Here is a 57306-nt window from a genome sequence, read left to right as displayed (position 1 = left end):
ACGTGGCGGGCGGAATAGGGACCGAAGGAGCCGTTGACGCTTATCCTCTCCCCTACGAGCCCCGCAGGGTCAGCCTTTCCGCTGCAACAGCAGGGCGGAACATCGGCATTTCCATAAGCCGGGATGAAATCAAGGCCCTCCTTGATTCCATAGACATACCCTGCGAGGACGGCGACGGCGACACGGTCGTGGCGACTGCACCCGGTTTCCGGCCCGACATCACCAGAAGCGAAGACATAGTGGAGGAAGTGGCGAGGCTTTTCGGCTACGACAATATTCCCACAACCGCCCCCATGTTCGCCATGGAAGCGCCGGTGCCCGACCCCTTCTCGGCCATGTGCTCCGATTTGAGGTGGATATCCGGGGGCATGGGCTTTTTCGAAGCGGTCAACTTCAGCTTCATGGCGCAAAACGCCCCGGAAAACCTGAACATCCCGGAAAACGACCCGCGCCGCCGGATTCTTCCCGTGGCCAACCCCCTGGCCGAGGATCAGGCGGTCATGCGCACCAGCCTGGTTCCGGGTATTTTGAACACAGTGGCCTTGAATCTTTCCCGCCAGAACAGGGACCTTCGGCTTTTCGAGACAGGCAAGGTCTTCTGGACAGTAAGCGGCGAGCCTCTTCCAGAAGAGCCTGAAATGCTCGTGATGGCCTTAACCGGGGTTATGGCCCGCTCGTGGAAGGCAAAGGAAGCGCCATGCGATTTCTACGACATAAAGGGCGCGGCCCAGGGGCTTCTGGCGTCCCTGCGGATAAACGACGCGGTGTTCACGAAAGTCCCCGCCTCCGAAACCTTCTATTACCGCCCCGGGCGCACGGCCAGAATAACGGCCAGGGGCGCGGTTCTGGGAACAGTGGGGGAGGCGAGGGCGGACGTCCTGGCCCGCTTCGGCGTGAAGCAATCGGTGTTTCTGGCCGAGTTCGATCTAAAGGCGCTTTTTGAGGCTCTCCCCGGAGTTGCGGCCAGTTCCGCGCTTCCGAAATTTCCCTCGACCAGCCGCGACGTAACCCTTATAATGTCGCGTGAGATCGAATCCGTAACCGTCTGCCAAAAGGCCCGCGAGCTTTCCTCCCAGTGGGTGGAATCCGTTGAAGTGGTTGCGGTTTACGAGAAAAAACCGAATCCCGAAGGAAAAAAGAGCCTGTCCCTCAGGCTGGTCTACAGGGCCAGCGACAGGACCCTCACCGACGCCTTCGTCAACGCGGAGCAGGAAAGGATCACCAGCGCACTTTTGGATGCTTTCAACGCCGCCATGTAAGGGCACTACAAAAAGAGCTTCGTAACAGGCTGTTAAGCGATTGTTTGGAGGGGGCGGCTAATGGTAATCGAAGGCCGGGGGAGCCCCGCACTGGAAAAGCGTTTCTACAAGATCAGCGAAATGGCGGCCTTGGCCGGTGTGGCCCCGTCAGTCCTGCGGTTCTGGGAGGGGGAGTTCCCCCAGATACGCCCCAAGCGCACCCTTTCTGGCCAGCGGGTCTACCGGGCCGAGGATGCGGCCCTCATCATGAGGATCAAAGAGCTTCTCTACGATAGGCGCTTCACCATTCCCGGCGCACGCAATATTTTGAAGGATGAGGCGAAAAAGGCTCCGAGCCTGTCCCCGTCCGTTGCGGCCCAATCAAAGACCGTGGCTTCCGTTTCACCACCCGCCGTCATAAAGGCTCCCGAAGCAGCCGCGCAGCTATCGGAGGCTGGCTTGTCCTCCATTGATCGCGCGGAGATTGTGGCCACCCTCACAGACATCCGCCGGATGCTTGTTTGATATGCTCGCAGAACTTTCCATAAAAAACTTCGCCATAATCGATGACGTTTCCATCAGCTTTTCCGACGGCTTTTCGGTGATCACCGGAGAGACCGGCGCTGGAAAGAGCATCCTGGTGAACGCGCTTTCCCTTTTGCTGGGCGCAAGGGCCACCGGACGCATGGTGAGGTCCGGGGCGGAGTTCGCCGAGCTTTCGGCCCAGTTTTTCGTGGATGAAAAAAGCGAACTTTATGGAAGGCTTTCCGAGGAAGAACACGATATTTCCGAGGGCCTCGTGGTGCGCCGGATAATCGCCGCCAACGACCGGCACAGGGCCTCCATAAATGGCAGGCCGGTAACATCCGCCATGCTTTCGGCGGTCACCTCGTCGCTCGCGGGAATCTCAGGCCAGCACGCCCACCAGGGGCTTTTGAAGGCGGAACAGCATCTTGGCTACCTGGACCGGGCCGCAGGACTTACGGACGCCCGCGAGAAAACCGCCGCCCTTTACCGGCAGTGCCTGGAAGCCTTGCGCGCCCTTGACGGGCTTTTCGGCCTTCAGAAAAAGGATGCCACCGAACGCGAGCTTTTCGCCTTTCAAAAGGACGAGATCGAAAGGGCCGCCTTTTCGTCCGGCGAGGACGAGGAACTGGCCATCGAGCGCAACAGGCTGGTTAACGCAAGGTTTCTGCTGGAAGCCGTTTCTGCCGCAGAATCCCTTCTTTACGACGCCGACCAAAGCGCAGCAGAGAGGCTCTCCGAAGCCAGAAAACAGCTTGAGGCGGCTTCGGCCAGGGATCCGGAACTGACTGATATTGCGGGCTCGGTCTCCGAGGCGCTTTTTAAAGTGGAGGATGCGGCCCGCGACCTTGCCCGGTATCGCGACGGCCTAAGGCTCGACGACGAAAGGCTGGCCCTTGTGGAGGAGCGCCTCTATCAGCTTTCGAGGCTCAAGAAAAAGTACGGAAAGACCCTGGCCGATGTGTCCGCCTACGCCGAAGAAATTTCGGAAAAACTGAAAAGCCTGGAGAATCTCTCGGAGGAAATCGAAAAGGCCGAAAAGCGCATAGACGGCCTGAAAGCGGAGCTTGACCGGGCCGCCGACGCCTTGAGCCTTGGGCGGAAGAAGGCGTCGGAGAATTTTTCAAAGAGGGTGGCTGCGGAGTTGAAAAGCCTCGGAATGCCCAAGGCGAGATTTGAGGCGGCCCTGACTCCCGTTCCAGCCAGCCCGGAAGGGGGAGTCCTTTCGGGCATCGAAGCCACAGGGCGCGAGCGGGCGGCCTTTCTCATAGCACCCAATCCGGGCGAGTCGGTGGCTCCTTTAAAGGACATCGCATCCGGCGGCGAACTCTCCCGCGTGGTGCTGTCGCTAAAGGCCATACTCGCCCGCGCCGACGCCGTGGAAACCGTGGTTTTCGACGAGGTGGACGCCGGAATCGGCGGGGCCGTGGCGGACTCGGTGGGCGAGAAACTCCGGGAGCTTTCAAATACCCACCAAGTGATCGTCATCACCCATCTTGCCCAGATCGCACGGCTTGCCAGCCATCATTTCTATATCGAAAAGGGCGAGGAAAAGGGCCGCACCAAAAGCCGCATCCGCCTTCTTTCAAAGGAGGAAAGGGTTTTGGAAATCGCCCGGATGCTGGCGGGCGGCAACGTTACGGAAACAGCCCTAAAACACGCAAGGGAGCTTTTGGCGGGGTAGGTCCAGCGCCGTTTTGCTCCGACACTTAATTTCGCGTTTTCAGGCAGGCGTCACGTATAGCTGTGCAGGCCCGACAGGAAAAGATTGACCCCGAACCAGGTGAACAAAACCGCCGCGAAGCCCCCTATGGAAAACCAGGCCAGCCTCTTTCCCTCCCAGCCCCTAACGTGCCTCGAATGGATCAGGGCCGCGTAAATGAGCCAGGTGATGAGGCTCCAGGTCTCCTTGTTGTCCCAACTCCAGTAGCGCCCCCAGGCGGTGTTGGCCCAGACCGCGCCGGTTATGATGCCCAGGGTGAGAAACAGGAAGCCGAAAAGCACGTTCTGGTACATCAACTCATCTATTACGCCCATTTCCGGCAGAGCCTTCATGAGGGGATGTGGCGAGTCGGGCTTCCTTGTTTTCACGAGATAGATTATCCCCAGTCCGAAGGCCAGGGCAAAGGCCGCGTATCCCAGAAAGCAGGTGAAAACGTGGGCCGTGAGCCAGTTGCTTTTAAGGGCCGGAACCAATGGCCGTATGCCTGAATCTTTTATGAGCGAGGCATAGGCCATGGCCAGAAAGCAAAGCGGGGCCACGAAGGCGCCCAGCACCTTCAGGCCGTACTGGCGCTCCATAACAAGGTAGACCGCCATGCTCATCATGGAGAAGAATATGAGGCTCTCATACATGTTGGACAGGGGCACGTGCCCCACGCCCATCTGGTAGGACTCCACCCAGCGCATGACGAAACCGGCAAGGTTGCCCAAAAGGCCCGCCGCGCCGAGTGCCGTGGCCGCCCGCCCGAAGGCGTCCCGGCGGAATATCCAGGCCCCCCAGTAGGCTGTCATGGAGGCCGCGTAAAGAAAGGTGACTATCGAAAGCACCAGGGAACTTGTCATTAAGATTCTCCCGAACCCGTTTCCACGCGGCGCGCCACAATGCGCAGGCGGGATTGAAGTCCGTACGGGTTTTTGGTGGAGGTTCCGGTTATTGTGAGTTTCATGCCGCCCCTGGGCCGGGACGAAATCCTGCCGTATAGCTGGCGGTGGGAAAGGAAAAAAGCCGCCACAAGGCCCGCTATGATGAACAGGAACCCGGCGTAAACCAGGGGCACGCCCGGATCGCGGGTGACCTGGAGCCCTGTGAAATACCCTGATTCATACTTTCCCGCAGATATGATGACGGTGTCCTTGCGCATCTTGTCGAAACCGGGATAATTGGCCGGAATCAGCACCTCTTCCGGCTTCTTGCCCGGCCTGTGAAGCTCCGCCACGAAAATCGGCCCCAGGTCCATCCCCATCTGGCTGAAATTGGACTCAAAGTACGTGACCTCGAACTCCCCCTGGCCCATGGGAAGGGCCATGCGCTTGTGCATGGGAGCGCTGACGGTCACCGAAACGTCGGAGGCGGCGTCGGTGAACACCATGTCCACCTTCTCCGGCGGGGCCTTGCCGTAATTGGACTGGTAAAAGGTGAGGCCCCTGTAGGTAAGCGGCGAGTTCACTATAATATCGGCTGTGTGAACCGGCTTGCCGTTTTCCAGAACGGTCACGTTCGACTTGTACTCGCTGGGCGTCTCATCGTGGCCGTGTTCGTCCTTGTAATAGGTGATCGAAAATTTGTCGCAGCGAAGGGAAAAGGGAAGCTCCACCGAATCTCCCTTTCTTTCGCGCTCCACGACGTTGTTTGATCCGCCTTCGGGCACGTTCATGTGGCCGGTCCAGCCCCAGATGGAACCCGCCATGCCGCCCGCCAGAACCAGGAGGAAACCGACATGGACAACCATATATCCCAGTCGGGTCCATCTGCCGGATTCCGCGTAAAAGGTGAATCCGCCTGAATCGCTTTTAACCTCTACCCTTCGGAAGGTGCGGCCCACGGCCTTTGTCACCAGGGATTCCGCCCTTGCCGGGTCCATTTCGGGAAGATCGACTTCAAATTTTGAGGCTTGGGCAAGCTTTTCGAACCTTCCGGGGATGAAGCCCGCGCCTTTGGCCGTAACCAGCTTCCATAACGGCGGAAAACGCTTTAACGTGCACACCGACAGATTAAGGCCAAGCGCCGCCAATACGGCCAGGAACCACCAGGAATGAAATACGTCTAAAAGGCCCAGGGCCGAAAGGAAGTTCACTCTCCCCCCGCCCCATTGCTCGATCATCTCGTGGCTTGGCGGGCCCTGGGGAATCAGGGTGCCCACCGTGGCCAGCACGGCCACAAGCAGAAGAAGGATTGTGGAGAGTTTTACCGAAGCCAGAAAATCGATTACGGAAAAAGATTTTTCAGGCTTTGGCGAATCGGGTTGATTTGCCATTAAAGGTCCTTTCCAAAGGGCCTGTCGGAAAGTTAAGACAACGCGGGCAAACCCCTTCAAGCACAGGGGCTTAGGTCCAGACGATAATGATTAGCAAAAAATATCGCCGCCTTCAAGCTGCATATGATGGCAGAGAAAAAATAGTCTATTTGCCGAGCCTCACCCTCACCGATTCGGCGTGGGCGCCAAGACCCTCGGTCTCGGCCATGAGCATGATGTCGGAAGCCTCTTCCATGAAGGCTTCGCGGGAGTAGGAAAGAAGGCTGGTTCTTTTGACGAAGTTCTCCACCCCCAGGGCGGAGGAGAAACGCGCGGTTCCGGCTGTGGGCAGGACGTGGTTGGGGCCTGCGGTGTAGTCGCCCACAGGCTCCGGGGTGAAGTGCCCAAGGAACATGGCCCCGGCGTGACGTATTTTCGGAAAAAGGGCGAAGGGGTCGGCCACCAGGAGTTCAAGGTGCTCCGGGGCCACCCTGTTGGCCAAGTCTGCTGCTGTTTCCAGGTCCTTCACCACAAAGGCCATTCCGCTCCGGCTTATGGAGGCCCTGGCGATTTCCTTTCTCGAAAGAAGCTCCATGCGAAGGAAAAGGGCCTTTTTGGCGGCAAGGGCAAGGCTCCTTTTGGTGGTGACGAGAATGCAGGCGGCCAAAGGATCATGCTCCGCCTGGCTTAAAAGGTCAGCCGCCACGCATTCGGGATCGGCGGATTCATCGGCTATCACCAGGACTTCGCTTGGCCCGGCAATCATATCTATGCCCACGATTCCGGCCACCAGCTTTTTTGCGATGGTGACGAAGATGTTGCCCGGCCCCACTATCACGTCCACCTTGTCAATGGTTGGGGTGCCGAAGGCCAGGGCCGCAACCGCCCAGGCCGAGCCCACCTTGTAAACCTCGTCCACGCCCGCTTCCAGGGCCGCCGCCAGAAGGTAGGGGTGAACCGTGCCGTCGCTTCGGGCGGGGGTCGTCATCACGATTCTTTTCACCCCGGCGATTTTGGCCGGAATGGCCCCCATCAGAACCGAGGAAACCAGAGGGGTGTTGCCTCCCTTGCCTCCCGGAACGTATACGCCAGCTGCGTCCACCGGGTGGACCATCTGCCCCAGGACCGTTCCGGGCCGCCCGGTGGTGACGAACGAACGCGGGGCCTGGAGCCTGTGAAAGGCCCTGATGTTTTCGGAGCTCCTTTTCATGGCCTTGGCGAAATCAGGGGTCAGGGCCTTTTCGGCCTCCCGGAATTCTTGGTCGGTGACCCTGATTCCTTCAACCGCAAGACCGGGGGAGTCGAACCTGTTGGCGTAGGCGATCAAGGCCCGGTCACCGTTTTTACGCACGTCGGTCAAAATGACGGTTACGGCCCGTACGTCCCTGGCGGAAAAGGAGACTCCGCGCCCGGCTATGGAATCGAGCTTTTTTAAAGCGCTCTGGGAGGGATAATTGAATATCTGCATATTGTTCCGTCCTTGGCTTTGAGGATAAATATCAGCTTATACGGTATAGCGCCACGGACGCCCTTGGTCAAGAAATGACGAGCGGGACCTTTCCATGAGGCCGGAATCATCTGGGCAGATCGTATCTTTCGGAAATTCCGCAAGGCATATTGCGAAAACATGATGAAAATTGATGAGGTGCACAATGCTTTAAAAATGAATGGAAATTCATTACATTTTGATCAATTCAACTGTAAAACGACTTGTCCGGCCCCATGACATAATGACGCACTGCGTCAATAAGAAGCATCCATGCAAGCCTTGTTTCCTCCGATCAAACACTTTCTCCATCGCCGTTTATATTTTTGTGGACGATGAGGACGCCGATTAATTATACTAAAAAGATGATCATGCGGGTCTGTGCCGCAAGGCCGCCGCTTTTAATCACCCCACCGCCCCTATGGAAAGGAGCAAAAATGGCCGACATCATCCAAGGTTTTCCCTCCACGTCCCAGAACGATTATCAACTGAACGTCATCAACATCTTCCGGCAGGCGGTCGTATCCTTCGGAAGGCAGGAGATCGTTTCCGTAACCCCTGCGGGCAAGCTGCGCTTTTCATTCAAGGACTCCTACACCCGCATAAAAAAACTGGGCAACGCGCTCAAAAAACTGGGCGTAAAGCCAGGCGACCGCGTGGGCGTAATGGACTGGAACACCCACCGGCACTTCGAGAGCTACTACGCCATCCCCGGAGTGGGCGCGGTTCTCCTGCTCCTTAACCTGCGGCTCTCCCCGGTTGACTTGGGCTACGTGGTGAACCATTCGGGCGCGTCCGTCATCTTCGTTTCAGACACCCTCTATCCACTGGTCCAGGCCATAGCCGCCGACTGTCCCAACGTGAAGGCCTTCGTGATGATGAGCGACAAGAAGGCTTCGGAAATCAGCACCACCCTGGCCCCCCTCTACGGATACGAGGAGCTTCTGGCCGAGGCGGGCGAAGACATCAAGTGGCCGGTTATGGACGAGACGAGCGCCGCCGCCGCCTGCTACACCACAGGCACCACAGGCCGCCCCAAGGGGGTCTATTACTCCCACCGTGACATCTATCTGCACGGCATGGCCATTTCCGCCGCAAGCCAGCTGAACAGCGACGACTGCTTCTACCAGCTCGTGCCCATGTTCCACGCAATGGGCTGGGGCACTCCCCACGCGGCTGTGATGATGGGCGCAAAATACGTCCTGCCCGGAATGTACAACATCATGGACCTGGGGAGCCTCGCCGAGCCCCTGGTCTCCGAGGGAGTCACCGTGGCGGCGGGCGCTCCGGCGCTCTTCATGCCCATGCTGGAGTACATCAAGAAACTCGACGTGAAACCGAACCTTTCCACCGCGCGCTTCCTTTCAGGGGCGACCGAACCTTCGCTTACCCTCATGAAGGGCTTCATGGAACTCACCGGAGCCACCTTCTACCACGCCTACGGCGCCACCGAGACATCGCCCATCGTCACCATCAACCGTCTGAAACCCTGGCAGGCCAAGGAGCTTACCGCCGAGGAGCAGCTCGACCTCAAGCGCAAGCAGGGCTACCCGGTGGTGGGCCTTGACGTGAAGGTGGTGGACGGCGTCGGCAACCGGGTTCCCCAGGACGGCAAGAGCCCCGGGGAGATACTCATTCGTGGACCCTGGATCACGGGAAGCTATTACAACGCCCCCGGAAGCGAGGCACAGTTCACGGAAAACGGCTACTGGAAGAGCGGCGACGCCGGGACCATGGACGCCGAAGGCTACGTTAAGATCACCGACCGGGTGAAAGACCTCATCAAGAGCGGCGGCGAGTGGATATCATCCGTTGACATGGAAAACGAAATCATGGCCCACCCGGCTGTGCTGGAGGCGTCTGTGACGGGAGTGGCGCATCCCAAGTGGGAGGAGCGGCCTATAGCCCTCGTTGTGGCGCGTCCCGAACACAAGGACACCGTAACGAAGGAAGACATCATCGCACACCTTGCGAAAAAATTCGCCAAGTGGCAGCTTCCCGAAGCGGTGCTTTTCGTGGACGCAGTTCCCAAGACCAGCGTGGGCAAGTTCGACAAGAAGGTCATAAGGGAGCAGTACAAGGACATCTACCAGCCGTAACGAAGGCCGTCCAAACGCGAACTGCTGTATCAGGCGCGAGCCGGGAGGGAACAGGTACTCCTTTACCCCTCCGGCTCGTGCTTCCCCTTTTATCGTTTTATCCAGGCTGCGCATCGGGCCTTCTCAAATGGTTGACAATTCGGGGGCCGAAGGGCATGGCGGAAAAGGCCGGGGAAGAACTGGTTGTGAAAGACGGCCTCAAGTTCAGGCGCACTGACATAGGGCTTGTTTTCGTGCCGGATTTCAGGGTTGCGGGCAGGAAGCACCACTGCCCGGACTGCGCCGAATGCGCCATTTGCGCTGACGCACGCTGCGAGATGTGCAGGAAGGAGAGAGAGGAAAAGGACGCGGGATGACGCCCCCCGGAAGGGGCCGCCTTCAGGGGGACGCATGATTTTCGGGGGAGCCGGTTACGAGGCGAAGGTCTTTTTCAGATTTTCCACGTACTTGTCCACCATGCTCTCGAATTCCCTCCTGGCCACCGGGGCCACCACTATCTTCGCCAGAGCCGGAAGCGGAACGGTGAGGGTCCCCTTGACCCTTAACTGAATGGATGTGCCGCTTCCCTGGCTTTTGATGGTCCAGGACCCTTCCACGCTTGCGTTTCCCTCGCCCGCCACCGGGGTCCAGGAAACGGTCCCGGCTTTTTTGTCCGAAACATATCTGCTGGCATAAATGGTCTGAATGCTGTATTTGTCTATACCGACCTTTTCCATTTCCCAGCGGAAGGCGTTGCCGCCCAGGTCGGTGAGCTTGTCCACCTTGGGAAAGTGGCCCGCTGAAACGGGTACGTCCGAAAGCACGGAAAAGACCTTGTCGCAATCAGCGGGTACTGAAAAATTTCTGGTCATGTCAACGGCTACAGAGATGGCCATGTCGCCTCCTTGGATTGGGGGGTTATGGGGCTGGTGCTGAAAATATGATGACAAGGCATTATACAGTGAGAGCCGCCGACGGAAAACAATTATATGAATATTCGTCCGCCTTCCGCACAAAACCTGCGTTTCCGGCAGGCTCTTATGACCGGGGCCTGTCCCTGGTTTTGGCCGCCGTCTTCCTGTTCTTCCTCATTGCGTGCCAGTCCGCCTTCGCGGCAATGGACAACGCGGACGCCTATCTTTTCCCCGGCGACAGGGAGCCTTCGGTTCAGACGGCTGACGTTCCGGCCCTGGTGAAGGAGACCGCCGACCTGGCCGCTGCGTGGTTCGTAAACCAGGTGCTCGATAACGGGCTTTTCGTATATCTTTACGACCCGGCTGCCGGGGCATATCCCAAGGGGCAGAGCGTGTTGCGCCAGCTTATGGCCACAAGGCTTTTAGGCATAATGGCTAAAAACGACGCGTCGCTTCTGGATCTTCACAAGACCAACCTGTCGGCAGTCATGAACCGCTGGTATCGTGAAGACGAACAGGGCCTGGGCTTCATGCTGGAGGACTACCGGTCCGAACTGGGGTCGAACGCGATGGCCCTGCGAGCCCTGGTTGCGAGCCCCTTTTTTGCCCAATACTCGGAAAAGGCCCGGAAACTGGCTGACGGAATCTGCTCGACCCAGAAGAACGACGGCAGTTTCAATCCCTACTTCATATTTCCAGAGCAGCCCTTTGACTGGGCCTACACCATGGCCTTCTATTCCGGGGAGGCGACTCTGGCCCTTGTCGAATACTACGAAAAAACCGGTGAAAAACGTTTTCTCGACGTTGCGGTAAGCGCCCAGGATTTCTACCTGTCGCTCTATGTCCCGCCGGTTCTGCCGAATTACTATCCTGCAAGCGTTCCCTGGCAGACCCTGGCCCTTTCGTCTCTTTACCGCATAACCAAAAACGAGCGCTATGCGTCGGCTATTTTCATTTTGAACGAAAAAATTCTTGAAATTCAGGAAACCCGGGGAAACCCTGGGCGCTTCACCAACCCGGACATGGAGCGCTACGGAGGCACCCACTCATCCTCGGACGGGGTGTATACCGAATCTCTGGCCTACGCCCTTAAATTGGCCATCGAGAAAAAGGACGAGGTGCGTGAAAAAATGTTTCGCCGGGCCATAACCCTGGCGGTCCAGAACCTGTCAAGCCTCCAATACAAAAAGGAGCCCTTGAGGCTCAAATCCAACCAGAGGAGCGCCGTGGGGGCCATCCGGGTAAGGGACAACGACGGCTTCATCCGCATCGACTGCGTTCAGCACGCCCTGGACGCCTTTTTGAAGATTCGGGAAGTCTGGTGATTCCAGCTTCCTTGCGCCTCAGGCCTCATGCCGTATGCTGAAGGAAAAGGGCTGGGCTTCCGGAAAAAGGGTGGAAATGCTATTCGGGTCCGCCTTTTCCAGCGAAAGGAGCCTTTGGTCGAAGTCGGGTATCTCCTTTTCCGAAAGGAATATCCAGATGGTTTCAAGGCCTGCGTGATCATCCAGATAATACCAGCCGTCCCCTCCCGGAATCGTAACCGCATGGTTCGCGTCGAAACTGCCCCTCATCAGAGGGCGGATGTCCCCGGCGCTTCCCCAGAAAAAGACATAGGCGTGCGATGCCTTGTTTGTCACGAAGGATATGCGGAAACCGTCGCGGGATTTCATCACCTGCCCGGGCGACGCTGCAAATTCGGTGTATCCGGCGATGAGGCCGCCCATGGCCACGCCCTTGCGCCTTTTCCCCATCACCTTTATTGCAAGCTCGCGCGGGCCGGGCTCGAAAACCCTGCCAGCAGCCTGAGAGGCGGCGTAGGGAACCTGGGCGGTTTCCGGCTTTACCGCCGGGGCCGTGGGACGGCCCACCGGCAGGAGCGATCGACCGAAAATGGCAGATATTATGGTTATGGCCGAAACCAGCAGGAAGAGCGCGGCAAACGGCCACCTTGCCGATGAAAGGCCCCTTACCGGCCTCATGGGGATGGCTGGCAAGAGCGGGAGCCGGGGTTTTTTCCGCGCCTCCGGCCAGGCTTCGGCCCAGATGTCGGGCGCAGGCTCTGAGGGGGCGGCTCCGGAAAGAGCCATGACGTCAAGAAAGAGCCTGCGGCATCCGTGGCAGACCACCACGTGCTCCCTTGTTGAGGCTTCCTCGCCGGGGGCGGCCTCGCCCAGGGCCAGGGCTATCACCCGGCCCGCCTGGGGGCAGTCCCGCGCGGCTTCGGCCCCTTCCTGGCGCAGCTCGTCCGCATAGGGGGCAAATGGGGATGATGCCACGTCTTCAGGAAACGGGGCCGGATTTTTAGGCGGGGTGAGCCACCAAGGCGCGCGGTTGTACTCCCTTTCGGCCATTCGGGGCAAAAGGTCGGAAACGGCCCCAAGGCAGTGGGAGTTCATCCTGAAATCGTTTTCAAGCTCGTTGAGCCTCTCCGGCAGGTTGCCCAGGTCAAGTTCTGAAAAGGGCGGGGCCGAAAGCTCGCCCACGGCAATGGACAGGGCGTTGAAGCGCAGAAGGAAGGCGTGGATCATATCTTTTGACTCGTTTTCGGCTTCGGGCGGCGCTCCGAAAAGGATCGAGTCCTCGGTCATGTCCTTGATGCGTTTCAGGCTCTCGCCAAGGAGGTCAATCCTGGCCTCTATGCCCCTCACGTCCATGGCGGTCGCCCTGGCGAAACGGGCCAGGGCTGCTTCGGCCTTGTCCTTAAGCTTCAGGAGTTTGAGCATCAAGGCTTGATATTCGTCGGCTGGCGCGTCCGGCAACAGGGCGAGAGCCGTGCGGGCGCGGAACCTGCTCAACAGGGCCACCACTAGAAGGTGGTCCGGTTCGTATCCCGGCGGGGGCTTCAAAAGAGACTCAGCCGCCCACAGGAAGTTGGATATATCCTCGGTGGACCTTGCGAAGAGGTCCTCCCATCGTTCATTCGTGCTCATCCAAAAACCTCCGCCAGTGCGCGCCGCCGCCCCGAAACCTTCCGGCCCTGCTTTTTTTTCTGGCAATCTTTCCCACTGCGTCAATTTCGTGCGCTTCCTGTTCCTCGTCATCCGTGGGGTCGTCATCCATAAGGCCCCAGGTGTTTTCATCGTGGAGATTTATGCTGCGCCCCCTGGCCTCGTTTCTTATCATCTCCATCTGGAGATCGCGCATTTCCTGGAAGCTCTGGCCCACCGCGCCGTAGCAGGTGAGAAGGTTGTACACGTTCTCTTCCAGAAGCGAGGCCTTGGCCACCACCGGGCGGTCAGGCATGAAGACCAGCGAGGCGTTGCCGTCCCGGTCCGAAAAGAAACTCGCCCAGCGCGGCTTTTGCACGCTCTCGAAAATGACCTGGGAAACCGCCCTAAGGTAGATTTCCTCAAGTTCCGCAGTCACTTCCGCGCAGCGGGGATAATGCCTGCACGAGGACACGCCGTATTCGCAGGGGGGGACGGTTGTGGGGATAAGAAAATGCGGGCAGCCCAGGTCCTGGAGCTTGCCTATGGTGCGGGTAATAACTGCCCGTTCATCGGATGAGAGGCCTTTCCAGGTGGTTTCCGATTCGCCCATGTTGGTGAGGTGCTTTACCGCGTGGCTCTTTAACTTTTCATCCTTGTAGAAAAGGATGATCTCAATCTTTTCCGCAGTATCGGGCCGGGCATTGTCGCCGGGAACCAGAGGCACGGAAAGACGGCGGCGGTGAGGCGTGTTCATGGCGTGTTCATGGCGCGTCGGGGCTTGTTGGCGGCGTTTCGGGGGGGCGTGAATGAAAACGGTCCAGCAGAATTTTCAGCCGGGCCAGTGCGCCTTTGTGGGTATCGAGAAGCCTTTTTTGGAGGGCCATTTCCTCGTCGCCCTGGGTCTCGTCTTCAAGTGGCCGGGTTCCGGAAAGCCGGGAGGAAATTTTTTTGATGTCGGCTCCTGAAAGGTAATGAAAGGAAAGCTGGGCGTCCAGGGGGGCGATCTCGCCCAGAATGGCCAGGGCCCGGCCAAGAACCTGGCGGCGTTCCTGTTTTTGCTCCCTCTGCTCAGGAGTCAGTTTTCCCGAGTAAATTTCTTCGATGTCCTTATCGGTGAGGGCGGGGGTGTCGATCACGCCCTTATCCCGCTTCATTTCGGCGAGAAACCGGTGAAAGGAGGCCAGAAGAAAAACCAGGGGGCTCCTGGTGTCGTCCGTTGAAGGGCGAAGGACGCCGTTTGCCATGTTCTGCCAGAACCGGCAGAGAACGTCCTTGAGAAAGACCGGGTCATCGGTGCGGGTCCGGCCCAGGGCCCACAGAACCGGGTGATAGCTCTCGTAAAGGCGTCGAATGGCTGCCTGTTTTTTGCCCGGATCGCCGTCGATAAGGCTTTTGGGCCATCCGTCCTTTTTATGATCCGGTCCGTTCATGCCTTTTTGGTCCTCAAAAAATCAATTTAGGATATTATAATAGTCTGTTACTCGAATTATACAGGCTGATGAAAAACGATGAGCCGTGAAGGCGGTGCGAAAAGCCAATGAGTCAAGCGTACTTAATGTACGTGACGGAATTGGCTTTAAAGCAGAACACTGCCGGATCGCGTTTTTCGACAGCCTGTTATGAACGGGAAAGGGGAGCGATGACCCCCTCAGGAAAGGAGCGGCCTGTCTTGAGCCTTATGCACCCAAGCCCCCTTGGCTGCATTTTTTTTACGAATCCATCATAAATACACCCGTCGGGACTTCCGAGTCAAAACAAAACCGGGATTTCAGGGAAAAAAATCTTTATTACTACGGGGCTTTTTTTGCATGAATCAAAATACGGCCACAAAGGATCATGGACGGAAAGAGAAAAAACGTGTATCGAAGATTTCCGTGAGATTGCGACGCAAAATATGGAAAAGGCGGCAAAGGGTACACTCAGGTTTTTGAAGGCCGTAAAACATGGTTCGAGAACTTGTTGAAGGAAAAGACTGCGGCGTCCTGTACGTGGTGGCGACCCCCCTGGGAAACCTCGAGGACATCACCCTGCGCGCTCTCAGGATTCTGTCGGAGGCCGATTTCATAGTGGCCGAGGACACCCGCCACACGCGGAAGCTCCTTACCCGGCACGAAATTTCCGCGCACCTCATTTCCTGCCACCAGTTTAACGAGTCCGAGCGGGCCGGGCAGATTCTCGCCCTTTTGGGGGAGGGGAAAAACCTCGCCCTGGTGAGCGACGCCGGAACCCCCACGGTTTCCGACCCCGGATACCGCCTTGTCGGGCAGGCGGCCCAGGCGGGCTTCCGGGTGGTTCCGATTCCGGGAGCCTGCGCCGCCGTCGCCGCGCTTTCCGCTTCGGGGCTTCCCACTGACTCCCATTATTTCGAGGGCTTTCTGCCCAGAAAGAGCGGGCAGCGCAGGCAGCGCCTGGAGGCCCTATCACCGGTGGCCGCAACCCTCATTTTTTACGAATCGCCCCACCGGGTGGCGAGGCTTTGCGCGGAGCTTTTGGAAATTTTTGGGGACCGGCGGGCGGTTCTGGCAAGGGAGCTCACCAAGGTCCACGAGGAGTTTTTTCGGGCGAGCCTCTCGGAAATGGCGGAAAACCTTGCCCGGCGCGGCGAGATAAAGGGCGAGTGCACCCTTTTGGTGGAGGGCCGGAGCGGGGCGGAGGACGCGCCCGGGGATGAAACCGTCGAAGAGGCTTTGCGTGAGGGGCTCATGAAAGGGGATGAATCCCTGTCGCGGCTGGCTGAGCGGGTCGCAAGGCGCTTGGGTCTTGGCCGTCGGGACGTTTACGCAAAGGCGCTGGAAATGAAGAGGGAGCTCGACGAAGCCGGTGAAGAGGAGTGAGGGCGATCAGTTTCGGAACGACTCCGGCGAGAGCTTCTTGGCCTTCTGCTCCAGAAGTTTTAAGGCCAGAACGATTACCTCCTGGTGGTCGTTGGTGCTGAAAACGCTTTGAAGGCGGTCCAGGGTGATCAGGATGTCCTTGTCCAGCGCAAGGGGAAGGCATTTTCCGCCAAGGGCCTCGCACTCTCGCTTTATGTATTCGTCGGCCTTTGCCTTGGCGTACTCCCTGATGAGGTTCAATTTGAGATGAATGCGCCTTGAGCCCGGATCGACGAGCCTTTTTTTCAGCTCGTTTTCAAACAGGGCCACCAGGTCGGCGGAGGGCGGGGAGCCGAACTCCTCCACAAAGGTCTGTTCCAGAAAATCCAGGCTTGGGTTCTGCTCGGCCAGAATGGTTTTGACCAGGGCCAGCTTCATTTTCAGGAACGGGTCGGCTTGTGACGAAATCGCCATGATTTTGCCTCGCTAAAAAATCCCTTGGGAAAAAGCCTTCAAGACTGCACGACTCCCTTGGCCTCCTCTTCCAGCCTGTGTCTTTTTGCGCTTTTCCTGCACGTCTCCCAGATCACGCACGAGGAGCGGAACTTGCAGTAGCCGCATGGGTCGGTGCAGGCTTCGCAGCTTTCCAGGCATTCCTCGCAGTACCCCACTATCATTTTTTCGCAGCGAACGCGGGCTTCGCGGTCGGGATGGTATCGGCAGGTCAAGGAAATATATCTCCTCAAAAAAGCGTTTCCGGGCTTACGGGCGGCTCCCCGCCATTCGCCCGCGTCAGGAATGAAGCTCCTCCAGCACCGCTGCGGCCAGAAGGGGGACCAGAACCTCGTGGCAACCGGTGAGGTTTATGCCCAGCCCCCCTTTTTCCACGGGTCGGCTCACCACGTTGGTCTGGGGGCGGTATTGCAAGGCGAAGTCGATGTTTATCGCCGTGAAATCCTTCATGTCGTGCCCGAGATTTCCCGCCAGGGCAAGGGCCTTCAGGAACACTTCCGGCATTATGACCGCCGATCCCGCGTTCACGTGCACTCCGCCGGAGAGACCGGCCACCGCCCCCGAAAAAAGCAGAAAGTCCCTGTGTGAAGCCTCGCCCGCCGCTCCTGGGTCAAAGCCCGGATGAACGTGCCAGACGTCGGTTCCAAGGGCCACGTGAACCGTGACCGGAACCCCAATGCGGTGAGCTTCGGCAAAAAGGCTGTGCCCGGCGAATGGCAGCCCGGCCTCGCGGATGGCAAGCCCCACGGCCTCCCCCAGGCCCATGCCGCCGGTTTTGCATCGCTCAAGGACCTGTGAAAGAAAGTCGGCGGTTTCCCCGGTCATGCCGTAGGTGCGGTTTTTCAGGTTTTCGGAGACGTCTTCAGACGTTTTTCCGCAAAGGGCGATTTCAACGTCGTGAATGGCGGCGGCTCCGTTGACGGCTAGAAGGCTTATGACTCCCTCCTCCAGAAGCCTTGCCAGCACCGGTTGAAGCCCCACTTTAATAAGGTGAGCGCCCATGGCCCAGATTAGGGTTTTGCCTTCCCTTTTGGCGCGGGCGATGGCGCTTGCGGCGAGCCTTAGGTCGCGCCCGGCAAGAATATTGGGAAGGCTCTCCAGAAACTGCGAAAAGCCCCCGCCCGGGGCAAAGGCCCGCCCGAAGTCGGCCACGTCCACAAGGCTTTTCCGCGTAAAAAGGCTTGTGGTTTTAAGGCCGGTGTTGTCGAGGGGCTTTATTTTTTCGCTCATGGGCTTTCGATTCGTTTTTTTAGACAGGCGCTCACGCTTCGCTTGAAAGAAGCGGAAACAATATCCGCTCCACAAGGTCGCACAGTATGTGACCTATCGCCATGTGGGACTCCTGGATTCGGGGCGTTTTCCTGCTCTGGACCACGAAGGCGAAGTCCGAAAGCTCAGCCAGCTCTCCGCCGCCGTTTCCGGAAAATCCTACTGTGCGCATTCCCAGGCTCCGGGCCGCCTCCATGGCGAGAATCACGTTCTTGGACCTGCCGGAAGTGGAGATGCCCCAGGCGATGTCGCCCGTCCTGCCCACGGCCTGGACCTGGCGCGCGAAAACGTCCTCAAAGCTGTAGTCGTTTCCTATGGCGGTTAAGACCGACGTGTCCGTTGTGAGGGCCAGGGCTGGAAGCGCCCGGCGTTCCAGCCGGAACCGGTTGACGAATTCCGCAGCCAGATGCTGGGCGTCGGCTGCCGAGCCGCCGTTTCCGAAAAAGAGGATTTTTTTTCCGGCGCAAAAGGACTCCGCAACCATGGTGGCCGCCGAAACAGCAAGGGCGGTGTTTGCGGAAAGAAAGGACTCCATAACCCGAACGCTGTCCGCAGCAAGTTCTCTGACTACGTCTTCCATATAAATAAAAGCCTCCACAGGCCGGATTACTGAAATAACGTTCCGGTATTGTCACCTTGCGGGCAAGCCATGCCGTCGCCGGTAAGCTTACAGTTTTTTGAAGCCCATCAAAACACGAATCCGATGGGCGTTTTCATCCCCCGTCAGTCGCGCCAAGAGTTCGAACGCAACACTTATCGCGGTAGCCGGGGAGGTGGAAGTAATAATATTTTTGTCGCAGACAACCGGTTGATCGACGACATCAGCACCGAACCCGGCAAGCTGCTTTCGGCGCAAGCCGTCTCCAAGATGATAGGTCGTCGCGGGGCGTCCTTCCAAAACTCCGCTATGCGCAAGTGGAAGCGCGCCCACGCAAATTGAGGCAATAGGCTTCATCAGCTCATTAAAGCGGCGGATAATATTGGCAACAGGCTCGGAATAGGCTTCCCCGTAAAAGCCATAGGCTTCAAAACCGCCCGGAATGGCCAAGGCGTCAAAATCATCCGCTTCTATATCCGACAATTCTGCGTCAGGGATAAGCCTGATTCCAAAAGTTCCATCAACTTCATCCTGCAAGCCGACAGTTACAACCTCCACCTTTTCTGAACCATAAGCCCCCGACCAGCCCAGGACATCATGGAACGCGGCTGCTATATACAATTCAAAACCTTCGCACAAAAGCAGTAAAACTTTTTTCATGGTTCCTTAACATTCTGCGCATAGGTCAAAATGCCAAATTTAGAACCCGTCATGACAGATTGTTCTTTGCCCCTTCCAAAAGAAAAATCCTTTAAGTCAGCCCCCTTGGCGGGATAAATGCTCGGACACCGGATACCCCAGCCTCATGGCCTCCTCGTAGTGGGCCAGGGCCTCCTGCCGGTCGGCCACCTGCTCCAGGATGCGAGCCAGCCGAAAGTGGAAAAGGCCGTTTGAAGGCTCCAGTTCCACGCTCTGGCGGGCGAAGGACACGGCAATTTCGGTGTTGGTCTCAAGTTTCACGTACAATAGGGAGATCATGGAAAGGCTTTCAGCGTCGTTGCCCACGATCCTTAGGGCCTTTTCGTAAACCTTCACCGCGTCTTTGGCGCGGTCGGCGTCGGCCAGGGCTTTTCCCAGCATCTTCTGGGCCGCGAAGGACTCCGGCTTGGCGGTAGCGGCCTTTTCAAAAAAACTGATGGCCTCGTCCGTTCTGCCAAGGTCCATCGATGCCCGTCCGGCCTGGAAAAGCACCTCGAAGACCTCAGGCTCCAGGGCCAGGGCCTTTTCAAAATGCGCAAGAGCCTCTTCCGGGCGGTTTTCGGTAAGGTGAATGAGGCCGACGTTGTAAACCGGCATGATATCGGCAGGCGCTAGCCCCCCCGCCTGGGTGAAGCGGGCAAGGGCCTCGGCGTTCCTGCCCGACACCGCGTGGCAGACGCCAAGGCTGTTTAGGACGTTGATGTTTTCGGGGTCCAGCACCAGAGCGTGTAGAAGCTCCCTGACAGCGCCATCCATGTCGCCAGCCTGGTAGAGCTTGTCCGCCGCAACGTTGAGGCTCACCGCGTCCAGAAAAACCAGGTTGCCCCCACCGTGGAAAAGCGCGTGGTCCAGGGCCTTTTCCACGTTTTTGAGTGCCTGGCTTTTCGTGAAAACCCCCTGGGGGAAAACGGCGGCCCCAAGAAAAACGTTGGAAGAACCCGTGTCGGCAAGCGCCCTTAAAAGCTCGTCAGCGGCCCCCATCGCCTCCTCCGGGCCTTTTCCCGGCAGAATGATGCTGACCGTGAGGCTATCCGAAAAACCTGCGAAGCCCTCCAGCCGGTTGGCCAGAAGAGCCGAAGCGGAGGCGATGGCTGAAATCTGTATGGCCGGGGATGCATCGTCCCTGGCCGGTCCGGGCCTGATCCCAAGGGCGGCGAAGCGCGAAGATCCTTCGAGCCGGGCCAGGGCCTTTTCGAAAAATCCCGCCGGTTCCATAATTTCATGGGGGGTGTCGCGCGAAGGGGAGGGCGGGGCGTCGAGCTCTTCGGGCCTTACAAGGGGCTCCTTGGGCCATTCGCCGGAATCTGCTATGAAAAAGGCGCCGCTGGTGCGGCGGTCGGAAAAAACCTTGGGATCCTTTGCGGTCATCAAGCGGTCTCCGAAGACGGTTTTGATAAGAAGGATGAAATTGCGCCGGTTACGAGGGAAAGCTCACGGTCGGCCACAGTGCGCACGTCGAGAAGAAAGGAATCGTTTTCAATGCGTCCGATTACAGGCGTATCGGCCCCCCTCATCAGTTTTTCCAGGGCGTTGGGCGAAAGGCCGGAAACTGAAATCTCCACCCCATAGCTCGGAAGGGTCTCCAGGGGAAGCGCCCCCCCGCCCACGCGGGAGCCGGTTTTGACGACCCTTGCGGTAACCGTTCCGGGGGCGAGTTTGTTAATGGAAGCGGAAAGCCTGCGCGCCCGTCTGGCCAGCGCTGCGGGGTCGGCGGCGATGAGCCTTAAGGTGGGGATGACGGCCACGGCGGTTTCAGGGTCGCGGTATAGCCTGAGTGTCGATTCCAGGGCCGCCAGGGTCATCTTGTCAATGCGCAGAGCGCGGGCCAGGGGATTTTTTTTGCACTGGTCAACCACTTCCTTCTTTCCCACGATGATGCCGGCCTGGGGGCCTCCCAGCATCTTGTCGCCCGAAAAGGTGACGAGGTCCGCCCCCGTGGCCACCGAGTCGCCCACCGTGGGCTCCCTGGAAAGGCCGTAGACCGAAAGGTCCAAGAGGCTTCCGCTTCCCAGGTCCTCCATAACCGGTATTCCGCGTTCGCGCCCCATGCGGCACAGGTCCGCCAGACTCACCGAGGCCGTAAAGCCCACAACTGCGAAATTTGACGTGTGGGCCTTCAACAAAAGCCCGGTGTCGGCGTCTATGGCTCTCTCGTAATCCGCAGGATGCGTCCGGTTGGTGGTGCCAACCTCGCAAAGATCGGCCCCGCCCTTGGCCATGACTTCGGGAATACGGAAGGAGCCGCCGATTTCCACCAGCTCTCCACGGCTTACGATGACCTTTTTCCCCCTGGCCACCGTGTCTATGCACAACAGTACTGCAGCCGCGTTGTTGTTAACTACAAAGGCGGCCTCGGCCCCGGTGAGTTCCTTCAAAAGCTCCTCCACGTGCACGAAGCGGGAGCCTCGTCGGCCCTCAGAGAGATCGTATTCCAGGTTGGAATAGCCCCCGGAGACGCGCATGGCGTGGGCCAGGGCCTCGTCGGCCAGGATCGAGCGCCCGAGGTTGGTGTGAACCACCACCCCGGTGCCGTTCACCACGGGTATGAGGCTGGGCGAAAGGGCTTTCCGGGCCTTATCGAGTGCCAGGGCCAAAACCGCGCCCTCCGTTTCCGCCTTGTCTTCGGGGGCAATCCGCCCTGAGAGGATGAGCTTTCTGAATTCCTCCACGGCATCCCGCGAGGCCAGAAGGAGCACGCTCCTGGGAACCCGCGCCTTGGCGTACGGCTCCCGCGCGGCATTGTCCTTCAAAAATTTTTGAGGATGAACACCCTGTGGATTAAGCGACGATAAAAGCGTCAAGAGCCTTTCCACCGAAGGAAGATTGCGGAGCATGGCGGCCTGGTGCTGATTCACGAAAGGATTACCTCGCACGAGGATTGGTTTTAAGCGGTTTTCGATTTCACTGCAATTGGCTAAAAGGGATTCATATTTAGCTCATTGCCGTGGGATTTTGTCAACCGTAAAGCTGGAGGCTTGCAGAAGTTTGCCGGGGTTTGCAGCATACCGGAAGGAAACAGGGCCATTTTACCAAATAAGTTCGATCCGGCATACGGATTTTGAACTTTTCTGTTTATAACATGGCCGCGTAATGCTATGTCACCGCCAAATAAATATTTTTTCATGAACGCTTGAAGCCCTTTAAACCCCTTTTGTATCAAGGAGGCGGATTTTGGATTTTGATCTTAACAAAGAGCAGGAGATGATCCGGGATGCGGTGCGCAATTTCGCGGAAAAGGAAATCGCCCCCCTTATCCTGGATTTGGACGAAAACGAGGAGTTTTCACCGGAACTCACCCGGCGCATGGGAGAAATCGGCCTTTTCGGCATGTTTGTCCCGGAAAAGTACGGCGGACAGGAGCTGGATTACATCTCTTACGCCATCGCCGTGGAGGAGGTGGCCCGCATAGACGGCTCCCACGCCGCAACCGTGGCTGCCGGCAACTCACTGGGAATAGGCCCCATCTACTACTTCGGCTCGGAAGACCAGAAGAAAAAATACCTGCCCAAGCTCTCCACCGGAAAATACCTCTGGGGCTTTGGCCTCACCGAGCCTGCTGCGGGAAGCGACGCTGGCGGAACCCAGACCACCGCAGTGCGCGACGGAAACGAGTGGGTGATCAACGGATCCAAAATTTTCATCACCAATGCGGCCTCTCCCATAAGCCTTGGCGTCACGGTCCAGGCCATCACCGGGCACCGCCCGGACGGAAAGCCCGAATACTCCTGTATCCTCGTCGAGCACGGCACCAAGGGCTTCACCGCCAAGCCCATGCACAAGAAGCTCATGTGGCGGGCCTCCAACACGGCGGAGCTTTATTTCGACGACTGCCGTGTGCCTTACGAAAATCTTCTTGGAAACCAGGGGGACGGATTCCGCCAGATGCTGAAAACTCTGGACGGCGGACGCCTCTCCATAGGCGCGATGGGCTTAGGCGGCGCACAGGGGGCCTACGAGCTGGCCCTTTCCTACGCCAAAAAACGCCGCCAGTTCGGGCAATCCATCAGCAAGTTCCAGGCGGTTGCCTTCAAGCTCAGTGATTGCGCCATGGAAATCGAGTGCGCCAGAAACCTGCTCTACAAGGCCTGCTGGCTGAAAGACCACCACCGCCCCTTTGAGAAGGAGGCCGCCATGGGAAAGCTCTACTGCTCCGAGGTCATGGGCAGGGTGGCCGACCACGCGGTCCAGATCCACGGCGGATACGGGCTGATGAAGGAATACAAGGTGGAGCGCTTCTACAGGGATCAGAAGCTGCTTACGATTGGGGAAGGAACATCCGAGATACAGCGAATAGTCATATCACGCTACATCGGCTGCTAGGCAGGCCGTCCAAAAACGCGAACTGCTGTGTCAGGCGTCGTCGGACGGCGCGTCGCGTACTTTTAGTACGCGTCCTTCCCGTCCTCCTCGCCATCCTTGCATTTCATCGTTTTTGATCGGCCTGCCGGTGCCGTGCTGAAAAGACAGCAGTAACCGACGCACTGGTCCCGCGCCAGCGATACAGGAAAATAAAGGACAAAGGCGTATCATGGGGGCGTGGACTGCTGCGCCGGAGCCATAACACGAAAAAATGCCGGGGCGGTTCCTTTTGTAAGGGACGGCCCCGGATTTTTTGTTTTTGAAATGTTAAGTTTTACGAGGCCACGGGGGATTGCTTCGGGATGCGGTGAGGGTTCACCACCATCACCGGAACTGACGCGCCCTTAATCACCCTTTCCGCCACCGAGCCTAAGAGAACCTTCTCCATGCCTTTGCGTCCGTGGGTCCCCATGACGATGAGGTCGACGCCGTTTTCCCTGGCGTAGTCCAGGACCTGCTCGGCAATGTCGCCGGAACGCACCGCGACAATGACGTTCATGCCCGGAAAATGTCTGTCCCGGAATTTCTCCAGGTTGACCTCGGCCCCCTTGGCCAGGGCCTCGTTCAGATTGTTTATGGCGGCAAAAGGCACGTTCATGCCCCCGAAATGGGAAAGGTCGCGGGCCACGAACAAAAGGTGCAGAACCGCGTTCGGCTTTTCCACCATGTTTTTCACGTGAAAAGCCAGTTTGGGCGAAGAAGGTGACAGATCGACAGGAAACAGTATCTTTTCAAACGCGCTCATAGGTCCGCCTTTCCTCCTTATTTTACCAGCATGACCGGGCACTGGGACAAAATTCCCACCTTGTAGCTTATGGTTCCCCACCCGGCTGCTCCGTCGTCTGGTTTTATGCGGTGCGAGTTCATCACTATAAGGTCGCACTTCCTTTCAGCCGCGTATTTGAGGATGCTTCCAGCCCTTTCGCCGATTTCGGTCTTCAAGCGGATTTTTACTCCTGAGTCCGAAAAGAGCCCGGCCAGGCGGGCAAGCTCGTCATGGGCCTTTTTTTCGAGCTTTAGGTAAAAATCCTTTATTTCCATGTAATCGGTGTCGTTTATGGACTCGATGACATGAAAAAGGGTGATGACGCCTTTTTTCGAAGGCGCGAGTTTTATCGCTGTTTCAAGAGCCTTGGAATTGCCCGGGGAAAAATCCACCGGCACCAGGATATTTTCATACATTGAGATAATTTCCTCCCGCCTCGCGTAAAGCCCTTAAAAAGACCGCGTGTGAGGCCCGAAACCAGGGGCTTCAAAATTCGGACATCAAGCGCCGGGCCGTTAAATCACCACCACGCAGTTTTCGCTGTTTCCGAATGGGTTGGGAACGTATTTGTCGGCCTCCCAGTCGTTTTCCCACACGGATTCGTCCACCAGGTAGCGGAACTGGTATTCGCGCCCCGGCTCAAGGTTCAGGGTGGCCTTGAATCCTCCGGCTTTGCCGCGCGTCATGGGGGTGGCCAAAGGATCCCAGCCGTTGAACTCCCCCACCACGTGAACGGAGTTCGCGTTTTCCATGCGTTCGGCAGGCAGGCAGAAGGTTACCTTGCACAAGGGCTTTTTTTTCAGATACTCTTTTTGGATGCTCATGGCACCCTCCTTTTTCCTGATGTCTTTACCCAGGGGGCCGAAGCCCCGGTTTGAAATATTCGCAAAAAACGGCTGTTTTAAGCGTAACGCCGTTTTCTGAACCTCTTGTCGGAAATTAGCTTTAAGGCCGAAGCAGACTCTAAAATATATTCAAACAGCAAGCCTTGTGCCACATTGCGTCATGAGTTGCGATCGGCTGATTTCGCGCAAAAAGAAAAAAATCCGGAAAAACAATGGCGAATATCTGTCCGATTTGTTTCCTGCCTGTAAAAAAATTTGACGGCAGTTCAGCCCGCCTCGATCAGGATTCCCTTAAATATATTACAAAATCGAACAGATGCAAGGCGGCCATTCCGTATCGACATTTTTATCCTGTTACTAACTGAGATCATTCTTGACAAGGCACGTCATAAATGGCCATAAGAGATTATCACCCTCTCATTGCCGCCGGGATTTATTTCAATGGATATCAGAGGGTCAGGACGGCGCTTCCTTGCAGGCGTTTTCATGACGCAGTCCGCACTGGGGAACTGGCCTTTTGAAGCTATCATCACGGAGACCCCATCAGGCTGTTATAAAACGCCACAATTCTTGCATATAAGAATTGTTAGCATTAATATATCTCAGAGGACAGAAGGCATTTGAACGCGGCGCTTGCCCTTTCGGAAAAGTTTTCAAGCCGCAGGGAGTGGTGACAAGTCAGGCGGAAAAAGAAACCGACAGGTAAGTTTTAAGATTATGAAAAAGACCATACTGATTGTTGACGATCACCCGATGGTTGCCGAGGGCATACGCTCTGTCATTTCGGACATGTCCGAGTTCGAAATCGGCGGCGTGGCCGATTCCGGTGATAGAGCCATAGATTTTTGCGCCAAAAACCCGCCTCACATAGTTATCATGGATGTCGCCCTGCCCGGAATGGACGGGGTGGAGGTGGCAAAGCGCATAAGGGCCCTCTGCCCTGACACCAGGATCATAGCGTTTACGGTCAATGACGGGCGGGATTACGTGCTTAGCCTTTTCCGGGCCGGAATCCTGGCGTATGTGAGAAAGGAGGACCCCGTTACTGACCTCACAATGGCGATCCGGGCCGTGAGCGGGGGCGGAACGTATTTTTCCTCCAAGGCCCCGTCCATCCTTCTGGATCAGATTTCAGACCTGGAAGACGGCAAGGGCAAAAAGGGTGAATACGAAAGCATGAGCCCCAGGGAACTGGAGGTTTTCAAACTTCTGGCAGAGGGTTTCTCGGTAAGGGAGATAGCCGGACGCCTCTCGATAAGCCCCAAAACAGTGGAATCCCACAAGTACAACATAATGGCCAAGTTGAAGCTCCGCTCCGTATCCGACCTGGTAAAGCTGGCCTTACGGAAAAAGCTGATCTCCTTATAAGAATTCCGTCCTTTCGTCCCCTCGCCCGGCGCTGAAAGCTCACGCGCAAAAGCGTCGGTCCGGTCAGCCCAGAAGCTCCCTGTAGAGCGCTGCGAATTCCTGGGTTATCTTGTGCGTCGGGTCCATGTGGATAAGGGGCAGGGCCTTTTCGTGGCTTTCCCTGATTTTCACGGAAGATGAAAGAAACGAGTCGAACACGGGAAGCCCCTCCGCCTTCAAGTCCTCCACCATTTTTTTCGGCAGGTTCGCCCTTGACTGATACTGGTTCACGATGATGCCCTCAACCACCAGGGTTGGGTTGTGGTCCTCCCTTATCTCGTGGACCGAACCGATAAGGCTGTGAATGGCCCTTCGGGAAAACTCGTCGCAGTCAAAGGGGATGAGGCAGGTGTCCGCCGCGATCAGGGCCGAAAGGGTATAGAAGGAAAGGGCAGGGGGGGTGTCCATGAATACGGCGTCGAAATCGCCAGCCGAATCCAGGGCTTCCTTCAGCTTGTAAATCTTGTACTTGGCCTCCAGCTTGCCCGCGAGGTCGGCCATTTCGGGGTGGGCGGGAAGAAGATGCAGGCCCGGAAAGGGCGTGGATGTTATGTAGTCTTGCAGGCCCCTTTTTCTCAAGCTGAACTTTAAGGTATCCCCGAAGAAATCCGCCAGGGTCCAGGGCGGAAGATGCTTTCCCGCTCCCAGGACATACTGGGAGGCGTTGCCTTGCGGATCCAGGTCCACCACCAGGGTTTTTTTGCCCTCCTGGGCGCAAAGGGCAGCCAGGTTAACGGTTATGGTGGACTTGCCCACTCCGCCTTTTTGGTTGAAAATGACTCTGCGCATTTTTTCCCTTCCGCTAGCCGGAAATCAATATTTTTGCCTGGTTGGGGAATCGGGTTTTCCCCTGAAGGAGACCTTTTTGGGCTGTGTTTTTTGCTTAACATTTTTTTTGCGCAGACGCTATCCCTTTTCCAGCACGTGAGCCACCCTTGAAAGCAAGGCTTTTATCGTAAACGGCTTCTGGAGAAACTGAACGCCATCCGCCAACATGCCGTGACGAACGATCACGTTGTCCGTATAGCCGGACACGTAGAGGACCTTTGATTCCGGGTGATGTATGCTGATTTTTTCGAAAACCTCAGGTCCCTTCATCTCCGGCATCACCACATCGGCTAACACCAGGTGGATGGGGCCTTTAAACGCTTCGGCCCTGGCGATGGCGTCCATGACCGAATGCGATTCGATCACCGTATATCCTTGGTTGCCGAGCATTCTGCACACCAGGTTGCGCACGGCCTTTTCATCCTCGATGACCATTATGGTTGCATCACCGGCGGGCATGGGCTCGGCCCGTGGCGCTTCCGCCTTTTTATCCGCCTTCTCCGAAACGATCGGCAGGTAAATTTTAAAGGTGGAGCCTTTTTCGGGCTCGCTGTAGACCAGAATATTTCCCCCGTGCTGCTTTATTATGCCGTAGGATGTCGCAAGGCCCAGGCCCGTGCCGCTTTCCTTGCTCTTGGTGGTGAAAAAAGGCTCGAAAATGCGGGCCTGGGTTTCCCGGTCCATGCCCTGGCCGGTATCGCTGACCCCTATCATTGCGTACATTCCGGGCGATATGTCCGGGCTGGTTTCCGCGTATGTTTCATCAAGCTCCACCGAAGCGGTTTCTATGGTCAAGTGCCCGCCGTCCGGCATGGCGTCCCTAGCGTTCACAGCCAGGTTCATCAGCACCTGCTCCAACTGGGCGGTGTCGGCCCTCACCACGAGCGGGGCCGCAAAAAGGGACAATTCCAGCTTGATGTCCTCTCCTATGAGCCGCCTGATCAGTTTTTCAAATCCCGTCACCACCCCGGAAACATCAACCGCGTTCGTTTCAAGAACCTGCTTGCGGCTGAAGGCAAGAAGCTGCCGGGTAAGGTCTTTCGCCCTTATTGCCGCCTGTAGTATTTCGTCCAGCATTTCGTGATGGGGGTTGTCCTTTTTGATATCCATCTTCATCATTTCGCCATAACCCATGATGACTGACAAAAGGTTGTTGAAGTCATGGGCCACCCCTCCGGCCAAGCGGCCCACGGATTCCATCTTCTGGGCCTGGGCGAGCTGTTCCCTTAAAAGCTGGCGCGAATGTTCAAGAGCCATGCGCTCGGTGACGTCTATCAGAAGTCCTTCGTAGGCGACGATTTTACGGCTTTCGTTGCGCCTGATTGCGGTCAGATCCTCCACCCATTTGACCGCCCCTGCGCGGTCGACGATTCGGTAGGGCGTGTGCGAAATGTTTTCCGCCTCAGGGTCGGCGCTTGATCGCCTGACCTCGTCGGCCACGCGGTCAAGGTCATGCGGGTGGATGACATCCGCGTATGGAATTGCGCCCGAAATGAAATCTTCAGCCGCCCAGCCAAAAAGACGGCGTACGTTTTCGGAGGCGTATTCGACCGGCCAGCCCCTTTTGTTTTTCCAGACAAAGGCCACCGCCGGAGAGCGGACGATTATGTCGTTGGCGAGCCTCAAGGCCTCATCGGCCTGTTTCCTGGCCGTTATGTCCCGCACAATGGCCCACATTCCCTCATGTTCGCCGCTGTCGTTCCGTATCAGAAAAGTACGCAGTTCGACGGGGAATATGGATCCGTCCTTTTTTCGGTATTCCTTTTCATAGACATCCGAATAACCCCGTGGAAGTATTTGCGTGGCCACTATGGTCTTTTCGTAGTCGCGCCATTTTTCCGGGGTGAGATCGGTATAGGTGAGGCCGGAAAGCTCCGCAGCGTCATAGCCCACCATCCTCTGGTAAGACTCGTTGCTCTCCATGATGGTTCCCTGCATGTCGACCCGGACAAAGCCGTCCATCATGCTTTCATGGAGTTTCCTGTACTTTTTTTCCGATATCTGAAGGGCTTGGGCGGCCTCCTGCCTCAACAGGCCCTCTTGTTCCAGCTGAAACATCTTCTGCTCAAGTTTCCGTATGAGCCTTTCGTTGTAAAGTTTGAAAACTTCCTCTTCGGGTAAAGGCAAGGCCGGAACCGCCCTGCCTCCGGCGCCGGCCATGACCTCATTCAGCGCATCCATGAACACTTCCGGTTCGCACGGCTTCTGAATGAAACGGTCAGCGCCGATCTTCAATGCGAAGGCCTCGTCTTCCGGCCCGGTATAGGTGGCCGTGTAAACTATTACCGGGGTCTGGCGAAGGGCTTCATCCGACTTCAAGGTTTGGATCAACTGGAATCCGTCCATGACCGGCATCAGGATGTCGCTGATCAAAAGGTCGAAGCCGCCTGTTCGCAGCTTTTCCATTGCATCCGCGCCGTTTTCGGACTCAGCCACCAGGTGCCCGCTGCCCCTGAGCAGGGCCGACAGCAGATAGCGGTTTTCCTTGTTGTCGTCCACAATGAGGATGTTCATTACATCACTCCCTGTTGTCGGGAAGGTGCCGGGCGATGTCGTCAACAAAGGTTTCCGGGTCGATGGGCTTTTCGATGTAGCCGGTGGAGCCGGCGGCCAGAATCTTTTCCCGGTCCCCCACCATGGCGTATGACGTGACGGCGATGATGGGCGTGCCCGCAAGTTCCTCATGCTTTTTCAGCTCGGCGGCAACAGCGTACCCGTCCATTTCCGGAAGCTGGATATCGAGCAAAATGGCGCTCGGCTTGAGCGCAAGGGCCATTTCAATGCCCTCCCTGCCGGTTGATGCGCCCATCACGGAAAAGCCGCTCTTTTCCAGCAGAAAACGCATGAGATAAAAATTCTGCTCGTTATCTTCAATGATCAGGAGAGTTTTTTTCATGGGGCTTCTCCGTGTGTTTCGGAAACCTGATGGTGAAAACGCTTCCCTGGCCCAACCGGCTTTCCACGAAAATGGACCCGCCCATCATTTCGATGATTTTCCTGCAGATGGAAAGCCCAAGGCCCGTTCCCTCGTGTTTGCGGGTAAGGCCGCTGTCCAGCTGGTGAAAGGGCTGAAAAAGGTTCGGCAGCTCTTCGGGTTTCATGCCTATGCCGGTGTCCGAAACCGATAAAAGATAATCGCCGTTTTCACTTTTGCACGAGACGGCAACCCGGCCTTTTTCGGTGAATTTGATGGCGTTATTCAGGAGGTTCAAGAGAATCTGCTCCAGGCGGCGCTGATCAGTGGTGGCGGCTCCCAGGTCGGCGTCGGCTTCCAGCGTAAGTTCCAGCCCCTTTTTTTCGGCCAGGGGGGCGACAAGCCTGACCACCTTTTCTATGGACGGGCGAAGCTCGAAGGGCTCTACGGCAAGCTCAAGCTGACCGGCCTCGATTTTGGATATGTCCAATACGTCGTTGATAAGGGCCAGAAGATGGCGGGAACTGGTCTGAACCATGGTCATCTGTTTTTTCTGCTCATCGTTCAAAGGCCCGGTGAGACCCTGGAGCATTATGCCCGTGAATCCTATTATGGAATTGAGCGGCGTACGCAATTCGTGCGACATGGTGGCCAGAAAGGCGGATTTGATCCGGTCTGCGGCCCTGGCCTTTTCCATTGCCTCGGCCAGTTCGGCGGTGCGCCTTTTTATGCGCTCCTCCATTTCAAGGTTGACCTCTTTCAGCTCCCTTGTGCGGACATTCACCTGATGCTTCAGCACAGAAGCTCCGGCAATGCTTGTCAGTAAAATTGCGCCCACCACAAGGCCGAGAATTTTCACCCATTGAGGCAGCTTGAAATGGACCTCCTCTGATGTCCAGCGTTTCATGGACTCGTAATAAACGGACCGTGAGTCTTTTTTGAGTTTTGAAAGATGGGCGTCGATGATCTGCAAAAATCGTCCCCGGCCCATTTTCGGAGCCGCGAAGAAAAGATCGGAAGGATTGAAAATGACGGCCGTGTCCTCCAGGCCGTATTTTTTGGCGTGCATCATGCCGAAAAACCGGTTGGTGGCCGCCGCGTCCGCCTTTCGTTTTGCGACCATTTCAAAGGTGGTTTTATAATCGGGGGCGGAAACGATGTTTGCGCTCAAACCGAATGTGCCGATCAGCTTCACGAGCTCCTGTTGCTGAATGGATCGATCCAGAACCGCTATGCTCTTGCCGTTCAAGTCCAGGACCGTGCTGATTCCGCTGCCTTTCCGGGCGTAGACCTGAAACCAGGAGGATAAAACCGGAACCTTGTGAAAGGAGAAAATTTTACTCCGGTCCGGCGTGTAGGCCATGTCGGGCATCAGGTCGATTTCGCCTTTTTCCAGGCGGTCCAGCCCCTCGGCCCAGGTGCCCGGAACATAGCTCACCCGCCAGCCCTCGGCCTTGGCGATGTGCGAAAGAATATCGATAAAAATGCCCGCCGACCGCCCGGATTCGTCGGTAAAGACCTTGGGGGCGTTTTCATAGGTGCCCACCCTGATGGAAACGCTTTCCGCCCAGGCAGAATGGGGCATTGAGCAGAAAACGAACGCCAAAAAGGAGCAAACAAACAAGGAAAACCGGCTCACGGGCATTAAGCGGAGCATGGTTCTTTTCCGTTTTCAAGGGAATCTGGCCGAGGGGAGAAATACTACAAGCCTATTTCTCCAACGTTTTTGGGAGTTCGAAAAATGGAATCAGGGGCTGTTTCCGAAAAAAAATTGTCACACGTAAGGCAAGCGTATTCGCCCTGCCGACAAGGCGCGTGACTGAGGAATAGCGAGCTATTCCGCAAGGAGCGCAACACAGTCGGAAGGGATGAAGACGCAACCGGTTGTAAAAGTTTTTTTGGAAACAGCCCCTAAACCCTGCTCCCAGAAATATTCGGGTCAAGTGCCCCATCGTCACCGGCTCATTCATGGTGGCGCTTCGGGGGCTTTTCTTCATTTGGCCCCGGCGGGCCCAAAACGGCTGTCCGCCAGCTTGTGTATGGGGTTTTGATGAGGAGCCGGACCTTTTACAGGCGAAGCATGCGCTGAAAACAGCCTCAGGCAGCCCCTTCAAGCCGGGCAATGTCTTTGTCGGGAAACGGGTGGTTCAAAAGGAGACTTGTGTATCTGGCTTATTATACAATTTTTTGGGCTTGCGGGAAACAAATTTTACGACTGCAGGACAGGCGAGGGGGGGGCAGGACGGTTCTTCTCTAATTGATGTCCACGCCTTATGTATTAGCAGCGTGGGCCTTCGGGTTCATTCGCCTTCTTTGGCTGTGTTGCGCGCCCTGTACCCGGCCATTCCGATTTTTGCCAGCCAGTAGGCAAGGCCTGAAAGGGGCAGTCCTATGACCAGGGCTCCGATGCTCAGAACCATTATGATGTGAGGGGCTTCGCTGAAAAGTCTTATGGCGGCGTCGAGGGAAAAATCCTTCCACGCGAAGCAGATCGGGTCGGAGTCGATGAACTTGCTTCCGACCCAGTAGGTTGACGCGAATAAAAGCGGGGCGGTAAGGGGGTTGCCCACATGAACGCCGAGAATGGCGGCCACTACGTTTCCCCGCAGCAGGGCGGCGAAAAGGAAGGCGAACATCGTATGGAAACCCCAATACGGGGTAATGCCCATGAATACGCCTATGGCGAAGCCGAAGGCGATTTTTTCATTGCTTGCGTCGATCACCACCAGTTTTGAAATGATTCTGCGCATTGTTTATCAGCGAGCCTTCCGCATCGTGGCAAGCTGTCTTAACACAAACGGCACGTGTTCACAATCGGGATAATGTGTTTGGAGGAATTTGCGGAGGAGCCAATTTTGGGTACTATTCTATACCTAACCCTATCCGAATAGACGAGGGAGGTGAGGCTGTGTAGCCCCCTGCCTTATAACTGCTCGTTTACCATTATGAAAAACGCAACAAAGCAAACAAAACGGGTATGAATCGAGAGGATCGAACAGCAGCTACTTTTCACTTGGAAAGGGAAAAATGATGAACTCTTTGGAATAAATTTTTCCTATTATTTTGTGATCGGAATTTGAATAAATATAGACGACAAACCTGAAAGTTCCATGCCTTCCTACGTGGCTAAAACATTTATGATTATGATCCCAAACTTGCTTTAGAACATTTTTAGGATCAAGTTTGTCCAATTTAACAGCTTTGCTACATTTAAGGTTATTAATAGAACCTATTTCGCGCCACCTGTTATCAATAAATTTTTCTACAGAACAATAAAATGTCAATTGTTCATTTGAAATATTACTAACTGAAAATTTAATTTTATCATTTGAAAAATATTTTTCTTTCAAATCAAAAAATACTAACCCATATTTATTGTTTACCGATGCAAGAATACTTGCATCGATTACAGGTAATATTATAAAAAAAATTATGACAGATAATGGCAGGATTTTTATTTTGAATGAAGTCATGGCATTAAGTACAGTCTAACATTGATGAAAAAGGATAGCTCCGTCCGTACCCAGGTGATTTATTTACGAAAGGTATCTTTTTGTATACACCGGTTATCGTCTCGGATGCAAGGGGGAAAATGGTCGCAGGGCTTCGCTTGAATCCGCCCTGTCGCAACTCTTGGTGCTTGAGTCGAACGGACATGGAAAAAATTGGCCGCTGAACAACCTCGTCTTTCACAAAAATTCGGTGATCGGCTGGATCAACGTAACTCGCCAAAAAAATTATCCTGAATCCGAAATATTTCGCCTTCCAAAAAACCCGAAAAAAAATTGTTGACAGATTGACGCATCGCGTCATACAGTATTGTGTAACAAATTTGGTGATTATCCGTTCACAACCTACCAAAGGAGGGGGGCATGGCAGAAAAGGGAAAAGAGGCAAAGGCCGGGGAAAAACCCGAATCCACTGTGGAATCCAAGGAAAAGCCCGTCACTAAGCCAAAGTCGAAAAAGGCTCCTGCCGAAAAGGCCGCCGCAGTAAAGGCGCCGGCAAAAAAGGCGGCGGCTCCCAAGGCTCCGGCTGCCAAGGCCGAAAAGCCAGTTGCGAAAGCCGCGCCAAAGGCGAAGGCCGAAGGCGGGAAGGCGTCAAAGCCCGCCAAGTCTGCTGCTGCCGGTGATGATTCTGCAAATGCCGACACCGAATATTACATCATCCGCACCATTCAGAAAATGGCCGACAACTGCAACGCGGCGCTTTCCGAGTACAACGAGAACATCAAGAAGGCCGTTGAAACAGCCACCGGATTCATCGAGGACGTGGGCAAGGGCACGGTGGAGGCCCTTGGGAGCTTCGTGGTGGACGGGCGCACCTTAATGGAGAAAATTCCCCTTGTCTCCACCCTTACCAACAGGATCGCGGAGAGCGAAGGCGGCAAGAACGTTGCAGAGAACCTGATCAAGAAGATGGGCGAGCCCGCCAAAAAGGCCGAATTCATGGTCACCACGGTTGTAATGAAGGCCGCCGGCGACACCCAGTCAGTGATGAAGCGCTACAACGAAAAGTTCAAGAAGGGCATGGAGTACGGAACCGATCTTGCCCAGGACCTCGGCAACATCACCATGATGACGGTGGGAAGCCTTACCGAAACAGGCCGGAAGTTCGTGAAGAACCTTTCCGCCCTGGAGAGCATCCAGAGCGCGGTTGAGCAGGGCGTGGCAACGGTTTCATCCAAGGTGAACCTGCCCACCAAGAAGGACATCCAGAAGCTGGTTGACGCCATGACGGTCTTCAACTCAAAGCTGGAAGGCATAATCAAGAAGAAGGAAAAGAAATAGCCTTTTCCTTTTCGGGGGGCGCGGGAAGCCGCTGTTTTCCGCGCCCTCTCATAAGCACAAAGCGGCCAAGCCCAGAGGATCATCCATGAGAAGAATAAAAAAGTACAGCAACCGCAAACTCTACGATACCACGGACAAAAAGTACATTTCGCTTTCCCGCGTGTCCGAACTGGTTTCGTCGGGGGAGGATGTTTACATCGTGGATTCCAAAACGGGCGAAGACATCACCTCCACCACCATATCCCAGCTTCTTGCCCGCGAAAAGGGCGTGCCGCCCAATGTCCTGATGCAGCTTCTCCAAAAGGGGCAGGGCACCGTGCAGGGAACCATAGCCTACGCCAAGCGTTACGCCTCTTTGTGGCAGAGCGCCTTTTCAATGGCCGAGGGCGAGCTTGACCGGATAATTGGCAAGATGGTTCGCAACAACGAGTTGTCCGAATCCGACGGATTCAAGGTCAAGACCGATCTCATCAGCTTTGTGGGCAATATGAAAACCTGGATGAGCGAGAAAATCGATCAAAGGGTGAGCGAGGTTCTCACCATGATGAACCTGACCACGCGGGACGAGATCGAAAACATAATTTCCGAAAATGAAAAGCTGTCAAAAAGGGTGGCTGAACTCGAATCAACTTTAAAAAACAACGGCAGCGGAGTCGGCAGGGGCTTTCACGCCTGAAACACTCGTTTTTTGGCGGATCGTAAAATTGATTGACGCGAAGAAGCCGACGGTTTTCGGGAAATGCCTAAAGCCGGTCGGAAAAGAAGGGCCAAGCCCGTACCCGATTCTGAAACACGGATTGGCAAACATTTTGCATTTGATGATATCGGGCAGGAGGTAAAACTGTCCGACAGTCAAGGAGATTGAAGGCAAAAGCCAAAACCGCTTCTTTAAAACGCCATACCCCCGCAGGAGAAATCCTGCTCCACATAGCGCCTCCCCCCGGCGCAGCCCCCTACCAGCCAGTGCCAGGCAGGTAGGGGGCTTTTTCTTTAGGCTTGCCGGACCTCTGCAAGTGCATGAGACCTCAGCGCCTTTGACACCCTGTCCGCAGAATTTCTTGACCCGGCGGGGGCCGCGAAGTAAGCTGCCAAAAATCCTGACCCCGGACGAACAAACCGTTGACATCCTGAAAGGAAAAGGAAGGAAAGCCATGATATCGGTTATCGCAAAAATTCCCCTGAAAGAGGGCAAGGCCCAAGAAATTATGGAAGATGTGAAAGCCCTGATGGCGGGTGTCGCCAAAGAGGAAGGCACGCTTTTCTACACTTTGAGCATTGATAAAAAATCCCCGGACACCCTGGTTTTCATGGAGCGCTATGCTGACAAGGCCGCTTTTAAGGCCCACTCGGAAACCCCGCATTTCAACGAGTTCATGGGAAAGGTCCTGGGGGTTCTGGAGGGCGCGCCGGAAATCAGCGTTTTGAACGAGGTGTTGTCGGCCAGGTAAGGAAATTGAATCAAAGGTTCAAGTTTTTAAAAAAACATGAAGCAGTCCAGGATGTTGTGTTTTACGACCGGCGTCCGGGACTGCTTCGCGCGTTTTTGAGCAGTTGAATCAGAGGCCCTTATACGGGCATGGAAGCCTTGGGCATCCTCATGGCCTTTTTGCGGTAACTGACATTCATGCCTATGCGGTAAGCCAGATTCCCGTGAAGCCTCAAACATCTTTTAGCGATGTTTTTCGCCGAATATATTTCGCGGAAGGCCCAGAAATAGCCTTGCTGCAACTGGTCTGCGGTCATGTTTTGGGGGGTTATTATCACCTCGCCCGTGTGGTATTTCGACCAGTCCCTGTCCGTTATCCTGCCCGCCCGGTCCATCTCTCCGTAAAGCCTTGTGCCCGGAAAAGGGGTGAGGATGTTGAACTGGGCTGCGTCGATGCCGCTTTCCATTATGAAATCAACGGTCTTTTTGAAAACGTCCGGCCCATCGTTATCAAGCCCGAAGATGAAGCTGCCCAGTATGTTGACCCCGGCGTCGTGGATTATTTTTATGGCTTCCTTATATTTTTCAGGCGTGTTCCACGATTTTTTCATGCTTTTGAGGTTCTGGCCGCTAAGGCTCTCAAAGCCGATGAAAACGTATTTTCCGCCGCTTTTGGAGTAAAGTGAGAGGAGCTCCGGGTTTTTCGCAATTTTTATGGTGGCCTGCCCGCCCCAGGATTTTTTGAGAGGGATCAGCCTCGTGAAAAGCTCTTTTGAGTAGTCGGCCTTGGCTATTATGTTGTCGTCAACAAAGAAAAAATCCCTGGTGTCGAAGCCCTTTATCTCCTCGATTATCTCCGGGATGTCGCGGGTGCGGTACTTGTTGCCGAAAAACTCCGTCACCGCGCAGAAGCTGCAGTCGTTGGGACAGCCCCGGCTCGCCTGGATGGTGTTGAAACAGGATACGTACATGCTGCGGGTTAAAAGGTCGCGCCGGGCCGCAGGCATGTTCTTCATTTCAACGGTTTTATCCGACTGGTAGACGGGTTTCATCTCCCCCTTTTCACAGTCGGCCAGAACCTGCCTCCATACGTTTTCAGCCTCGCCTTTTACCACGCTGTCTGCGTGTTGAAGGGCTTCCTCAGTCATGAAGGAGACGTGTATGCCGCCAAGAACCACCGGCACGCCTTTTGCCCGGAAACGGTCGGCGATCTCGTATGCGCTGGGAGCTTCGGCGGTGAAGGCGGTGATCCCCACGAGATCGGGCCTGGCGTTAAAGTCAACCGGCCGCTCCCTGGAATCAAGTATTTCAACGTCCCAGCCGGACGGGGTGAGAGCGGCCAGCACGGGAAGGCTCAAGCGCACGAAACCGGTTTTTCCCGAAGCGGACACCTTGCCCCAGTAGCCTCGGTCGTTTCGGGGCAGAACAAGCAACAGCCTTTTCATGTAATGATTCTTTCGTTCCTGAATGTGGAAAATCATGGCCCGGAGCTTTTAAAAAAAAGTGCGTGAAGCATTTCGGGGGAGGCGCACCTTGCATCAGTGGAAAACGGGCGGAGAAAAATTTCGGAGGTTCGGGTATGGCCTCAGGGGCCGTGAAACCGACTTTAGCCCAATTGCCTGGATAGTCAAGGCGCTTGGCGTAAAACTTTGGTAACCCGCCGTTGTTCCGGGCATTTTTCAGGATACCCTTGACAAAAAATTCAAGCGGATGAATTATTTCCTCATAAATGTTGCTTGTCCATTGAATCCGGGGATTGCCAGACATGCCCATCTACACCTACGAGCATCTTGAAGAGCCCTGCGCCTTCGGGGAGATTTTCGATTTTCCCCAGCCCATGAGCGCGGACCCCATAACCGAGTGCCCCAAGTGCGAAGGCCCGGTGAGGCGCATCATGGCCCGCCCCAACATCAACCGCCCCAAGGGCGACACCGAGCTTCGGGACTTGGGCTTCACCAAGCTGGTAAAACGCGATGACGGGGTTTACGAAAACGTGACTGCCCGCAATGGCGAAAGCCGCTACATGGTGAAAGGCAGGCCGGAAACCATACCTGACGTGAAAAAAAATATCAAAGACTGACTCGCCTGGGGCCTGAGTCAAAAAAATCCGCGATTGGGGTTTTCCCCGCCTTCCGACTATGTTATATGGATACTTCATCCGATCCTTTCAAGTTTCCAGTTTCTTCATGCCGTCCCATTCCCTTTTCAAGAGGATGCCCATGAAAATCAGGACTTTGCTGAAAAAGCTGTTGGTCACGCCCGACGTGGAGGACATTCTCCAGAAAATTCCCAAGGACGTCGGGTCCTTCGGCTACGACCCCTGGGGCTTCAACTGGGACAGCGCCATGATCGGCCTGGGCCTTTTCAAGAAAATCTACGACCACTATTTCAGGGTGGAGGCCTACGGCCTGGAGCACGTACCGCCCAAGGGCCGGGTGCTAATCATCGCCAATCACAGCGGCCAGATTCCCTTTGACGGCGCGCTGATCGGCACCGCCGTGGCCACCAACCCCGGCGGACCCAGGGCCGCCAGGGCCATGATCGAGCGTTTTTTCCCCACGGTTCCCTTTTTGGGAAATCTTCTGAACGAGGTGGGCGGCGTTATCGGTGACCCGGTGAACTGCGTCCGGATGATCCGGCGCGAAGAGGCGGTCATCGTGTTTCCGGAAGGCGTGCGCGGCAGCGGCAAGCTCTACAAGAAACGTTACCAACTCCAGCGCTTCGGCAACGGCTTCATGCACATCGCCATGACCGAACACGCGCCCATAGTGCCAGTGGGAGTAGTGGGCTGCGAGGAAACCATGCCATCCCTTGCCAATATCAAGCCTTTGGCCGATCTTCTGGCCGTGCCCTACGTTCCTGTCACGGTTCCCTTCCCCTTGCCGGCCAAGGTCATTCTTAACTTCGGCGAACCCATGATATTTTCCGGCGACATAGATTCCGAGGAGGGCGTGACCCAGAGGGTGGAGATGGTCAAGGACGCCATTCGGAAACTGATCGAAAAAGGACTCAGCCAGAGAAAAGGAGTTTTCTGATGCCGCGCAAGAAAAAATCCGAAGCGAACCAGGAAGCTGCTGCCGTCAAGTGTGTGCCGGAAAAACCCAAGGGCGAGATTCTGGTCACCGGGGCCGCAGGAGTCCTTGCCCAGGAAACCATTTCCAGGCTCCACGAAAAATACAGGATCGTGGCCGTCGACTTTCGGCGGGCGGTTGAGATCGGGGACGACATCCCCAGCTACAAGGTTGATTTTTTGAAGCGCGGCCTTGAAGACATCTTCCGCAAGCACGACATAAAGGCCGTCATCCATCTGGGACGCATAGGGACCAACCCCCAGGGCGGGTTTCTGCGCTACAACGGAAACGTCATCGGAACCCAGAAGCTCTTCGACCTGTGCGTAAAGTACAAGGTGGACCAGGTTATCGTCCTTTCATCCTTTTTCGTTTACGGGGCCAACGCGTACAACCCGGCCCTTCTGAACGAGGACACCCCCCTGAAGGCCTCGGACCTGACCCTTGACCTCATCGATTCCGTGGAGCTGGAAAACCTCTCCAACATCTACATGTACAAGTATCCTGGCCTTCACATGGCGATCCTTCGGCCCTGTAATATAGCGGGCCCAGGGGTGCGCAACAACATAGGCCGCCTCCTGTCCAGGAAGGTTGTTCCGGTGCTGTGGGGATTCAACCCGGTCATGCAGTTCATCCACGTGAAGGACGCAGCAGAGGCCATAGTGCTGGCCTACGAAAAAAAGGTTCCCGGCGTCTACAACATAGCCCCCGAAGACTGGGTGGCCTACAAGGACGTTCTGGCCCGGTGCGGGATAAAGGGGGTGGCCATGCCGTCCATTCCCCCGGCCCTTCCGCGCATAATCAGCCGGACCTTCAGGTGGAAGTCCTTTCCCAGCTACCTCATCAACTACTTCAAGTATCCCACCATTATAGACGGCGGGAAATTCGCGCGCACCTTCGGGTTCAAGCCGAGACGCAGCCTTGAGGAAATTTTCACCCATTATCGGGAGATGAAGAAGCGCGCCTTTTTATAACTGCGATCCTGAAAAGCCCGGAAGGTGCTGGGCAACCGGACTTGCGGGGAGATGAGGACGCGGGCTTTCCTATAGCGGATGGAACAACTTAATGAACAGAAGACGCTTTCTTGAACTTTGCGTGGCTGCGGGTTTTTTTGCGGCTTTTCCCGAAATGACGGGCTGCGGCCCGAAAAACGCCATGCCCCGGTCTGCCAAGGGAAAGGCCCTTGCAATCATCAACGGGCGCGTGGTGGACGTCGTAAAGGGCAGGGTTCTGGAAAACGCCTCCCTTTTTATCGAGAAGGGGCGCATAGTCTCGGTGGATTTCGGCCCGGCCCCCAAGCCCACGGACATGCTCACCGTTTTTGACGCCGAAGGCGCGTATCTGATTCCCGGCCTCATGGACGCGCACTGCCATTCCACCATGTCGGCGGCCTACGGCATAAAAAGCGTGGAAGCCTGGCGCCACTACAGGCAGCTTCGCCGCCAGTACGAGGCGTCCATCGCAAGCGGCGTCACTACCTTAAGGGACGTGGGGGCCTTTCCGGGGCTCCTTCACGAATTCATAAGGGAAATCGAATCAGGGGCACTTAACGGCCCGCGCATCGTTTTCTGCAACTCCATTTTGAACGTCGCCGGGGGGCACCCGGACATACCACCCACGGACGTCAACGTTTTCGCCGGGATAACTGCCTACCACATGGGCATGGCGATGACCAACTACAGCGGTAAAAAGGAGCGCGATTACGCCCTTTCGAATAACTCCACCGACGCGCATTTCGTGAAGCTCACCGTTGACAGGGAGTCGCTTCTGTGCGGCAAGGGCGAGATTCCGGTCTATCCGGACGATGACTTAAAGGCCATTTTCGGTTTCGCCGAAAACCGGAACATGCCGGTTGTCTGCCACTGCCTCACCGGGTGGGGCCTGGAGCGCATGGCTTCCTGGCCCGTCCACAGCCTGGAACACATAGTTTCCGATACCGTCCTGACCGACAGGCAGGTGTTGAACATCGCCAGGAGAAAGACGGCGGTCGTCCCCACCATAAGCCTTGGCGAGTCCTACCTCATCGAGGAGGCGTACAACGTCCTGCCGCCTGAGTATAACGTCGAGATCGTGCAAAAGGAGCTTCTGTTCCGGCGCGAGTATCTGCGCGAAGTTCCCGAATACCAGTGCGACCCGGTCATCCACGCCCAAAACATGGCCCGCCTTTCCGATTACAAGCGATACGCATGGAGCGACATGCCCGCAAAAAAGGTCTATCTGGCCAGGCCCGACGCCTTTTTCGGAACCGCCATCACGGGAGTCAGGAACCTTCGCAAAATGCGTGATGCCGGGGTTCTGATAGGCGTGGGCATGGACGCTGGGCTCCCCTTCTCGTATTTCGGCAGCCTTTACCGTGAGATGGAGATGCTGCAAAGGATAGGCTTTTCCCCGGCGGAGGTTCTTGCCTGCGCCACCATCAACAACGCGAAGATTCTGGGTGTGGAGGATCGCCTTGGAACGCTCGAGGATGGCAAGTGCGCCGACATCGTGGCCCTGAACCAAAATCCGCTTGATGACATGGCGGCCACGAGGCAGCCTTCGGCGGTCTTCAAGGAGGGAAGGCTCGTTCACTCGAATCGTGAATGGAAGCGCGACGCCGACGGAATGATGAGGGCCACCGGAATCGCTGCGTGACGATTTTGAGGAGCCATCCTCAATGTTACGGGCCTCGCCCGTTGATAAGATATCCCAGGGAAGAGGCAAGGTGCCGGAAATTGCAGAACCAAATGCTGTGCCGCAATCACACGGAAAATACCTCACATGGGCGGCCCTACTGGGCCTAATTGCCCTGGCCCTCTATCTGGCCTTCCGTTTCACCATAAACGCCCTGCCTTTGCAACCCGATGAGGCAGACGTGATTTTCGGCCCGGAGTGGAGCGTCTCTAGGGGCCTGCCGTCTTCGGCTGGCATTTACCCCGGCTTTCCCCACCTGTTTTTTTCATTTTTCTCAAGTATCTTCACACCCTTTCTTCCGAAAGACCCCATTATCGCGCCCTGGGTTGTGTCCCGCGCGATAAACCTCGCCTTATACGGATTAAACATCGCCATCTTTTTCCTGGCATCCAGAAACTTTCTTTCCCGGCCCTGGGCCTTTCTTGCCGCCCTGGTTTTCGCTCTCAGCCCCGGGGTGTTTTTTTCGGCGATTTTCGTCAAAACAGAGTCCCTGCTGCTTCTGGGCATATGCGCGTCCCTGTTTTTCGGCGGAAGGCTGGCGGATGATCCCCAACAAATCAGGTGGCACGCCCTATTGGGGGTCTGCGCCGGGCTTACCGTAGCGGTAAAGTTCAACCCCTTTCCGGTGCTGGTCTGGGCCGCCGCCCTCTGGTTGGCGCGGGACAGGATCGATTTCAGGAGGAGCCTCTCCGCCACGGGAATTTTCATTCTGGCCGCCCTGGCCTCCACGGCCCTTATGTGGCCGGGGATTTTCGACCTTTCCGCATACAGCGCCCAGAGATTCAAGATCGACATCTATTTCGAGAACGCCCCCTCGGCCTTTCGGGGTGTGGATGAGCTTTTCGCCTTTCCCTACGGCAGGTTCAGCTACGGCCTTTGCCTCATCCTTCCCTTTGCAGCCGGACCGCTCAACTATCTGGCCGCGCTTGTCGGCCTCATGTTTTCTGCGGCCCCGAAAAGGGTGCTGGCCCTTTGGGGAATCGCTTCAGCCTGCTACCTCCTGGCGGCCCTCTGGGTCACCCTGATCCGCCCCGCCTGGCTCTTCACTCCTGCCATACCGGTAATTTCCATCGGATGCGTGTTTTTCTGGAAGCGGATATGGGAGGGTTTCGGAAAAACTGGCATGGTCGCGGCTTTTGTCGGAATGGCCCTTGTGGTGGCCGTCTCCTTTTACCAGTATCCGGCGGCGGCAATGGGCATAAACGAGACCATAAAGGCCCAGGCCGAGGGCCTGGCCGAGGCTTTCAGGCTTTCAGGCCAGGGCCGTCCCCTTGGCCGGGACGATGTATTGCTGCTCACCAACAGCGGCCTTGCGGTTCACCAGAGGTACGCGGCGCAAAGTCCGTCGAAAACCGTTATGGAAAGGCGTCCGCAATATATCCTTGTCCTGGATTCCTACCTGAAAAACTTCTGCAAATACCGGAAAAATCCGGGGTACGCCGTCCAGTGCGCCTTTTTCGGGCGTCTCATGGAAGGCCGCGAAGGCTACAGCCCGGTATGGACGCGAAGGATAGATTTTCCGCTAAGGTCGTGGAGCCCCGATCCAGAAGGCTCCATGACGGTGCGCCTTCTGCGGAGAAACGGCCAGCCGCCTGCGAAGAAAGGTTCCGGCTTGTGAAAAAACCGATATTGGCATATATCGGGCCGGGCATTTGAAAGCCCCTGTGGGCGGATCTGGCCGGACCCTTCGGAGAAGCGCGTTTCATGCAGTCAAAGTCATTGAGAAAAATTCCCTCATGAAGGTACTCGTCACCGGCTCTGAAGGATATGTCGGGGCCTTCGTTTCCGCAGAACTTCTGTCGCGCGGCTACAGCGTTGTCGGCCTGGACAATTTTTCCAAGTACGGCCCAGGCGTCCCGGCCTTCGGCACTCATCCGGGCTACAGGTTCGTTTTCGGAGACGCGGGGGACAGAAAACTGCTCAAGTCCTTATTGAGTGAATGCGAATATTTCATAATAAACGCGGCACTTACCGGAGGTGTGCCCTTTCTTTCCCAGAGGCCCTACGACATACTGGCCGAAAACGAGCGGATCACCAAGGCCGCCTTTGACGCCGCCATCGCCGTCCAAAGCGAGAATCCCCTAAAGCGCGTGGTGCTCATAAGCTCCAGCGCGGTTTACGAGAACGCCCAGGTCATACCCACCCCCGAAAGCCAGGCGGAAACCTGCCCCGCGCCCGGAACATCCTACGGCCTTCAGAAGTTGTGCGCGGAATTCTACGCAAAAAGCGCCTTTATGCAATACGGCCTCGATTACACCATCGTGCGCCCCTTCAACGTTGCCGGCGTCGTCGCGTCCATGAGGCCGGATGACGCCGAAGAGCGTTACGCCCGCTCGGCCAGCCGCAGCACCCACGTAATCCCCCAGCTTGCGCAAAAGATTCTGGGAGGCCGGAACCCGCTTCACATCTTGGGCGACGGGAGCCAGGTGCGCTCCTTCATCCACGGGCGGGATTTGGCCCTGGGAATCCGGCTCGCGATGGAGCGTCTTGAAGCATCGGGCCATGCCTTCAACCTGTCGTCGGATCAGGCCGTTTCCATCATGGAGCTGGCAGGGATGCTGTGGCAAAGGCTCGCGCCCGGAAGAACCATGCAGATCGAGTCCGGTCCCACCCTTGCGGCGGAGGTGAGGCTTCGGGCGGCGGATATGGCCAAGGCCCGCGAACTCCTGGGTTTCCGCGCCGAAACTGGCATTGACGGAATACTGGACGAGGTGGCGCTCTGGGCTTCCGGGCAGGGAGATTAGACCAGCATCCACCGAGAATCGAATTTCCTTTCCTTCTTCCCGCATGCATAAGAGCCTTCTTGAAAATTGCGCAATCCTGTTGTAAGAGCCTTGCACAAAACCGTGATTATGGATTGAGGGCCGCTCTCCCATGCCGCTGTCGGCTCTTGGGCTTTTGGGCGCGCCATCGACACCATCCGCTTTCGGAGGAGCCATGCTGGACGAATCCGCCTTTAAACGCGACATCCTGGACAACCTTTTCGAGGGAGTCTATTTCGTGGACAGCCAGAGGGTCATCACGTACTGGAGCGCGGCCACGGCCAGTCTGACCGGGTACAGCGCCGAAGACGTCGTCGGAAGGACCTGCTGCGAAAACATCATCAATTACGTGGACAAGTGGGGGCACAGCCTTTGCGAAACCGGCGGCTGCCCCGCCCAGTTGAGCATGGAGGACGGTGAAATCAGGCAGATGCCGGTTTCCTACAGGCACAAGGAAGGGCACATGGCCCCGGCCTGGGCCAAATTCATACCGGTAAAGGATCAATCAGGGAAAATCTGCGGCGTGATGGAAGCATTTCAGGACATGAGCCCCATAGAACGGGAGCGTGAAAAGTCACGGCTTCTGGAAAAAATGGCCCTCATGGATCCGGTCACCCGCATAGCCAACCGCCTTGCCGCCACGGCCCGCCTGGATGCCAGGCTCAACGAGCTCAAGCGTTACGGCTGGCCCTTCGGGGTTCTTTTTTGCGACGTGGACCGATTCAAGGAGGTCAACGACACCTACGGCCACGAAACCGGGGATCTGGTTTTGAAGGCGGTGGCGAAAACCATTTCCGCCAATGTTCGCTCTTCGGATTTCGTGAGCCGCTGGGGAGGCGATGAATTCCTGGTGGTTCTCCAAAATACCAACGGGGACAATCTTTTTCGCATAGCCGACAAGATACGCCGCCTCATGGAGCAATGCAGGGTTATCGCCTCCGGCGACGGAGGGCGCGTCACGGTGGGGGTGACCGCCTCCATCGGGGCCACCCTGGCCCTGGCCGACGACAGCCCCGATTCGCTTTTGAGGCGCGTGGACAGCCTGATGTATCAAAGCAAGAGGGAAGGCACCAACCGGGCGAGCGTTGATGAGAGTCGGAACGCCGTAAACACCTCCTGCAAAAATGGGCCGTAACGGCCCAGGCGTCCTTTTCCGGGCCTTGCCGCCGGGCGGGTTGTGAAATTACTGGGAAATACCCTAGCTGTTTTTTACAGAATTATTTATCATCTCTCTTGAAAAATCCTACGCATTCATGCTATTTCTTAAATTGTTCCGCGTAAACGCCTCCAAAGAGTGTTCGCTGGCCTTTTTATCCCGGACAAGCCGTTGCTTCCACCCGAAAAGCGGTCCGGTCCGGGAGGGAATCAGGCCCATGTTTCCGGGCTTACGAACATTCCGCCAAGGCCGCATCCGGAATTGTTCGGGCAGGGGCAGACTCACGCATGATTTGATTTGCAAAGTGTTGTATTTGTATTATATGATATATAAATATCGGACGGCGGCCCCGGAGCCAGCCGCACGGCTGTAGAAAATGGAGGTTGTTTTATGGGACAGAACCCAAATTATGGGGTCTTTAAAAATCTTTTGTTCGAGTCCCTCGTGGATGCTGCGAAAAACGGCCAGGGTCTTGAAGCGGAAAAATGGGCGAGGATCAAAACCGAGGAAATGTCGGTCAGATTTTTGGCCCATTTTGCAGACGGCGACGATTTGACCCTGCCCGTGCTGAAGGGCTTCGTAAGCTCCAGCGAAGCCATAGGCATATCAGACCCCAATGGCGTTCATTATTTTCAGAATCCCGCCTTTGCCGAAATGTTCGGATACACCGCCGAGGAACTGATGTCCGCCGGCGGCCCCAGGGCTATTTACAACGATGGCGACACCTTCAGGCAGGTCTTCGACAACATTATGAGCGGCCGGTCCTGGTGCGGCGAAATCGAGATGAAGGCCTGTTGCGGTCGGGTCTTCCCCGTTTCCCTGCGGGCCGACGCCATAAAAGACATCAAGGGAAACATCGAGGGCCTGATCGGCATTCACACTGACATATCCGAACGGCGCGAAATAGAACGCCAGCTCAGGCGGACCCAGGTCGAGCTTTCGGTGAAGAGCCAGGAACTGTCCGAGACCAACGAGGCCCTGCACCGAATTGTCGTCCAGATGAAGGAGGACCGGAAGAACGCGGAAAAGCGGATAGTGGACAACGTGGGGGATTTCGTGCTGCCCTACGTGAGGCGGATGAGGGAAGTTGTAAGGGAACCGGAACTTCTGGTGTTCATCAACGTGATTGAGGACAACCTTAACGAAATCGTGGCCCCGTTCATGGAAAGGCTCGTTTCAGGCAAAGTGTCGCTCACTCCCAGGGAGCTTGAAGTCGCCAACCTGGTGAGAACCGGGGCTACAAGCCGCGACATCGCCAAGCTCCTCAAGGTTTCCAAAAGGGCGGTGGAATTCCACAGGGACAGCCTTCGCAACAAGCTGGGCCTGAAAAAGAGCAAGAAGAACCTGAAATCGCATCTTGATTCAATCTCCGGCTCCCGCTGACATCCCTCAAAATTCCGGTAAGGGCTTTTCCTGTTCAACCGGCGGCCCCCGGCCTTCGTCAATTTCGGTTTCCGCGCGATTCGTTCTGTTTCATCCCGAATCATCAAAACCGGCCATTATTTTTACCGCCTGTTGAAAAGCTCCAATCATACAGGCTGATGAAAAACGATGAAGCGCAAGGAAGGCGAGCGGAAAAGGAGGGAGCGTACTCTTTTGTACGTGACCAACTTTTCCGTGACGCCTGACAAAGCGATTTGCGTTTTAGGGCAGCCTGTTATTACCGGGAGCGCAATTTATTTCCATTCTCCGCTTTACAGAAAATAGTGGAGGTGGAAGACCGGGGCGCTTCTTCCCGCATCGGGCTTTCCATGAAAAAGGAAAAGAACCATGCTCTGCTTAATACGAACATAATTCTTGAGATTCCTCTCCAAGGGTTTATACTGATCTGCGCCTCGGACAGCCGTTCCCCTCGTTTTTTTGTAAAGGTCGCCAGCCGGTGAGGCCATTATTGTTTTTGCAGAAAAAGTGAAATCTCCGCCCAAAGGCTTACTGCCCAATGGAAACACCCGCAACCATTCTGGACACCCTTGCGGCTCTCAGCAGCCACTGCCGCAACACCAAGCTCTCCTGGGACAAGCGCCTGAACCTTGTGCTGAAAGAGATTGTGCGCTCGCTTAACGTGGACAAGGCTTCCATCATGATGAGGCAGGGCAGGGCGCATCTGGCGGTAAGGGCGTCCACCCGCCCGGAGATAGTGGGGGTGCTGGTCCCCCTGAACTCCCAGAGCCCGTCCGCCTGGGTTGTGAAAAACAAGGCCCCTCTTTACGTTGACGAGGAAAACCCCGCCGATGTCTCGCTCAAAGAGGCGCGCTACACCAAGCGGGCCTTTTTTTCCGTGCCGCTCATGATCAAAAACCGCGTGATCGGGGTTTTGAACATCACCGAAAAAAAGAACGACGATCACCTGAGCGAGGCCGAAAGAAAGCTCGCCATAGAGTTGTGCGCCCGCTTCATAACCGCCCTTGAGATGGAGCGCATGGCCGACCTTTTGCGCAAGCGCGAACGCGACCTTAGGGAGAAGAACAAAAAGCTGAAGGAGTTCGAAAGGGTAAAGGAAGACCTTTTCAACATGCTGGTTCACGACCTGAAAGGCCCCATCTCCGAGCTTACGTGCCTGCACGGAATCCTGTCCGAGGGGGTGAGGGGCGAGAACCAGACGGTGGTGAGGGCCGCCCAGGCCGCATGCGGCGGGCTGTCCCAGATGGTTTCCAACCTCCTGGACGTGGTCCAGCTGGAGGAGGGAAAACTTCCTCTCAAGCCGGAGCCTATAGCGCCCGGTCCGTTTTTGAAGGAGGTCCTGTCCGGTTTGGCGGCCCTGGCCTGGGTCAAGGACATCGTTTTCACCTTCCAGCCCTTCGCCAGCGCCGGAGTCGGAACCCTTGCTGCGGACAAGGCCCTTTTGCGCCGGGTCCTGGCCAACCTGCTAACTAATGCAATACGTTACTCCCCGCCGGGCGACCGGGTGGAGGCCGGCTTTCTATATCCTTCGGCCAGTGAAATCGCCTTTTTCATTAAGGACAACGGTCCAGGCGTGCCGGACGAACTGAAGGAAAGGATATTTGACAAGTTCGTGCGCGTTGAAAGCCGAAGGGATGAGCGCAGCTTTTCCACCGGCCTTGGTCTCGCGTTCTGCAAACTGGCCGTTGACGCCCACGGAGGCCGGATCAGGGTTGAGGACGCAGCCCCTGTGGGAGCCCGCTTCTTTTTCACCCTGCCCCTTAAATCATCCCGTTAAAGCAGCGATTACGAGGCCCCCGGTCCGCCCGAGTTCCCAAGTCGTCCGCTGTCGGAGTCCAAATGTCCTCGCCCTGAAAATGCCAAGGGATTTCTTGCATTTGGCGCAGCTACGTGGTAAACTTTCATAAAGAAGTTATGAAAGCCGTCACAGGGGGCGCGATGGATTTTTCGGACAACTACGAAGACAAAATCAACTCGCTTTTCGAAGACCTGGGAGAGATTGAAACAGGCTCCCCGGCCGCATCCTCCTCCATTCCGGGTCTCATAGAAACCCTGCACGAGCAGGAGGGTCGCCTGGACCCCCAGCGGCTCACCCTTGTCCGGCTGTTCAGCACCCTGGCCCTCTACATGCGGCGGGCCTGCTCCAACGACCCCGACGCCGTGCTTGAGACCTGCACAAGGATAGCCGGCCTGATTCAAAGCCTTTCGGAAAACGGCCTTCCGGGCGGACGCTTGGTCATACGCCACCGTGGGCGTGGGATCGCCAAGGCGGGCCCGGCCTCGCAGAACACCGATTACGTGCTTTCCTGGAACAGGCTTTTCCTGGACGCAGAAAGCGTCAAGGTCCTGGAAGAGCGCCTGGGCCCTACGGCTCCGGCCCTTGCGTCCGAATTCGAAAAAGCCGCCATCGTCCTTTTTGGCTCAGGCATAACCAGCCTCGTTTTAAACCTTGGCGAGGAAACCAGGGGGACGCCCGACGATCCTTACGGGCTGAAGGTGTCGGGCGGGGCCCTGTGCGCCTGTTTCGCGGCCATTGCCCGCCACGCCGGCACGGGGCCGGACCCAGCCCCTGGCGCTCTCACGCCCATGGTTATCAACGACGAGTACAGAAGACCGGACCCCAATTTCACCCTTCTCGCAGTTGCAAACGGCCTCAGAAGGGGAGAGGTCCAGGTCCTTGTGAACCGACTTTCGGAAATGATGAAAAGGGCGGGGGCCAGGGATCCCCTTCTCAATTTCACCAGCCTCTACGAGGCCGTTTTCGCGTTCAGAAAGATTACGGGCGCTTTGAAAAGGCCGGCCCTCGAAGTCAACCACGTCCGGTGGCTCCTGGCCTTTGATGATTCGGAAAACCTTGGGATATACAAGGCGGCTGCGGCCCGGCTGGTGTCGCGCCATTTCGGGCCGTCCTCGTTCAAGTCCGCCCGCATACTCGGATGCCTGGCCGCAGGAGGTGGCGGAGCCGACAGTTCCTGGCAGCTCGCGGACCGCCTGGGCCTGTTCTCCGAACTTTTGGACGCTTCCGCCATCGCATTTTCCGAGGCCGAGGAAAACCCGGCCACATCCGACATCCTTCCCCACGATTTCAACGACCGGATACTGGCCATCGCGGAACGGTTCCTGGCGAACACGCCCGACGAGGTCTACGACATGCTTTCCGTTGAAGGCGAGTTCGTTGCGGGCCGGGCGGAAGATTGTGCCGAGGAAAAGAGGTGCGTCAACCGGAGCCTTATCGATCTTGTCCTGTTTTTCAGGCAAAGGAGCGCCACCAACCGGAAAATGAAGAGCCTTTTGAGGCACGCGGATGTTTTCGATGACAAGGATTACGAGGTTGTTGCGAGGGATTTCGGAGTCAGCGTGACGGACGCCACCGAACTGGTTGGGCTTCTGACCGGCAGCTTCGATTCCGACGGCCATTTTCTGCGCCAGGCCTTTGAAAGAAGCATTCCGGCATTTTGCCGCCATGAAAAAAAGGTCTTCGGTTTCCTGTGGTATTACCTGAAGGAGCACGTGGCCAAAGAGGACCGCATCGCCCTTCTGAACGCCCTGGCCCTTTTGGCCAATCGCATCAGAAATCCCGAAGACGCCCTGAAGGTTCTGCTGGAAGGATATCTCGCCGATGGCCAGAAGGTCTATTTTTCCGACCGCAACGCCCTCATACTGGCCAATATCCTGGTGCGCAAGTTCAACAAGGAGCTTTTGAAGGAAATCCGCATGACCCCGGAAGAGGTCCTGCGGGTGAAGGACGGCCTGGACAGGCCTAGCGCCGATTTTGCGGCAGGCTTTCTGGATGACAGGATGGACGATCTTTTCATCAAGACCCGCTCCGTCCACAAGGAGCTTTCGGCGGCCTTGAACCCTTACACCTGGCACGATTCCATGCCCTTGGGCTACCTTCTAACGCTTGAAAGGGAGGCCTACATCTTTTTTTCCCTGGTGGGCGGGGCTGCTGCCCGGACGGTTCTCCGCAGCGCCCTCTGGGAATACGGAAACCCGGACTCGGCCATTTATGGAATGGTTGAAAGGCCGGATCAGATGGCTTGGCTTTTCCACCTCCTGCAGGTGGTGGTGAGGGGCGTGGGCCGGGTGGGTGAGCCCATAGACGCCGCCATTCTCATGGAAATCAAGACAAAAAGGGAAGGATTTCTTAGTATTGCGAAAATCAGGGGCGCTTCCGAACAGGTGAAAAAAGTTATGGCCTGGGTCGACGGGGCGCTCGAAAGTCTTGAAAAAAGGGGGCGGATTGTGGAAAAATAGAGACGTTTCCTTAAAGTTGTGTAAAAATAACGCCTTGACAAGACGAACGTTTTTTAATAGCCATTTGGTCAAAGATTATTCCATGCGGTAACTTTTGTCCGATCCGCGCTGTGCCAGTTTCCATGCCTCGTTCATAAGGGCTTGTGACGGGCAAGGTTTTCGGTCGTCCCAGAGCGGGCGCGGAGCCAGCCCGACCAAGCCGTCACGCATCCAATCCGCAACCTTCGAGGGAGGTGCCAAAATGAAGTCCGTGGCCACCAAGGCGGTAATTCTGATTTTACTGGCCGTTTCGGGCTACATCCTTTTCGCCCCGGCCCGGGGTGTTTCAGAAGACGCGCTTCCCGCGTCCGAGCCCGCCATTGCGGCTGAGGCTGATCCTGCGCTGGTCCTGCCCGCCGGAGCCGAGCCGGTCGCGGAAACGCCTGTGGCAGCCGACATTGCTGCTGAAACCGATGAAATAGTCATCGGCCTCAACATCCCCCTGAAAGGCCCCTACAAGGAGCAGGGGGAGGACCAGAAAAAGGCCTACGAGCTGGCCGTTGACATGATCAACAAGGGCGGCGGGCTTCTGGGAAAAAAGGTCAAGGCCGTCATAATGGACACCGAGAACAACCCCCAGCTCGCCCAGCAGAACACCCTCAAGATGATCTGGGAGCATAACGCATGCATGATCTCCGGCGGTTCCAGTTCCGCCGAGGCGGTGGCCATAGCCGACGAATGCCAGAAGCAGGGCGTTGTTTTCATGACCGGCCTCACCCACGCCAATGACACTACCGGGCACACAGTCACGCCCGCCGGCTTCACCGTCCAGACCGCCCGCCGCCATACCTTCCGGTGGTTCCTTAACGCCTGGATGTCAGCCAATGCGCTGGCCCCCTACCTCGTGGAAGAATTCGGCAAGAGCTCGAGTTATGTTTACATTACAGCCGACTACAATTGGGGTCACTCGGTCGAGGAGTCCATGCGCAGGTTCCTGGAAATCAAGGGCGCAGACACCTACGACGCAATCCCGGTTCCCCTTGGAACCAAGGATTATACCGAGCAGCTCAAGCAGGCCAAGAAGCTTGATCCGGACATACTGGTCCTGGTGCTTTTCGGAGCCGATCAGGTGGCCGCTCTGAAACAGGCCGATGAAATGGGCCTCGACAGCAAGATGCAGATCGTGGTGCCCATCGTCGATATGTACATGGCCCACGAAGTCGGCGCAAAAGCCTTCAGGGGCGTAATTTCCACCGCGATTTGGGATTGGACCCTTGAGGACACCTTCGCCGGAACCAAGAAATTCGTCGAGGCCTTCCGCGCCAAGTACAACCGTCCGCCCGGAGTTTCGGCGGCCTGCGCCTGGGTTGCGATAAACCAGTGGGCCGAAGCGGTGAAAAGAGCCCAGGACCCCTTTGCGGACGACAAGATAATCCACGCCCTTGAAGGAGCCCAGGAAGGCGGCAAGGGCCACAAGTTCACCCTTCTGAAGGGCGAGGAGCAATGGCGCAACTGGGATCACCAGTGCATCAGCTCGGTTTACATCATACGCGGTAAAAATCCCAAGAAGGCCAAGAGTGAATGGGACTTCTTCGAGCTTGTGTCCGAAGTCCCCGGCCTGAAGGTAATCCAGACACGTGAGGAAAACCCGGTGAGCCTGGACCCCCTGGTCATCGAGGAATAGCCAAAAAATGCGGGCGGGCGGCCTTTTATCGGACGTTCGCCCGGCAGCGCAAGCGGATATTTGCCTTTGTTGGTCGTCTTTAAGGCATTCGCTCGGACTCATCAAATATGGTGAACCCTTAAAAGTCCTGTGAGGCTTAATCAAACCGGTTGAACAACGGAGCTTTTACGCCCCGGATATCAGGGGCTTTTCCCAGCCGGTTGAAAACAGGCCTTTTTCCGGGTCATCAAGGCGGGTATGAGGAATTGATTATGGATGACTTGTCGGGTGACTTCTCCCGTATGATTTTTAAAAGGGTCATGACTGGCGGCCTGGGAGAATATTCCCTTGACGGCCAGATGATCGGAGTGCTGGTTGAACTGGACGGTTCCAAGAACGTGGGAACCATAGCCGAAAAAACCGGCATCTCCCTTGAGGCGATGCGAAGGATCATCGCCAAGCTTCTTCAGCTCAAGATCGTTTTGCCGGTCAAGAAGCAGGTGAAGGTTATTGAGGCCGATTTCCTCGAAGCCCTGGAAAAGGAGCTCGCCCTGGCCATCGGCCCCATCGCCGAGGTGGTCATAGAAGACGCCATTGCCGATCTGGGGCACAGCCTGGACAATTTCCCGGCTGACCAGGCCGCCGAGCTCATCGATTACATATCCCAGGAAATCCAGCGCGATGACCGGCGAAACACGTTCCGCCAGAACATGGTCAACCGCATCCGCCAGAAGGGCTATCTCTGATTTTGCCGCCTGGGCGAAGCCCAAGGGCTGCCTGAATTATTTTAGGATCATCGAAAAACCGACGGACAGGCAAACCGTCTCAAACCATTTACGGGAAGGGGTTCGGACATGGCTGAGAGCAAAACCTTAAAGGTCGCTTGCCAGGCGTGCGGAACAACCAACACCATTGATGCTGATGCGCTCGCGGAAAGCGGCGGCATAACGCTCTGCACTTCCTGCGGCAATCTCATTCAGACCGAGGCTTCCGATGCTCCTGCTGCTGCCGCGTCGGCCCCGGATATTGCGCCGGAGGCGGCGCCCGCTCCGTCCCCCGGCATGGACGAAAGCAGGCCAAGCGCGGGAATGGGACGCCGCATGGGGCTCAGGGGCAAGATGGCCGTGCTGTTTCTTGCCGTTCCCCTGGTGCTCATGACCGTTGCGGGCATTTTTTACGTTTGGCAGTTGAATCGCATGGTCAGCATAGTCAAAAACACCAGTACCGACATGGTGACCCGTATCTCCGGCGAGCTCATGGCCCAGTACAGCAGGCAGGCGGCCATACAGGTGCGTCGTTACCTTGCCGACCACCAGTTCGTGAAAAAGGAGGACTTCAACGAAAAGGAGCACGAGTTCAAGCTCCTGGCCGTTCAGAAGGTCGGCCTTACCGGCTTCACCTGTCTTTACGCCCTGCCGGATGCAGGCAACGTATGGCGCATGTGGGCGCATGTCGATCCCGATTTGGTCGGCGTCGATCTTGCCGCCGAGATGAAAAAGTTGCTGGGCGCGGGATTCGACGACTACTGGAAGATCGTTTCGGCTGTGGCGACAGGAAAGTCTGCGCGCGGCTCCTATTCGTGGACGGACAAGGACGGCAACATCCACGAAAATTTCATGGTCTGCACGCCGGTGGAAGGCCTTGAGGGCGGTCAGTACGCAGTCATGGTCGTAACGCCCATCGTCGAGTTCACCCGCGATGTCAAGCGCCTCCAAACCAGGACCGAAAACGTGGTGTCCAGCACCCGGTGGGCCATTCTGATCTTCCTGTTCATCACCATACTGGCCATAGGCGGAATAGTCGCCTACTACGGCGCGGTGATAACCGGCAAGTTGAAGGCCCTCACCGACGCCGCCGACAGGATCAGCACGGGCGAAATGGAAACCCAGATTACGGTGAAGTCCGACGACGAAATCGGAGACTTGGCCAACGCCATTATACGTATGCAGGAAAGCATACGCCTTTCCATAGACCGCCTGAAGCGCCGCAGAAACAGGTAAGCGAGGCAAACGAAACGGGCTTTGCACATCCAAGCCCGTTTCGCGAATAAAGGTCGTCCGGCCGGGTTTTCCCGCCGGACGGCCTTGTTTTTGGAGTCCCTGATGCCCGGTCCTAATGGCTCGGACCTTCCCTGGGAGGGTCGGCGTCAAATCGATAGAGCGGCGGACCGTGTTTAACGGCCCGGTTCGGAAAAAGCCCTTTTCCAGCCTGTTCTTATTGTGTCAATTGCATCTTCCCCTTTTGTTGCCTTTGACAAATCGGCTTTGAACAGGTAGATTGGGGAAAAAGGGATCTGCCCACCATCAAAAGGGCGCGGAAACCCCCATCACGGAAAAACAGATGGTACGCGACGTTCTGATCGTTGACGAAGACGAAGCCTTTCTTACCACGGCCCTTGAAAAGCTGGAGCCATTCGGCGAGACGTTCAGCGTCCTGATCGCCACGGATGACGCCGACGCCAGGCAGGAGTTGGCAAAAAAGCCAGTTTCGGTGTTGGTCGTGAACATCGAAAACGCCGAAAGCGGCTTGGGCCTTTCCGTGCTGGACCACGTATCCGTTGCCCACCCCGAAATCACCGTCGTCGTGACTTCCAAGTCCGCAACCGCCGATATACAAAAACTCGCTGAAAAACAAGGCGCAGCCGCCTTTCTGGAAAAGCCGCTCAACTTCACCGACCTGGGGCGCAAGATCAGCGCAGCCATACGCAAGGAGGGCGACGCAGGAACCCTGCGCGGAGTCAGCCCCGGCATGTTTCTCCAGATGATCGAGATGGAGGAGCGCTCCTGCGTGATCCGCATGGAGGACGAGCCGTCCAATTCCCTGGGGGTGCTCTTTTTCCGCCAGGGCGAGCTTCTGGACGCAAGGGTGAGGGACCTTTCGGGGCCTGAGGCGGCGTACATCATTTTCTCCTGGGACGCTGTAAGCCTTTCAATACAGAATGGCTGCCCGCCCAAGGAACCCAAAATTTTCATGAACGCCCAGGCAGTCCTTCTGGAGGCCATGCGCCGCCGGGACGAAGGCGGCAAGGAAAGCAAGCCCAAAAAAGCCGAGGCCCACCAGGAGGAGGAACTGGGCGGCTACGAGGAGGACCTCACCGACAGCGACCTCGAAGCCGGTGAAGACGCCAGTCTCGGCAGTTTTGAAGACCTTTCCGATGATGATCTGGTGGCCCCGCCCACTCCTGCAGCCGAGGCCGAAGCCAAGGTCGAACCCATCAGCACCTTAAATTTCGTTCGCAACAAGCTGGACCGCGAGCTGGGCGACAAGTGCGGGCTTCAGGACATTATCCACGACGGCAGATGGGATGAGTTCGTGAGCCTGGCCGAAAGCATAGGAAACCTGTTCGCCGCCGGCAAACTCCGAATCTGTTATATCGACAGCGAAAAGGAAAGCGATCTCATCCTCATCCCCGGCGACAAGACTACCGTCGTAACACTGAAACCCCGCTGTCCCAAGAACAAGGTGGTGGACGTACTGTCAACGTGATGCTGATGTTTTGAAATTTCCCGGACCTTCCATTGTTTTTTGAGAAACGACGGCCATGAAAGAGATTTTCAAGGATATACTGGGAGTGGAAAACGTTTACGGCGTACTCTTCGTGGAGTCGGACGGCAAGGTGGCCTTCCGCGAGTTTACCGTAAATGTTGACCCGGCCCTTGACTCCGTTGACTGGCCTCAATTGCTGAACACCTTTCCCGAAGCCAAGGAGTTCACCCTGGTTTTCGAGATGCGCCGCCTGTTCGTTCGCCGCGCCCCCACCGGTTTCATCCTCGTGCTTCTGGGTCTTGTGGCCCCGATCTCCATGGTGCGTCTGAATTGCGAATCAGTTCTTCCCATACTGGAAAAACAGGCCCAGGCCGGCGCCCAAGGCAAGGGCCTCATGCGGTTTTTCAAGCGAAAATAAGCTGTTGCCTCCATCTTGCCCCATCCTCTTTACTCGATTGCCCCGTTTGTGATATAAGACACTCCAAGGTAGCGGACCGTGCGCCC

51 protein-coding genes (1 of these 51 only partly in view) are annotated in these 57306 nt (G+C 56.4%); 27 read left to right on the top strand and 24 right to left on the bottom strand.

The window, feature by feature from the left end; all coding sequences use genetic code 11:
• The 3 genes in view from HZB23_05070 to recN are tightly spaced (at most 60 nt apart) and all read left to right on the top strand, a layout consistent with a single transcriptional unit that may run on beyond the window.
• Positions 1-1259: the 3' portion of a phenylalanine--tRNA ligase subunit beta gene (locus tag HZB23_05070; GenBank protein MBI5844027.1), read on the top strand. It extends 1147 nt beyond the left edge of the window; 1259 of the gene's 2406 nt are visible here — the last part of the coding sequence; its start codon lies off the left edge, out of view; it ends in the stop codon at positions 1257-1259.
• Positions 1260-1319: 60 nt separating this feature from the next.
• Complete coding sequence (locus HZB23_05065; GenBank protein ID MBI5844026.1) at positions 1320-1763, top strand: MerR family transcriptional regulator; 444 nt, start codon at positions 1320-1322, stop codon at positions 1761-1763.
• Between the two features lies 1 nt (position 1764).
• Positions 1765-3447, top strand: coding sequence for a DNA repair protein RecN (recN, locus tag HZB23_05060; GenBank protein ID MBI5844025.1), 1683 nt, complete (start codon positions 1765-1767; stop codon positions 3445-3447).
• A 50-nt stretch (positions 3448-3497) separates the two neighbouring features.
• Here recN and ccsB read toward each other — a convergent pair whose 3' ends face one another.
• The 3 genes from ccsB to hisD form a co-directional block, all read right to left on the bottom strand.
• Complete coding sequence (gene ccsB, locus HZB23_05055; GenBank protein MBI5844024.1) at positions 3498-4328, bottom strand: c-type cytochrome biogenesis protein CcsB; 831 nt, start codon at positions 4326-4328, stop codon at positions 3498-3500.
• The gene (locus tag HZB23_05050) at positions 4328-5740 is read right to left on the bottom strand and encodes a cytochrome c biogenesis protein ResB (protein MBI5844023.1); all 1413 of its coding nucleotides are present in this window, start codon (positions 5738-5740) and stop codon (positions 4328-4330) included. Before HZB23_05050 ends, ccsB begins: the two co-directional genes overlap by 1 nt.
• Before the next feature lie 145 nt (positions 5741-5885).
• Positions 5886-7187 (bottom strand): histidinol dehydrogenase, encoded by a 1302-nt coding sequence (gene hisD / locus HZB23_05045; GenBank protein ID MBI5844022.1) that lies wholly within the window; start codon positions 7185-7187, stop codon positions 5886-5888.
• Between the two features lie 455 nt (positions 7188-7642).
• On the opposite strand from hisD, the gene HZB23_05040 reads away from it, so the two are divergent.
• Positions 7643-9304 carry a long-chain-fatty-acid--CoA ligase gene (locus tag HZB23_05040; GenBank protein ID MBI5844021.1) on the top strand — a complete coding sequence of 554 codons (1662 nt, stop codon included), beginning with the start codon at positions 7643-7645 and terminating at the stop codon, positions 9302-9304.
• 155 nt (positions 9305-9459) lie between these two features.
• Positions 9460-9660, top strand: a complete 201-nt coding sequence (locus HZB23_05035) for a hypothetical protein (protein ID MBI5844020.1) — start codon at positions 9460-9462, stop codon at positions 9658-9660.
• Positions 9661-9714: 54 nt separating this feature from the next.
• Here HZB23_05035 and HZB23_05030 read toward each other — a convergent pair whose 3' ends face one another.
• Positions 9715-10179, bottom strand: a complete 465-nt coding sequence (locus HZB23_05030) for an SRPBCC family protein (GenBank protein MBI5844019.1) — start codon at positions 10177-10179, stop codon at positions 9715-9717.
• Positions 10180-10244: 65 nt separating this feature from the next.
• On the opposite strand from HZB23_05030, the gene HZB23_05025 reads away from it, so the two are divergent.
• Positions 10245-11522 (top strand): glycoside hydrolase family 127 protein, encoded by a 1278-nt coding sequence (locus tag HZB23_05025; GenBank protein ID MBI5844018.1) that lies wholly within the window; start codon positions 10245-10247, stop codon positions 11520-11522.
• A gap of 18 nt (positions 11523-11540) precedes the next feature.
• On the opposite strand, the gene HZB23_05020 is transcribed toward HZB23_05025, so the two are convergent.
• From HZB23_05020 to HZB23_05010, 3 genes are read right to left on the bottom strand one after another with little or no spacing between them, the layout of a single operon-like run.
• Positions 11541-13130: a hypothetical protein gene (locus HZB23_05020; protein MBI5844017.1), complete on the bottom strand. Its 1590-nt coding sequence runs from the start codon at positions 13128-13130 to the stop codon at positions 11541-11543.
• Complete coding sequence (locus tag HZB23_05015; GenBank protein MBI5844016.1) at positions 13117-13884, bottom strand: hypothetical protein; 768 nt, start codon at positions 13882-13884, stop codon at positions 13117-13119. The genes HZB23_05020 and HZB23_05015 overlap by 14 nt, the downstream gene beginning before the upstream one ends.
• A gap of 7 nt (positions 13885-13891) precedes the next feature.
• On the bottom strand, positions 13892-14560 hold the full coding sequence (locus tag HZB23_05010; protein ID MBI5844015.1) for a sigma-70 family RNA polymerase sigma factor: 669 nt from the start codon (positions 14558-14560) through the stop codon (positions 13892-13894).
• A 513-nt stretch (positions 14561-15073) separates the two neighbouring features.
• Here HZB23_05010 and rsmI point away from each other — a divergent pair.
• Complete coding sequence (gene rsmI, locus HZB23_05005; GenBank protein MBI5844014.1) at positions 15074-15964, top strand: 16S rRNA (cytidine(1402)-2'-O)-methyltransferase; 891 nt, start codon at positions 15074-15076, stop codon at positions 15962-15964.
• A 6-nt stretch (positions 15965-15970) separates the two neighbouring features.
• Here the strand turns inward: rsmI and HZB23_05000 are convergent, their stop codons facing one another.
• From HZB23_05000 to HZB23_04970, 7 genes are all read right to left on the bottom strand, one after another.
• On the bottom strand, positions 15971-16417 hold the full coding sequence (locus HZB23_05000; protein ID MBI5844013.1) for a hypothetical protein: 447 nt from the start codon (positions 16415-16417) through the stop codon (positions 15971-15973).
• Between the two features lie 38 nt (positions 16418-16455).
• The gene (locus HZB23_04995) at positions 16456-16671 is read right to left on the bottom strand and encodes a hypothetical protein (protein ID MBI5844012.1); all 216 of its coding nucleotides are present in this window, start codon (positions 16669-16671) and stop codon (positions 16456-16458) included.
• A gap of 64 nt (positions 16672-16735) precedes the next feature.
• Complete coding sequence (locus HZB23_04990; GenBank protein MBI5844011.1) at positions 16736-17686, bottom strand: hypothetical protein; 951 nt, start codon at positions 17684-17686, stop codon at positions 16736-16738.
• Positions 17687-17717: 31 nt separating this feature from the next.
• Complete coding sequence (locus HZB23_04985; protein MBI5844010.1) at positions 17718-18305, bottom strand: D-sedoheptulose 7-phosphate isomerase; 588 nt, start codon at positions 18303-18305, stop codon at positions 17718-17720.
• An 87-nt stretch (positions 18306-18392) separates the two neighbouring features.
• Positions 18393-18983 (bottom strand): DJ-1/PfpI family protein, encoded by a 591-nt coding sequence (locus tag HZB23_04980; GenBank protein MBI5844009.1) that lies wholly within the window; start codon positions 18981-18983, stop codon positions 18393-18395.
• 96 nt (positions 18984-19079) lie between these two features.
• Entirely contained in the window at positions 19080-20390 is a 1311-nt protein-coding gene (locus HZB23_04975) for a tetratricopeptide repeat protein (GenBank protein MBI5844008.1), read from the bottom strand.
• The gene (locus tag HZB23_04970; protein MBI5844007.1) at positions 20390-21856 is read right to left on the bottom strand and encodes an L-seryl-tRNA(Sec) selenium transferase; all 1467 of its coding nucleotides are present in this window, start codon (positions 21854-21856) and stop codon (positions 20390-20392) included. Before HZB23_04970 ends, HZB23_04975 begins: the two co-directional genes overlap by 1 nt.
• Positions 21857-22193: 337 nt before the next feature.
• On the opposite strand from HZB23_04970, the gene HZB23_04965 reads away from it, so the two are divergent.
• Positions 22194-23342, top strand: coding sequence for an acyl-CoA dehydrogenase family protein (locus tag HZB23_04965; protein ID MBI5844006.1), 1149 nt, complete (start codon positions 22194-22196; stop codon positions 23340-23342).
• 313 nt (positions 23343-23655) lie between these two features.
• Here the strand turns inward: HZB23_04965 and HZB23_04960 are convergent, their stop codons facing one another.
• The 3 genes from HZB23_04960 to HZB23_04950 form a co-directional block, all read right to left on the bottom strand.
• Positions 23656-24126 carry a universal stress protein gene (locus HZB23_04960; GenBank protein ID MBI5844005.1) on the bottom strand — a complete coding sequence of 157 codons (471 nt, stop codon included), beginning with the start codon at positions 24124-24126 and terminating at the stop codon, positions 23656-23658.
• 17 nt (positions 24127-24143) lie between these two features.
• Positions 24144-24572 carry a universal stress protein gene (locus HZB23_04955; protein MBI5844004.1) on the bottom strand — a complete coding sequence of 143 codons (429 nt, stop codon included), beginning with the start codon at positions 24570-24572 and terminating at the stop codon, positions 24144-24146.
• Between the two features lie 90 nt (positions 24573-24662).
• A complete protein-coding gene (locus tag HZB23_04950; GenBank protein MBI5844003.1) occupies positions 24663-24971 on the bottom strand; it encodes an isoamylase early set domain-containing protein in 309 nt (102 codons plus the stop codon).
• Between the two features lie 738 nt (positions 24972-25709).
• Between HZB23_04950 and HZB23_04945 the strand changes: the two genes are divergently transcribed.
• Positions 25710-26360, top strand: a complete 651-nt coding sequence (locus tag HZB23_04945) for a response regulator transcription factor (GenBank protein ID MBI5844002.1) — start codon at positions 25710-25712, stop codon at positions 26358-26360.
• Positions 26361-26423: 63 nt separating this feature from the next.
• Here the strand turns inward: HZB23_04945 and HZB23_04940 are convergent, their stop codons facing one another.
• The 6 genes from HZB23_04940 to HZB23_04915 form a co-directional block, all read right to left on the bottom strand.
• On the bottom strand, positions 26424-27188 hold the full coding sequence (locus tag HZB23_04940; GenBank protein MBI5844001.1) for a ParA family protein: 765 nt from the start codon (positions 27186-27188) through the stop codon (positions 26424-26426).
• Between the two features lie 117 nt (positions 27189-27305).
• Complete coding sequence (locus tag HZB23_04935; GenBank protein ID MBI5844000.1) at positions 27306-29741, bottom strand: response regulator; 2436 nt, start codon at positions 29739-29741, stop codon at positions 27306-27308.
• Between the two features lie 4 nt (positions 29742-29745).
• Positions 29746-30123: a response regulator gene (locus HZB23_04930; GenBank protein MBI5843999.1), complete on the bottom strand. Its 378-nt coding sequence runs from the start codon at positions 30121-30123 to the stop codon at positions 29746-29748.
• Positions 30098-31786, bottom strand: coding sequence for a transporter substrate-binding domain-containing protein (locus HZB23_04925; protein ID MBI5843998.1), 1689 nt, complete (start codon positions 31784-31786; stop codon positions 30098-30100). Before HZB23_04925 ends, HZB23_04930 begins: the two co-directional genes overlap by 26 nt.
• Positions 31787-32441: 655 nt before the next feature.
• Complete coding sequence (locus HZB23_04920; protein MBI5843997.1) at positions 32442-32891, bottom strand: DUF2062 domain-containing protein; 450 nt, start codon at positions 32889-32891, stop codon at positions 32442-32444.
• A gap of 252 nt (positions 32892-33143) precedes the next feature.
• Positions 33144-33614: a hypothetical protein gene (locus HZB23_04915; GenBank protein MBI5843996.1), complete on the bottom strand. Its 471-nt coding sequence runs from the start codon at positions 33612-33614 to the stop codon at positions 33144-33146.
• Positions 33615-34013: 399 nt separating this feature from the next.
• On the opposite strand from HZB23_04915, the gene HZB23_04910 reads away from it, so the two are divergent.
• The 3 genes from HZB23_04910 to HZB23_04900 all read left to right on the top strand — a co-directional run bounded on the left by HZB23_04910 (position 34014) and on the right by HZB23_04900 (position 36379).
• On the top strand, positions 34014-34931 hold the full coding sequence (locus HZB23_04910) for a hypothetical protein (GenBank protein MBI5843995.1): 918 nt from the start codon (positions 34014-34016) through the stop codon (positions 34929-34931).
• An 85-nt stretch (positions 34932-35016) separates the two neighbouring features.
• Positions 35017-35607 carry a hypothetical protein gene (locus HZB23_04905; protein MBI5843994.1) on the top strand — a complete coding sequence of 197 codons (591 nt, stop codon included), beginning with the start codon at positions 35017-35019 and terminating at the stop codon, positions 35605-35607.
• 475 nt (positions 35608-36082) lie between these two features.
• Positions 36083-36379, top strand: a complete 297-nt coding sequence (locus tag HZB23_04900; GenBank protein ID MBI5843993.1) for an antibiotic biosynthesis monooxygenase — start codon at positions 36083-36085, stop codon at positions 36377-36379.
• Between the two features lie 118 nt (positions 36380-36497).
• Here HZB23_04900 and HZB23_04895 read toward each other — a convergent pair whose 3' ends face one another.
• The gene (locus HZB23_04895; GenBank protein ID MBI5843992.1) at positions 36498-37802 is read right to left on the bottom strand and encodes a B12-binding domain-containing radical SAM protein; all 1305 of its coding nucleotides are present in this window, start codon (positions 37800-37802) and stop codon (positions 36498-36500) included.
• 320 nt (positions 37803-38122) lie between these two features.
• Between HZB23_04895 and HZB23_04890 the strand changes: the two genes are divergently transcribed.
• The 15 genes from HZB23_04890 (at position 38123) to HZB23_04820 (ending at position 57220) form a co-directional block, all read left to right on the top strand.
• A complete protein-coding gene (locus HZB23_04890) occupies positions 38123-38437 on the top strand; it encodes a zinc ribbon domain-containing protein (GenBank protein ID MBI5843991.1) in 315 nt (104 codons plus the stop codon).
• A gap of 139 nt (positions 38438-38576) precedes the next feature.
• Positions 38577-39392, top strand: a complete 816-nt coding sequence (locus HZB23_04885; protein MBI5843990.1) for an acyltransferase family protein — start codon at positions 38577-38579, stop codon at positions 39390-39392.
• Positions 39392-40399, top strand: coding sequence for an SDR family oxidoreductase (locus HZB23_04880; GenBank protein MBI5843989.1), 1008 nt, complete (start codon positions 39392-39394; stop codon positions 40397-40399). The genes HZB23_04885 and HZB23_04880 overlap by 1 nt, the downstream gene beginning before the upstream one ends.
• Before the next feature lie 91 nt (positions 40400-40490).
• The gene (locus tag HZB23_04875; protein MBI5843988.1) at positions 40491-42059 is read left to right on the top strand and encodes an amidohydrolase family protein; all 1569 of its coding nucleotides are present in this window, start codon (positions 40491-40493) and stop codon (positions 42057-42059) included.
• 70 nt (positions 42060-42129) lie between these two features.
• Positions 42130-43716, top strand: coding sequence for a glycosyltransferase family 39 protein (locus tag HZB23_04870; GenBank protein ID MBI5843987.1), 1587 nt, complete (start codon positions 42130-42132; stop codon positions 43714-43716).
• A gap of 118 nt (positions 43717-43834) precedes the next feature.
• On the top strand, positions 43835-44842 hold the full coding sequence (locus HZB23_04865; protein MBI5843986.1) for an NAD(P)-dependent oxidoreductase: 1008 nt from the start codon (positions 43835-43837) through the stop codon (positions 44840-44842).
• A gap of 193 nt (positions 44843-45035) precedes the next feature.
• A complete protein-coding gene (locus HZB23_04860) occupies positions 45036-45995 on the top strand; it encodes a diguanylate cyclase (protein ID MBI5843985.1) in 960 nt (319 codons plus the stop codon).
• 411 nt (positions 45996-46406) lie between these two features.
• On the top strand, positions 46407-47399 hold the full coding sequence (locus HZB23_04855) for a PAS domain S-box protein (protein MBI5843984.1): 993 nt from the start codon (positions 46407-46409) through the stop codon (positions 47397-47399).
• A 556-nt stretch (positions 47400-47955) separates the two neighbouring features.
• Entirely contained in the window at positions 47956-49194 is a 1239-nt protein-coding gene (locus HZB23_04850; protein ID MBI5843983.1) for a GAF domain-containing sensor histidine kinase, read from the top strand.
• 161 nt (positions 49195-49355) lie between these two features.
• The gene (locus HZB23_04845; protein MBI5843982.1) at positions 49356-51674 is read left to right on the top strand and encodes a hypothetical protein; all 2319 of its coding nucleotides are present in this window, start codon (positions 49356-49358) and stop codon (positions 51672-51674) included.
• Between the two features lie 241 nt (positions 51675-51915).
• Positions 51916-53337: an ABC transporter substrate-binding protein gene (locus tag HZB23_04840; GenBank protein ID MBI5843981.1), complete on the top strand. Its 1422-nt coding sequence runs from the start codon at positions 51916-51918 to the stop codon at positions 53335-53337.
• 251 nt (positions 53338-53588) lie between these two features.
• Positions 53589-54062: a hypothetical protein gene (locus HZB23_04835; GenBank protein MBI5843980.1), complete on the top strand. Its 474-nt coding sequence runs from the start codon at positions 53589-53591 to the stop codon at positions 54060-54062.
• Positions 54063-54170: 108 nt separating this feature from the next.
• Positions 54171-55316, top strand: coding sequence for a HAMP domain-containing protein (locus tag HZB23_04830; GenBank protein ID MBI5843979.1), 1146 nt, complete (start codon positions 54171-54173; stop codon positions 55314-55316).
• 340 nt (positions 55317-55656) lie between these two features.
• Entirely contained in the window at positions 55657-56802 is a 1146-nt protein-coding gene (locus HZB23_04825) for a DUF4388 domain-containing protein (protein MBI5843978.1), read from the top strand.
• A 55-nt stretch (positions 56803-56857) separates the two neighbouring features.
• The gene (locus HZB23_04820; protein ID MBI5843977.1) at positions 56858-57220 is read left to right on the top strand and encodes a hypothetical protein; all 363 of its coding nucleotides are present in this window, start codon (positions 56858-56860) and stop codon (positions 57218-57220) included.
• Positions 57221-57306: the final 86 nt, after the last annotated feature.

Source organism: Deltaproteobacteria bacterium (assembly GCA_016235345.1).
Classification (GTDB): domain Bacteria; phylum Desulfobacterota; class Desulfobacteria; order Desulfobacterales; family Desulfatibacillaceae; genus JACRLG01.
The sequence above is the reverse complement of the archived record's forward strand: the minus strand, read 5'-3'. Positions and strand labels throughout refer to the sequence as shown.

What these genes read in the sequence shown, in the direction of transcription:
- HZB23_04855 (MBI5843984.1), top strand. Translation starts at nt 46,407, where the DNA reads ATGGGACAGAACCCAAATTATGGGGTCTTTAAAAATCTTTTGTTCGAG.
- HZB23_04905 (MBI5843994.1), top strand. Translation starts at nt 35,017, where the DNA reads ATGAGAAGAATAAAAAAGTACAGCAACCGCAAACTCTACGATACCACG.
- HZB23_04890 (MBI5843991.1), top strand. Translation starts at nt 38,123, where the DNA reads ATGCCCATCTACACCTACGAGCATCTTGAAGAGCCCTGCGCCTTCGGG.
- HZB23_04945 (MBI5844002.1), top strand. Translation starts at nt 25,710, where the DNA reads ATGAAAAAGACCATACTGATTGTTGACGATCACCCGATGGTTGCCGAG.
- HZB23_05015 (MBI5844016.1), bottom strand. Translation starts at nt 13,884, where the DNA reads ATGAACACGCCTCACCGCCGCCGTCTTTCCGTGCCTCTGGTTCCCGGC.
- HZB23_04935 (MBI5844000.1), bottom strand. Translation starts at nt 29,741, where the DNA reads ATGAACATCCTCATTGTGGACGACAACAAGGAAAACCGCTATCTGCTG.
- HZB23_05065 (MBI5844026.1), top strand. Translation starts at nt 1,320, where the DNA reads ATGGTAATCGAAGGCCGGGGGAGCCCCGCACTGGAAAAGCGTTTCTAC.
- HZB23_04880 (MBI5843989.1), top strand. Translation starts at nt 39,392, where the DNA reads ATGCCGCGCAAGAAAAAATCCGAAGCGAACCAGGAAGCTGCTGCCGTC.
- HZB23_04825 (MBI5843978.1), top strand. Translation starts at nt 55,657, where the DNA reads ATGGTACGCGACGTTCTGATCGTTGACGAAGACGAAGCCTTTCTTACC.
- HZB23_05020 (MBI5844017.1), bottom strand. Translation starts at nt 13,130, where the DNA reads ATGAGCACGAATGAACGATGGGAGGACCTCTTCGCAAGGTCCACCGAG.
- HZB23_04980 (MBI5844009.1), bottom strand. Translation starts at nt 18,983, where the DNA reads ATGAAAAAAGTTTTACTGCTTTTGTGCGAAGGTTTTGAATTGTATATA.
- HZB23_04830 (MBI5843979.1), top strand. Translation starts at nt 54,171, where the DNA reads ATGGCTGAGAGCAAAACCTTAAAGGTCGCTTGCCAGGCGTGCGGAACA.
- HZB23_04845 (MBI5843982.1), top strand. Translation starts at nt 49,356, where the DNA reads ATGGATTTTTCGGACAACTACGAAGACAAAATCAACTCGCTTTTCGAA.
- HZB23_04930 (MBI5843999.1), bottom strand. Translation starts at nt 30,123, where the DNA reads ATGAAAAAAACTCTCCTGATCATTGAAGATAACGAGCAGAATTTTTAT.
- HZB23_04950 (MBI5844003.1), bottom strand. Translation starts at nt 24,971, where the DNA reads ATGAGCATCCAAAAAGAGTATCTGAAAAAAAAGCCCTTGTGCAAGGTA.
- HZB23_04915 (MBI5843996.1), bottom strand. Translation starts at nt 33,614, where the DNA reads ATGACTTCATTCAAAATAAAAATCCTGCCATTATCTGTCATAATTTTT.
- HZB23_04865 (MBI5843986.1), top strand. Translation starts at nt 43,835, where the DNA reads ATGAAGGTACTCGTCACCGGCTCTGAAGGATATGTCGGGGCCTTCGTT.
- HZB23_04910 (MBI5843995.1), top strand. Translation starts at nt 34,014, where the DNA reads ATGGCAGAAAAGGGAAAAGAGGCAAAGGCCGGGGAAAAACCCGAATCC.
- HZB23_05010 (MBI5844015.1), bottom strand. Translation starts at nt 14,560, where the DNA reads ATGAACGGACCGGATCATAAAAAGGACGGATGGCCCAAAAGCCTTATC.
- HZB23_04860 (MBI5843985.1), top strand. Translation starts at nt 45,036, where the DNA reads ATGCTGGACGAATCCGCCTTTAAACGCGACATCCTGGACAACCTTTTC.
- HZB23_05030 (MBI5844019.1), bottom strand. Translation starts at nt 10,179, where the DNA reads ATGGCCATCTCTGTAGCCGTTGACATGACCAGAAATTTTTCAGTACCC.
- HZB23_04960 (MBI5844005.1), bottom strand. Translation starts at nt 24,126, where the DNA reads ATGAGCGCGTTTGAAAAGATACTGTTTCCTGTCGATCTGTCACCTTCT.
- HZB23_05035 (MBI5844020.1), top strand. Translation starts at nt 9,460, where the DNA reads ATGGCGGAAAAGGCCGGGGAAGAACTGGTTGTGAAAGACGGCCTCAAG.
- HZB23_04885 (MBI5843990.1), top strand. Translation starts at nt 38,577, where the DNA reads ATGAAAATCAGGACTTTGCTGAAAAAGCTGTTGGTCACGCCCGACGTG.
- HZB23_04925 (MBI5843998.1), bottom strand. Translation starts at nt 31,786, where the DNA reads ATGCCCGTGAGCCGGTTTTCCTTGTTTGTTTGCTCCTTTTTGGCGTTC.
- HZB23_04970 (MBI5844007.1), bottom strand. Translation starts at nt 21,856, where the DNA reads ATGCTCCGCAATCTTCCTTCGGTGGAAAGGCTCTTGACGCTTTTATCG.
- HZB23_05050 (MBI5844023.1), bottom strand. Translation starts at nt 5,740, where the DNA reads ATGGCAAATCAACCCGATTCGCCAAAGCCTGAAAAATCTTTTTCCGTA.
- HZB23_04920 (MBI5843997.1), bottom strand. Translation starts at nt 32,891, where the DNA reads ATGCGCAGAATCATTTCAAAACTGGTGGTGATCGACGCAAGCAATGAA.
- HZB23_04840 (MBI5843981.1), top strand. Translation starts at nt 51,916, where the DNA reads ATGAAGTCCGTGGCCACCAAGGCGGTAATTCTGATTTTACTGGCCGTT.
- HZB23_04850 (MBI5843983.1), top strand. Translation starts at nt 47,956, where the DNA reads ATGGAAACACCCGCAACCATTCTGGACACCCTTGCGGCTCTCAGCAGC.
- HZB23_05040 (MBI5844021.1), top strand. Translation starts at nt 7,643, where the DNA reads ATGGCCGACATCATCCAAGGTTTTCCCTCCACGTCCCAGAACGATTAT.
- HZB23_04900 (MBI5843993.1), top strand. Translation starts at nt 36,083, where the DNA reads ATGATATCGGTTATCGCAAAAATTCCCCTGAAAGAGGGCAAGGCCCAA.
- hisD (MBI5844022.1), bottom strand. Translation starts at nt 7,187, where the DNA reads ATGCAGATATTCAATTATCCCTCCCAGAGCGCTTTAAAAAAGCTCGAT.
- HZB23_04875 (MBI5843988.1), top strand. Translation starts at nt 40,491, where the DNA reads ATGAACAGAAGACGCTTTCTTGAACTTTGCGTGGCTGCGGGTTTTTTT.
- HZB23_04835 (MBI5843980.1), top strand. Translation starts at nt 53,589, where the DNA reads ATGGATGACTTGTCGGGTGACTTCTCCCGTATGATTTTTAAAAGGGTC.
- HZB23_04975 (MBI5844008.1), bottom strand. Translation starts at nt 20,390, where the DNA reads ATGACCGCAAAGGATCCCAAGGTTTTTTCCGACCGCCGCACCAGCGGC.
- HZB23_04895 (MBI5843992.1), bottom strand. Translation starts at nt 37,802, where the DNA reads ATGAAAAGGCTGTTGCTTGTTCTGCCCCGAAACGACCGAGGCTACTGG.
- HZB23_04940 (MBI5844001.1), bottom strand. Translation starts at nt 27,188, where the DNA reads ATGCGCAGAGTCATTTTCAACCAAAAAGGCGGAGTGGGCAAGTCCACC.
- HZB23_04985 (MBI5844010.1), bottom strand. Translation starts at nt 18,305, where the DNA reads ATGGAAGACGTAGTCAGAGAACTTGCTGCGGACAGCGTTCGGGTTATG.
- HZB23_04990 (MBI5844011.1), bottom strand. Translation starts at nt 17,686, where the DNA reads ATGAGCGAAAAAATAAAGCCCCTCGACAACACCGGCCTTAAAACCACA.
- HZB23_04820 (MBI5843977.1), top strand. Translation starts at nt 56,858, where the DNA reads ATGAAAGAGATTTTCAAGGATATACTGGGAGTGGAAAACGTTTACGGC.
- ccsB (MBI5844024.1), bottom strand. Translation starts at nt 4,328, where the DNA reads ATGACAAGTTCCCTGGTGCTTTCGATAGTCACCTTTCTTTACGCGGCC.
- HZB23_05000 (MBI5844013.1), bottom strand. Translation starts at nt 16,417, where the DNA reads ATGGCGATTTCGTCACAAGCCGACCCGTTCCTGAAAATGAAGCTGGCC.
- recN (MBI5844025.1), top strand. Translation starts at nt 1,765, where the DNA reads ATGCTCGCAGAACTTTCCATAAAAAACTTCGCCATAATCGATGACGTT.
- rsmI (MBI5844014.1), top strand. Translation starts at nt 15,074, where the DNA reads ATGGTTCGAGAACTTGTTGAAGGAAAAGACTGCGGCGTCCTGTACGTG.